This is a genomic window from Enterobacter chengduensis, assembly GCF_001984825.2.
GTDB classification, from domain to species: Bacteria; Pseudomonadota; Gammaproteobacteria; order Enterobacterales; family Enterobacteriaceae; genus Enterobacter; species Enterobacter chengduensis.
On sequence record NZ_CP043318.1, the window covers coordinates 5,037,406 to 5,095,076 of the forward strand.

48 protein-coding genes, 1 tRNA gene and 3 rRNA genes (1 of these 52 running past the window's edge) are annotated in these 57,671 nt (G+C 54.0%); 32 read left to right on the plus strand and 20 right to left on the minus strand.

Annotated elements, in window-relative coordinates:
• Positions 1 to 297, plus strand: the 3' end of a protein-coding gene (locus tag FY206_RS24305) for an MFS transporter (protein WP_032644304.1). 1,128 nt of this gene lie to the left of the window's left edge; the window shows 297 of its 1,425 coding nt (coding positions 1,129-1,425); its start codon lies off the left edge, out of view; the stop codon is at positions 295 to 297.
• A gap of 74 nt (positions 298 to 371) precedes the next feature.
• Positions 372 to 1,058, plus strand: coding sequence for a porin OmpL (gene ompL, locus FY206_RS24310; RefSeq protein WP_032644302.1), 687 nt, complete (start codon positions 372 to 374; stop codon positions 1,056 to 1,058).
• A 50-nt stretch (positions 1,059 to 1,108) separates the two neighbouring features.
• Here the strand turns inward: ompL and typA are convergent, their stop codons facing one another.
• Entirely contained in the window at positions 1,109 to 2,932 is a 1,824-nt protein-coding gene (gene typA / locus FY206_RS24315) for a ribosome-dependent GTPase TypA (RefSeq protein ID WP_032639914.1), read from the minus strand.
• Positions 2,933 to 3,310: 378 nt separating this feature from the next.
• Between typA and glnA the strand changes: the two genes are divergently transcribed.
• The 4 genes from glnA to FY206_RS24335 all read left to right on the plus strand — a co-directional run bounded on the left by glnA (position 3,311) and on the right by FY206_RS24335 (position 7,585).
• Positions 3,311 to 4,720 carry a glutamate--ammonia ligase gene (gene glnA, locus FY206_RS24320; protein WP_008501856.1) on the plus strand — a complete coding sequence of 470 codons (1,410 nt, stop codon included), beginning with the start codon at positions 3,311 to 3,313 and terminating at the stop codon, positions 4,718 to 4,720.
• Between the two features lie 170 nt (positions 4,721 to 4,890).
• Positions 4,891 to 5,940, plus strand: a complete 1,050-nt coding sequence (gene glnL / locus FY206_RS24325; protein WP_032644301.1) for a nitrogen regulation protein NR(II) — start codon at positions 4,891 to 4,893, stop codon at positions 5,938 to 5,940.
• A gap of 11 nt (positions 5,941 to 5,951) precedes the next feature.
• Complete coding sequence (gene glnG, locus FY206_RS24330) at positions 5,952 to 7,364, plus strand: nitrogen regulation protein NR(I) (RefSeq protein ID WP_023309765.1); 1,413 nt, start codon at positions 5,952 to 5,954, stop codon at positions 7,362 to 7,364.
• Between the two features lie 110 nt (positions 7,365 to 7,474).
• Positions 7,475 to 7,585, plus strand: coding sequence for a YshB family small membrane protein (locus FY206_RS24335; RefSeq protein WP_023333898.1), 111 nt, complete (start codon positions 7,475 to 7,477; stop codon positions 7,583 to 7,585).
• Between the two features lie 72 nt (positions 7,586 to 7,657).
• Here the strand turns inward: FY206_RS24335 and hemN are convergent, their stop codons facing one another.
• Both hemN and yihI read right to left on the minus strand, forming a co-directional pair.
• Complete coding sequence (gene hemN, locus FY206_RS24340; protein WP_032644300.1) at positions 7,658 to 9,031, minus strand: oxygen-independent coproporphyrinogen III oxidase; 1,374 nt, start codon at positions 9,029 to 9,031, stop codon at positions 7,658 to 7,660.
• A 188-nt stretch (positions 9,032 to 9,219) separates the two neighbouring features.
• On the minus strand, positions 9,220 to 9,735 hold the full coding sequence (yihI, locus tag FY206_RS24350; protein ID WP_032644299.1) for a Der GTPase-activating protein YihI: 516 nt from the start codon (positions 9,733 to 9,735) through the stop codon (positions 9,220 to 9,222).
• Positions 9,736 to 10,312: 577 nt separating this feature from the next.
• Here yihI and yihA point away from each other — a divergent pair.
• Entirely contained in the window at positions 10,313 to 10,942 is a 630-nt protein-coding gene (gene yihA / locus FY206_RS24355) for a ribosome biogenesis GTP-binding protein YihA/YsxC (RefSeq protein ID WP_032644297.1), read from the plus strand.
• 96 nt (positions 10,943 to 11,038) lie between these two features.
• On the opposite strand, the gene spfP is transcribed toward yihA, so the two are convergent.
• Together spfP and polA are read right to left on the minus strand one after the other, a co-directional pair.
• Positions 11,039 to 11,086 (minus strand): small protein SpfP, encoded by a 48-nt coding sequence (gene spfP / locus FY206_RS25915; RefSeq protein ID WP_071892919.1) that lies wholly within the window; start codon positions 11,084 to 11,086, stop codon positions 11,039 to 11,041.
• 166 nt (positions 11,087 to 11,252) lie between these two features.
• Entirely contained in the window at positions 11,253 to 14,045 is a 2,793-nt protein-coding gene (gene polA, locus FY206_RS24360) for a DNA polymerase I (RefSeq protein WP_077064429.1), read from the minus strand.
• A 440-nt stretch (positions 14,046 to 14,485) separates the two neighbouring features.
• Here polA and FY206_RS24365 point away from each other — a divergent pair, with 440 nt between their 5' ends.
• Positions 14,486 to 15,394 (plus strand): acyltransferase, encoded by a 909-nt coding sequence (locus FY206_RS24365; RefSeq protein WP_032644296.1) that lies wholly within the window; start codon positions 14,486 to 14,488, stop codon positions 15,392 to 15,394.
• A gap of 23 nt (positions 15,395 to 15,417) precedes the next feature.
• Here FY206_RS24365 and dsbA read toward each other — a convergent pair whose 3' ends face one another.
• The 3 genes from dsbA to FY206_RS24380 form a co-directional block, all read right to left on the minus strand.
• Positions 15,418 to 16,041: a thiol:disulfide interchange protein DsbA gene (gene dsbA / locus FY206_RS24370; protein ID WP_032644295.1), complete on the minus strand. Its 624-nt coding sequence runs from the start codon at positions 16,039 to 16,041 to the stop codon at positions 15,418 to 15,420.
• 27 nt (positions 16,042 to 16,068) lie between these two features.
• The gene (locus tag FY206_RS24375) at positions 16,069 to 17,055 is read right to left on the minus strand and encodes a serine/threonine protein kinase (RefSeq protein WP_032644294.1); all 987 of its coding nucleotides are present in this window, start codon (positions 17,053 to 17,055) and stop codon (positions 16,069 to 16,071) included.
• Positions 17,056 to 17,130: 75 nt separating this feature from the next.
• A complete protein-coding gene (locus FY206_RS24380; RefSeq protein ID WP_032644293.1) occupies positions 17,131 to 17,400 on the minus strand; it encodes a YihD family protein in 270 nt (89 codons plus the stop codon).
• 68 nt (positions 17,401 to 17,468) lie between these two features.
• Between FY206_RS24380 and mobA the strand changes: the two genes are divergently transcribed.
• Positions 17,469 to 18,053 (plus strand): molybdenum cofactor guanylyltransferase MobA, encoded by a 585-nt coding sequence (gene mobA / locus FY206_RS24385; RefSeq protein ID WP_032644292.1) that lies wholly within the window; start codon positions 17,469 to 17,471, stop codon positions 18,051 to 18,053.
• Complete coding sequence (gene mobB / locus FY206_RS24390) at positions 18,050 to 18,553, plus strand: molybdopterin-guanine dinucleotide biosynthesis protein MobB (protein ID WP_032644291.1); 504 nt, start codon at positions 18,050 to 18,052, stop codon at positions 18,551 to 18,553. Before mobA ends, mobB begins: the two co-directional genes overlap by 4 nt.
• A gap of 99 nt (positions 18,554 to 18,652) precedes the next feature.
• Here the strand turns inward: mobB and rrf are convergent.
• The 4 genes from rrf to FY206_RS24410 form a co-directional block, all read right to left on the minus strand.
• A 5S ribosomal RNA gene (gene rrf / locus FY206_RS24395) occupies positions 18,653 to 18,768 on the minus strand.
• Between the two features lie 73 nt (positions 18,769 to 18,841).
• Positions 18,842 to 21,746, minus strand: a 23S ribosomal RNA gene (locus FY206_RS24400).
• A 183-nt stretch (positions 21,747 to 21,929) separates the two neighbouring features.
• Positions 21,930 to 22,005: transfer RNA gene (locus FY206_RS24405), tRNA-Glu, on the minus strand.
• A gap of 85 nt (positions 22,006 to 22,090) precedes the next feature.
• Positions 22,091 to 23,632, minus strand: a 16S ribosomal RNA gene (locus FY206_RS24410).
• Together the 16S, 23S and 5S rRNA genes with 1 tRNA gene alongside form the textbook arrangement of a ribosomal RNA operon.
• Before the next feature lie 453 nt (positions 23,633 to 24,085).
• Here FY206_RS24410 and FY206_RS24415 point away from each other — a divergent pair.
• Complete coding sequence (locus FY206_RS24415; protein ID WP_032644290.1) at positions 24,086 to 24,793, plus strand: FadR/GntR family transcriptional regulator; 708 nt, start codon at positions 24,086 to 24,088, stop codon at positions 24,791 to 24,793.
• Entirely contained in the window at positions 24,790 to 26,223 is a 1,434-nt protein-coding gene (gene mdtD / locus FY206_RS24420; RefSeq protein ID WP_032644289.1) for a multidrug transporter subunit MdtD, read from the plus strand. The genes FY206_RS24415 and mdtD overlap by 4 nt, the downstream gene beginning before the upstream one ends.
• Here mdtD and rbsR read toward each other — a convergent pair.
• The 7 genes from rbsR to kup all read right to left on the minus strand — a co-directional run bounded on the left by rbsR (position 26,189) and on the right by kup (position 34,135).
• Positions 26,189 to 27,181: a ribose operon transcriptional repressor RbsR gene (gene rbsR, locus FY206_RS24425; RefSeq protein WP_072265588.1), complete on the minus strand. Its 993-nt coding sequence runs from the start codon at positions 27,179 to 27,181 to the stop codon at positions 26,189 to 26,191. The two genes, mdtD and rbsR, sit on opposite strands and share 35 nt — an antisense overlap.
• 3 nt (positions 27,182 to 27,184) lie before the next feature.
• On the minus strand, positions 27,185 to 28,114 hold the full coding sequence (rbsK, locus tag FY206_RS24430) for a ribokinase (protein WP_032644515.1): 930 nt from the start codon (positions 28,112 to 28,114) through the stop codon (positions 27,185 to 27,187).
• Between the two features lie 106 nt (positions 28,115 to 28,220).
• The gene (gene rbsB / locus FY206_RS24435; protein WP_032644286.1) at positions 28,221 to 29,111 is read right to left on the minus strand and encodes a ribose ABC transporter substrate-binding protein RbsB; all 891 of its coding nucleotides are present in this window, start codon (positions 29,109 to 29,111) and stop codon (positions 28,221 to 28,223) included.
• A 27-nt stretch (positions 29,112 to 29,138) separates the two neighbouring features.
• Positions 29,139 to 30,104 (minus strand): ribose ABC transporter permease, encoded by a 966-nt coding sequence (gene rbsC, locus FY206_RS24440; protein WP_006808742.1) that lies wholly within the window; start codon positions 30,102 to 30,104, stop codon positions 29,139 to 29,141.
• A gap of 4 nt (positions 30,105 to 30,108) precedes the next feature.
• Entirely contained in the window at positions 30,109 to 31,614 is a 1,506-nt protein-coding gene (rbsA, locus tag FY206_RS24445) for a ribose ABC transporter ATP-binding protein RbsA (RefSeq protein ID WP_032644284.1), read from the minus strand.
• A 7-nt stretch (positions 31,615 to 31,621) separates the two neighbouring features.
• Positions 31,622 to 32,041: a D-ribose pyranase gene (gene rbsD / locus FY206_RS24450; protein WP_032644283.1), complete on the minus strand. Its 420-nt coding sequence runs from the start codon at positions 32,039 to 32,041 to the stop codon at positions 31,622 to 31,624.
• Between the two features lie 225 nt (positions 32,042 to 32,266).
• Positions 32,267 to 34,135: a low affinity potassium transporter Kup gene (kup, locus tag FY206_RS24455; RefSeq protein WP_032644282.1), complete on the minus strand. Its 1,869-nt coding sequence runs from the start codon at positions 34,133 to 34,135 to the stop codon at positions 32,267 to 32,269.
• 221 nt (positions 34,136 to 34,356) lie between these two features.
• On the opposite strand from kup, the gene ravA reads away from it, so the two are divergent.
• Both ravA and viaA read left to right on the plus strand, forming a co-directional pair.
• The gene (gene ravA, locus FY206_RS24460; RefSeq protein WP_032644280.1) at positions 34,357 to 35,853 is read left to right on the plus strand and encodes an ATPase RavA; all 1,497 of its coding nucleotides are present in this window, start codon (positions 34,357 to 34,359) and stop codon (positions 35,851 to 35,853) included.
• Complete coding sequence (gene viaA, locus FY206_RS24465; RefSeq protein ID WP_032644279.1) at positions 35,847 to 37,298, plus strand: ATPase RavA stimulator ViaA; 1,452 nt, start codon at positions 35,847 to 35,849, stop codon at positions 37,296 to 37,298. The genes ravA and viaA overlap by 7 nt, the downstream gene beginning before the upstream one ends.
• Here viaA and asnA read toward each other — a convergent pair whose 3' ends face one another.
• Positions 37,299 to 38,291: an aspartate--ammonia ligase gene (gene asnA, locus FY206_RS24470; protein ID WP_032644278.1), complete on the minus strand. Its 993-nt coding sequence runs from the start codon at positions 38,289 to 38,291 to the stop codon at positions 37,299 to 37,301. It abuts the gene before it with no gap.
• A gap of 151 nt (positions 38,292 to 38,442) precedes the next feature.
• On the opposite strand from asnA, the gene asnC reads away from it, so the two are divergent.
• From asnC to FY206_RS24560, 18 genes are all read left to right on the plus strand, one after another.
• Positions 38,443 to 38,901: a transcriptional regulator AsnC gene (gene asnC / locus FY206_RS24475; protein WP_032644277.1), complete on the plus strand. Its 459-nt coding sequence runs from the start codon at positions 38,443 to 38,445 to the stop codon at positions 38,899 to 38,901.
• Between the two features lie 90 nt (positions 38,902 to 38,991).
• On the plus strand, positions 38,992 to 39,441 hold the full coding sequence (mioC, locus tag FY206_RS24480; protein ID WP_032644276.1) for an FMN-binding protein MioC: 450 nt from the start codon (positions 38,992 to 38,994) through the stop codon (positions 39,439 to 39,441).
• 374 nt (positions 39,442 to 39,815) lie between these two features.
• Positions 39,816 to 41,705 carry a tRNA uridine-5-carboxymethylaminomethyl(34) synthesis enzyme MnmG gene (mnmG, locus tag FY206_RS24485; RefSeq protein WP_032644275.1) on the plus strand — a complete coding sequence of 630 codons (1,890 nt, stop codon included), beginning with the start codon at positions 39,816 to 39,818 and terminating at the stop codon, positions 41,703 to 41,705.
• Positions 41,706 to 41,812: 107 nt separating this feature from the next.
• Positions 41,813 to 42,436: a 16S rRNA (guanine(527)-N(7))-methyltransferase RsmG gene (gene rsmG / locus FY206_RS24490; protein ID WP_032644274.1), complete on the plus strand. Its 624-nt coding sequence runs from the start codon at positions 41,813 to 41,815 to the stop codon at positions 42,434 to 42,436.
• A gap of 616 nt (positions 42,437 to 43,052) precedes the next feature.
• Positions 43,053 to 43,433, plus strand: a complete 381-nt coding sequence (atpI, locus tag FY206_RS24495; protein WP_008500194.1) for a F0F1 ATP synthase subunit I — start codon at positions 43,053 to 43,055, stop codon at positions 43,431 to 43,433.
• Between the two features lie 8 nt (positions 43,434 to 43,441).
• Complete coding sequence (atpB, locus tag FY206_RS24500; protein WP_032644273.1) at positions 43,442 to 44,257, plus strand: F0F1 ATP synthase subunit A; 816 nt, start codon at positions 43,442 to 43,444, stop codon at positions 44,255 to 44,257.
• Positions 44,258 to 44,306: 49 nt separating this feature from the next.
• On the plus strand, positions 44,307 to 44,546 hold the full coding sequence (gene atpE / locus FY206_RS24505) for a F0F1 ATP synthase subunit C (protein ID WP_000429386.1): 240 nt from the start codon (positions 44,307 to 44,309) through the stop codon (positions 44,544 to 44,546).
• Between the two features lie 48 nt (positions 44,547 to 44,594).
• Entirely contained in the window at positions 44,595 to 45,065 is a 471-nt protein-coding gene (gene atpF, locus FY206_RS24510) for a F0F1 ATP synthase subunit B (RefSeq protein ID WP_003862370.1), read from the plus strand.
• A gap of 14 nt (positions 45,066 to 45,079) precedes the next feature.
• Positions 45,080 to 45,613, plus strand: coding sequence for a F0F1 ATP synthase subunit delta (atpH, locus tag FY206_RS24515; protein ID WP_008500192.1), 534 nt, complete (start codon positions 45,080 to 45,082; stop codon positions 45,611 to 45,613).
• Between the two features lie 12 nt (positions 45,614 to 45,625).
• Positions 45,626 to 47,167 (plus strand): F0F1 ATP synthase subunit alpha, encoded by a 1,542-nt coding sequence (gene atpA, locus FY206_RS24520; RefSeq protein WP_028017764.1) that lies wholly within the window; start codon positions 45,626 to 45,628, stop codon positions 47,165 to 47,167.
• Between the two features lie 51 nt (positions 47,168 to 47,218).
• Complete coding sequence (atpG, locus tag FY206_RS24525; protein WP_032644272.1) at positions 47,219 to 48,082, plus strand: F0F1 ATP synthase subunit gamma; 864 nt, start codon at positions 47,219 to 47,221, stop codon at positions 48,080 to 48,082.
• A 31-nt stretch (positions 48,083 to 48,113) separates the two neighbouring features.
• The gene (gene atpD / locus FY206_RS24530; protein WP_003862362.1) at positions 48,114 to 49,496 is read left to right on the plus strand and encodes a F0F1 ATP synthase subunit beta; all 1,383 of its coding nucleotides are present in this window, start codon (positions 48,114 to 48,116) and stop codon (positions 49,494 to 49,496) included.
• 20 nt (positions 49,497 to 49,516) lie between these two features.
• Positions 49,517 to 49,936 carry a F0F1 ATP synthase subunit epsilon gene (locus tag FY206_RS24535; RefSeq protein WP_006177560.1) on the plus strand — a complete coding sequence of 140 codons (420 nt, stop codon included), beginning with the start codon at positions 49,517 to 49,519 and terminating at the stop codon, positions 49,934 to 49,936.
• 138 nt (positions 49,937 to 50,074) lie between these two features.
• Positions 50,075 to 51,445 (plus strand): bifunctional UDP-N-acetylglucosamine diphosphorylase/glucosamine-1-phosphate N-acetyltransferase GlmU, encoded by a 1,371-nt coding sequence (gene glmU / locus FY206_RS24540; RefSeq protein ID WP_032644270.1) that lies wholly within the window; start codon positions 50,075 to 50,077, stop codon positions 51,443 to 51,445.
• A gap of 238 nt (positions 51,446 to 51,683) precedes the next feature.
• A complete protein-coding gene (gene glmS / locus FY206_RS24545) occupies positions 51,684 to 53,513 on the plus strand; it encodes a glutamine--fructose-6-phosphate transaminase (isomerizing) (RefSeq protein ID WP_032644268.1) in 1,830 nt (609 codons plus the stop codon).
• A gap of 331 nt (positions 53,514 to 53,844) precedes the next feature.
• Positions 53,845 to 54,366, plus strand: coding sequence for a fimbrial protein (locus tag FY206_RS24550; protein WP_032644267.1), 522 nt, complete (start codon positions 53,845 to 53,847; stop codon positions 54,364 to 54,366).
• 101 nt (positions 54,367 to 54,467) lie between these two features.
• A complete protein-coding gene (locus FY206_RS24555; RefSeq protein ID WP_032644265.1) occupies positions 54,468 to 55,148 on the plus strand; it encodes a fimbria/pilus periplasmic chaperone in 681 nt (226 codons plus the stop codon).
• Positions 55,149 to 55,186: 38 nt separating this feature from the next.
• Positions 55,187 to 57,667 carry a fimbria/pilus outer membrane usher protein gene (locus FY206_RS24560; RefSeq protein ID WP_374206934.1) on the plus strand — a complete coding sequence of 827 codons (2,481 nt, stop codon included), beginning with the start codon at positions 55,187 to 55,189 and terminating at the stop codon, positions 57,665 to 57,667.
• Positions 57,668 to 57,671 lie beyond the last annotated feature (4 nt).

The window sequence follows — 57,671 nt, forward strand, 5'->3', positions numbered from 1 at the left end:
TTCTCGCGCAAAATATCCGCCGCCCTCGCCGGCTTCCTGCCCGGCATCATGCTGACCCAGATTGGCTACGTTCCCCATGCGGTGCAGAGCGCAGGCACGCTGCTGGGGTTGCGTCAGCTTATTTTCCTCTGGCCGTGCGGCCTGGCGATCGTGGCCGCCGTAACCATGGGGCTGTTTTATAAACTCAACGAAGCGCGCTTCGCCTTTATTATCGAGGAGATTGGAAAACGGAAAAAACAAACCGCAAATACCCCTGAGATAACCCCCAACAATAAAGCGTCAGCAGTCACTTTATAACAATAAATCCGGCCACTATGTCCTTCCTGTTAATCAGGAGGGAGGCCTTTCTGTACCTGATACATGGACAAATTATGAAAAGAATCATTACCGTACTGATCGTGTCGTCTGTGTCCTGCCCGGTATTCGCCGGGGCCTATGTCGAAACGCGTGAAGCCTACAACACGGCCTCTGAGCTGCACGAGGTGATCCTGCGAGCGGGATATAACTTCGATATGGGCGCGGGGCTGATGTTCACCAACGCCTATAACGTGGGGAAATGGGACGAGCTGAAGCACAGCTATAACGAAATTGAGGGGTGGTATCCGCTCTTTAAACCCACCGACAAACTCACCTTCCAGCCTGGCGGATTAATTAACGACAGCAGCACCGGTTCGGGCGGTGCGGTCTATCTGGACACCAATTATAAATTCGTCGACGGGTTCAACCTGACGTTTCGCTATCGCTATAACCATAACAATTACGATACGCCGGATTACAACGGGCAGATGGATAAGAACGACACGCACGAGTTTGCCAACTACTGGAATTTCAAAGTGACGGATGCGTTTTTCTACACCTTTGAACCGCACTTTTTCCAGCGGGTGAATGATTATCACAGCAAAAATGGCAAAGACCATCACTGGGAAATCACCAATAAATTCAGCTATAGGATCGACAGAAACTGGCTGCCGTACCTCGAGCTTCAGTGGCTGGATAGATGGAATGATTACAACCGCGAGCAGTACCGGATTCGGTTGGGGTTACGGTATTCGTTCTAACAAAAAAGCCGCTGATTTCTCAGCGGCTTTTTTACTACGGATTAACCGTATTAGTCTTCTTTCGCACCGCGCATAGCACGTTTACGATCGTTCTCGGTCAGGTGACGTTTACGGATACGAATTGACTGTGGAGTCACTTCGACCAGTTCGTCATCATCGATGAATTCCAGAGCCTGCTCCAGAGTCATCTTGATCGGTGGAACCAGAACCGTTGCTTCGTCAGTACCGGACGCACGCATGTTGGTCAGTTTCTTACCGGTCAGGCAGTTTACGGTCAGGTCGTTAGAACGACTGTGAATACCGATGATCTGGCCTTCGTAAACTTCCGCACCGTGACCCAGGAACAGCTTACCGCGATCCTGCAGACCGAACAGCGCAAACGCAACCGCTTTACCCTGACCGTTGGAGATCAGCACGCCGTTGTTACGCTGGCCCACTTCGCCCGGACGCACGTCGTCGTAGTGGCTGAAGGTGGAGTACAGCAGGCCGGTACCGGAGGTCATGGTCATGAACTCAGAACGGAAGCCGATCAGGCCACGGCTTGGGATCACGTAGTCGAGACGTACGCGGCCTTTGCCATCTGGATTCATGTTTTTCAGGTCGCCTTTACGCTCGCCCAGTGCCTGCATGACAGAACCCTGGTGCTGCTCTTCAACGTCCAGCGTTACGTTTTCGAACGGCTCTTGTTTACGGCCGTCGATTTCGCGGAAGATAACTTTCGGACGGGAAACCGCCATCTCGAAACCTTCACGACGCATGTTTTCGATCAGAACAGACAGGTGCAGCTCACCACGACCCGAAACGCGGAATGCATCAGCGTCTTCGGTTTCTTCAACGCGCAGCGCAACGTTGTGCACCAGCTCTTTGTTCAGGCGGTCAAGGATCTGACGAGAGGTAACGAATTTACCTTCTTTGCCACAGAACGGAGAGGTGTTGACGTTGAAGAACATGGATACGGTTGGTTCATCAACGGACAGGGCTGGCAGCGCTTCGACGTTCTGCGGATCGCAGATGGTGTCGGAGATGTTCAGTTCACCCAGACCGGTGATAGCGATGATGTCGCCCGCTTCCGCAACGTCACTCTCGATACGCTCAAGACCCAGGTGAGTCAGTACTTTACCGACTTTACCGTTACGGGTTTTGCCTTCGCTATCGATGATAGTAACCTGCTGGTTAGGCTTCACTTTACCGCGCTTGATACGACCAATGCCGATAACGCCAACGTAGTTGTTGTAGTCGAGCTGAGAGATCTGCATCTGCAGGGTGCCGTCGAGATCGACGTTTGGCGCAGGAACACGGTCAACAATCGCCTGATACAGCGGGGTCATGTCTTCAGCCATGTCTTCGTGGTCCAGACCGGCAATACCGTTCAGCGCGGAGGCGTAAACGATAGGGAAGTCCAGCTGCTCGTCGGTCGCGTCGAGGTTAACGAACAGGTCGAAGACCTGATCAACAACCCAGTCAGGACGCGCGCCAGGGCGGTCAACTTTGTTGATAACAACGATTGGCTTCAGACCATGGGCAAAAGCTTTTTTGGTCACGAAGCGCGTCTGTGGCATTGGGCCATCCATTGCGTCAACGACCAGCAGAACGGAGTCTACCATGGACATTACACGTTCAACTTCACCACCGAAGTCGGCGTGCCCTGGGGTATCAACGATGTTGATACGGTAGTCATTCCATTTAATCGCGGTGTTTTTCGCGAGGATGGTAATCCCACGCTCTTTCTCCAAATCGTTGGAGTCCATCACGCGTTCTTGGGTTTCGGCACGCGCATCAAACGTACCGGATTGCTGCAGCAGCTTATCAACCAGGGTAGTTTTACCATGGTCAACGTGCGCGATGATGGCGATGTTACGCAAATTTTCGATCACAACTTTGCCTCAGGCATTTAGAAATAGCGCGTTATTGTACACGGATTAATCGCACTACAAAACAGGATCACAAACATCCCCCGCAAACAAGTATTGCAGAGATGCTTTGTGATCGCTTTCACGGAGCGGTAAAAGGGCACTTTAACGTAAATTGCACCAATATGGTGCTCAATGTTCACATTGAAGCACTATACTGGTGCAACAAATCCATCGTGGTGCAGCCCTTTTGCACTATGGTGCGCATGATAACGCCTTTTTGGGGTGTTTTAAAAGTTGGCACAGATTTCGCTTTATAAAAAATACATGGCACCAGCCAGTACAAACAGAAATTGAAGACCTCGTTACCACGACGACAATGACCAATCTGGAGAGTTAAGTATGTCCGCTGAACACGTTTTGACGATGCTGAACGAACATGAAGTGAAGTTTGTTGATCTGCGCTTCACCGATACCAAAGGTAAAGAACAGCACGTCACAATCCCTGCTCATCAGGTGAACGCCGAATTCTTCGAAGAAGGCAAAATGTTTGACGGCTCCTCCATTGGCGGCTGGAAAGGCATCAACGAATCCGACATGGTTCTGATGCCAGATGCAACCACCGCGGTCATTGATCCGTTCTTCGAAGAACCTACCCTGATCATCCGTTGCGACATCCTCGAGCCAGGCACGCTGCAGGGCTACGACCGCGACCCACGTTCTATCGCTAAACGCGCTGAAGAGTACCTGCGTTCTACCGGCATCGCGGACACCGTGCTGTTCGGGCCAGAGCCAGAGTTCTTCCTGTTCGATGATATCCGTTTCGGTGCCTCTATTTCTGGCTCCCACGTGGCTATCGACGACATCGAAGGTGCATGGAACTCCTCCACCAAATACGAAGGCGGTAACAAAGGTCACCGTCCGGGCGTGAAAGGCGGTTACTTCCCGGTTCCTCCGGTCGATTCCGCACAGGACATTCGTTCCACCATGTGTCTGGTGATGGAAGAGATGGGCCTGGTGGTTGAAGCTCACCACCACGAAGTGGCGACTGCGGGTCAGAACGAAGTGGCTACCCGCTTCAACACCATGACCAAAAAAGCGGACGAAATTCAGATCTACAAATACGTTGTGCATAACGTTGCGCACCGTTTCGGTAAAACCGCGACCTTCATGCCAAAACCGATGTTTGGCGACAACGGTTCCGGTATGCACTGCCACATGTCTCTGTCCAAGAACGGCACTAACCTGTTCTCTGGCGACAAATATGCCGGTCTGTCCGAGCAGGCGCTGTACTACATCGGTGGCGTTATCAAACACGCTAAAGCGATCAACGCCCTGGCGAACCCAACCACTAACTCCTACAAGCGTCTGGTCCCGGGCTACGAAGCGCCAGTCATGCTGGCCTACTCTGCGCGTAACCGTTCTGCTTCTATCCGTATCCCGGTGGTGGCATCTCCTAAAGCGCGTCGTATTGAAGTTCGCTTCCCGGACCCAGCGGCTAACCCATACCTGTGCTTCGCCGCACTGCTGATGGCCGGTCTGGACGGTATCAAGAACAAGATCCACCCGGGCGAAGCGATGGACAAAAACCTGTACGACCTGCCGCCAGAAGAAGCGAAAGAGATCCCACAGGTTGCTGGCTCTCTGGAAGAAGCCCTGCAGGCGCTGGACGCAGACCGCGAGTTCCTGACCGCGGGCGGCGTGTTCACTGACGACGCTATCGATGCTTACATCGCCCTGCGTACCGAAGAGAACGACCGCGTGCGTATGACTCCGCATCCGGTTGAGTTCGAACTGTACTACAGCGTTTAATTAAGTTGTTTTACCCGGCGTGACACGCGCCGGGAGTAGTTGCCGTGGAAACTTTTAGCCCATCTCCGGATGGGCTTTTTTCTCCACCAACAACCTGATCTCACGCGCTTTTTACGCCGAAAACGCTATACTGCACTAAATTAGTGCAAACGACTCCAGGAGACTGCTGAATGGCAACTGGCACGCTGCCCGATGCTGGGCAGATCCTCAATTCTTTGATTAACAGCATCTTGCTGGTCGATGACGAGCTGGCCGTTCATTACGCCAACCCGGCGGCGCAGCAGCTGCTCGCCCAAAGCGCACGCAAACTGTTCGGCACCCCGCTTCCTGAACTCCTGAGCTATTTTTCGCTGAATATTGGCCTGATGCAGGAAAGTTTGCAGGCCGGCCAGGGGTTTACCGATAACGAAGTGACGCTGGTGATCGACGGGCGCTCGCACATTCTGTCGCTGACCGCGCAGCGTCTTCCTGAAGGGCTGATCCTGCTGGAAATGGCGCCGATGGATAATCAGCGTCGACTGAGCCAGGAGCAGCTTCAGCATGCGCAGCAAATTGCCGCCCGTGACCTGGTGCGCGGTCTGGCGCATGAAATCAAAAACCCGCTGGGTGGGTTACGCGGCGCGGCGCAGCTGCTGACCAAGGCGCTCCCCGACCCCGCGCTGGCGGAGTACACCAACGTCATCATTGAGCAGGCGGACCGTCTGCGGAATCTGGTAGACCGCCTTCTCGGGCCGCAGCAGCCGGGAATGCACGTCACGGAAAGCATTCATAAGGTGGCTGAACGGGTGGTGAAGCTCGTCTCAATGGAGCTGCCGGAGAACGTCACGCTGGTACGTGATTACGACCCCAGCCTGCCGGAACTGGCCCATGACCCGGACCAGATTGAGCAGGTCCTGTTGAATATTGTGCGCAACGCCCTGCAGGCGCTGGGGCCCGACGGGGGCGAGATTATTTTACGCACCCGTACCGCCTTCCAGCTCACGTTACACGGCGTCCGCTACCGGCTGGCGGCCCGCATCGACGTCGAGGATAACGGGCCCGGCATTCCATCGCATCTTCAGGACACTCTGTTCTACCCGATGGTCAGCGGTCGCGAAGGCGGGACAGGCCTGGGCTTATCCATTGCCCGCAGTTTGATCGATCAACACTCCGGGAAAATTGAATTTACCAGTTGGCCGGGACATACCGAGTTTTCGGTCTTCCTGCCGATTAAAAAATAAAGGTGACGTTTATGCAACGAGGGATAGTCTGGGTAGTCGATGACGATAGCTCCATCCGTTGGGTGCTTGAACGCGCGCTCACAGGGGCAGGATTAAGCTGCACGACGTTTGAGAGCGGCAGCGAAGTGCTCGACGCACTCACCACCAAAACGCCGGATGTTTTGCTTTCGGATATTCGCATGCCGGGCATGGACGGGCTGGCGCTGTTAAAGCAGATCAAACAACGCCACCCTATGCTTCCGGTCATCATAATGACCGCGCACTCCGATCTGGATGCCGCAGTGAGCGCCTATCAGCAAGGGGCGTTCGATTACCTGCCCAAACCGTTTGATATCGACGAGGCGGTGGCGCTGGTTGAGCGCGCAATTAGCCATTATCAGGAGCAGCAACAGCCGCGCCACGCGCCCGATTTTGGGCCAACCACCGACATCATCGGCGAAGCGCCGGCGATGCAGGACGTGTTTCGCATTATTGGTCGCCTGTCCCGCTCGTCCATTAGCGTATTGATTAACGGTGAATCGGGGACCGGTAAAGAGCTTGTGGCGCATGCCCTGCATCGCCACAGCCCGCGGGCAAAAGCGCCGTTTATCGCTCTGAATATGGCGGCGATCCCGAAGGATTTAATTGAGTCCGAGCTGTTCGGCCATGAAAAAGGGGCGTTTACCGGCGCGAATACCATTCGTCAGGGGCGCTTCGAACAGGCTGACGGAGGGACGCTGTTCCTGGATGAGATCGGCGATATGCCGCTGGATGTCCAGACCCGTCTGCTGCGCGTGCTGGCCGACGGGCAGTTTTATCGCGTGGGCGGCTACGCGCCGGTGAAGGTGGACGTGCGAATTATCGCCGCGACCCACCAGAACCTGGAGCAGCGCGTGCAGGAAGGTAAATTCCGCGAGGATTTATTCCATCGACTGAACGTCATCCGCGTCCATCTGCCGCCGCTGCGTGAACGTCGGGAAGATATTCCCCGCCTGGCGCGTCATTTCCTGCAGGTGGCCGCCCGCGAGCTGGGCGTGGAGGCCAAACAGCTTCACCCGGAAACCGATGCCGCCCTGACGCGTCTGGCGTGGCCGGGCAACGTGCGCCAGCTGGAGAATACCTGCCGCTGGTTAACGGTGATGGCCGCCGGACAGGAAGTGCTGATTCAGGATTTACCGGCCGAGCTGTTTGAAGCGACCGCGCCTGAGAGCAGTACCGGTCACGCGCTGCCGGACAGCTGGGCGACGCTGCTGGCGCAGTGGGCCGACCGTGCGCTGCGTTCCGGTCATCAAAACTTGTTGTCTGAAGCTCAGCCAGAGATGGAGCGTACGCTGTTAACTACCGCGCTTCGTCATACGCAGGGCCATAAGCAGGAAGCCGCTCGCCTGTTGGGATGGGGGCGTAATACCCTGACGCGCAAGCTTAAAGAGCTGGGAATGGAGTAGTCCTACCCGAAGTGTAAAGGTTATTAATTGAGCGCAAATTGCCGTTATTTTGCGCTTTACTGTTGCGACGAGTTTTGTATGATCGTGCCCGGAAATTGGGGGTGAACATCATGCTGGAAACAATCGTGAATATGCTCTCTAGCGGAGCCGCTGAAAGCCACACGCCACAAACCGCCGTTGCGGCTATGCTGTGCGCGGCGCTGGTTGGGCTGTTTAGCTAGCGAGTTGAACGTAAAAGCCGGGTGGCGGCTTCGCCTTACCCGGCCTACGTTTAGTGCTTTTGGCAATGCACCTTAAATCACCCGCGAGAACTGCTGTAAACGGGCTTTCTGGCGCAGATACGCATCAAAGCACATGCAGATATTCCGGATCAACAGACGCCCCTTCGGCGTGACCTCAATCGCGCTCTCCGACACATCCACCAGCCCATCTTTCGCCAGGGGCGCAATCAGCTTCAGGTCTTCCGCAAAGTAATCGTTGAAGTGCAGACCCCACTGCGACTCAATGTCGCCGAAATCGAGACGGAAGTTGCAGATAAGCGCTTTAATCACATCACGACGGATGCAGTCGTCGCGCGTGAGCGCAATGCCGCGCCACAGCGCGTTGCCCGTTTCATCGACCTGCTGATAGTAAAGCTTCAGCTCTTTCTGGTTCTGCGCGTAGCAGTCGCCGATCATGCTGATAGCGGAGACGCCCATCCCCAGCAAATCGGTATCGCCCTGGGTGGTGTAGCCCTGGAAGTTACGGTGCAGAACGCCTTCGCGCTGGGCGATGGCCAGTTCGTCATCCGGACGAGCAAAGTGATCCATACCGATAAACTGATAGCCGGTCTCGGTCAGCGAAGTAATGGTTTCCTGCAGGATATCCAGCTTCTGCTGGGCTGAAGGCAGATCCGCATCTTTAATTTTGCGCTGGGCGGCGAAGAGCGTCGGCAGATGGGCGTAGTTAAAGACGCTCAGGCGGTCCGGGTTGAGTTCGGCCACGCGCTTCAGCGTGAAGGCGAAGCTTTCCGGCGTTTGCTTTGGCAGGCCGTAAATCAGGTCAATATTGGTTGAGGTGAAGCCAATCTCACGCGCGTGGTTGAGTAAGGCAAAGATAAATTCTTCGTCCTGCTCGCGGTTCACCAGACGCTGAACCTCTTTATTGAAATCCTGCACGCCCATGCTCAGGCGGTTGAAGCCTTCGGCGCGTAAGTGATCCAGTACATCCAGCTCGATTTCACGCGGATCGACTTCGATCGAGATTTCAGCGTCGGCGTTAAAGTTGAAATTGCCGCGCAGCAGGGTCATCAGGCGGCTTATTTGCGCTTTATTCAGATAGGTTGGCGTGCCGCCGCCCCAGTGAAGCTGGCTGACGTGACGGCCAGCAAAAAGCGGCGCGCGATGCACAATTTCCTGTTCGAGCGCATCAAGATACTGGTCGGCTTTATGCTGCTGACGGGTAACGATTTTATTGCAGCCGCAGAAGTAGCAAAGCTTGTGGCAGAACGGAATATGGACGTAGAGGGACAGCGGACGCTCAGGATAGCGCGCGACGGCCTGCTGAAAATCCCCTTCGCCGAAGGCATCGGAGAACTCCAGCGCGGTGGGGTATGACGTATAGCGCGGCCCGGAATAGTTATATTTCTGGATTAGGGCCAAATCCCAGTCGATAGTTGGTGCTGACATGCTCACTCCTTCCGTTGGTGTCGCGTTCGTATACGGCGGCCCGTTCTGGCCCCGTTGCGGGCCATCATTCGGGTGCGCAGCCACTTCTGTCGCCGCGACAACCGCCGTAGTTTAACGAATAACCACACCAGATAACATATAACCGGAAGGGTTATAAGCAGGACTATCGTGCCTGCCGGGTGCAAATGTTAGTTTCCACCCTTCAGAAGACGCATCATATCTTCCTGCTTTTCGTCTTCTTCTTCATCTTCGTCATCGTCGTATGACAGGCCCAGCTTCTGCATCAGTTCATCAATGCGGTCCAGTTTGGCATCCACCCATGACTGCTCTTCCGCGGTCAGGGTTTCACCCTCTTCAAGACGTTCCAGCAGCGCGTCCAGGCGCTCATCGTTCTCCAGCAAATCCAGCTCAGCCTGCGGTGAAAGCATAGGTTTCTCGCTCTTTGGTTTATGCTGCTTAGTGACCGGGGTGTCTGTCACGCCCAGTGGAATGGGAGTTTTACTGCCGATACGAGGGTCTTTCTGCTGTTTACCTTTTGCAGAAGCACCCGCTGCACCACCACCGTTGGCACGGCTACCCGCAGCATGACCGCGATGTTTTTTGTCGCGTTTGCGATCGCGCGCTTCCTGGTTCAGTTCTTCGCGCGTTTTGCGGCGTGCTTTTGCAGGGCGTTTCGCACCCGCAGCGGAGGTTGGTTTTTTCATGATGTTTTATCTTTAAGCCGTTTTATTCAGTATAGAATTGCGGCGAAATCTAGCAGAAAGCAAGCAAAGAAAAAAGGCGACAGAGCAATCTGTCGCCTTTTTTCCTGACTCACAACCCTTAGCGGGTCAGACATTCCGTGTTTGCCAACAACAAACCCTGTTTATCCCTTGGCTAATACCGTCCGTGATACGGTTCCATTTCCTGTTAACACGCCTCCAGGCGCTGGTCATCCTGACAATCCTGCGTCTTCGCCTCCTGGCGCTCCTGACCCTAATCCTTAAGTCGATATCCTGTTGGCTTCCTCGCCCTGACGCACACTTTACCTTGTTCCGTTAAACTAACAAGCAACGAAACGGTACAAAAAGAGATTTTCAGACAATTACCCAGAAATAAGCTTATGATTTAAAACAGTTTGACTTTTTTTACACCTGCGAATTCTCTTAAATCTCCCATAGCATCACTGGCCGATCTCTTACACCGCCTGTGGCATTCGCCTACAGGTCATAGTAATCAGAAAAGCCTTTTGCCTGCATTCGGGTATAATCCCCTTCAGATTACGATTTTGGAGACGACCACGTGACTACCTGGAACTACCAACAGACGCATTTTGTCACCAGTGCGCCCGATATTCGCCACCTTCCTTCCGATACCGGTATTGAAGTGGCCTTTGCTGGCCGCTCGAATGCGGGAAAATCCAGCGCCCTGAATACGCTGACCAATCAGAAGAGCCTGGCGCGTACCTCAAAAACACCTGGCCGTACCCAGCTGATCAACCTGTTTGAAGTCGCAGAGGGCAAACGCCTGGTCGACTTACCGGGATACGGTTACGCGCAGGTACCGGAAGAGATGAAAATCAAGTGGCAGCGTGCGCTGGGTGAATACCTGGAAAAACGTCTGTGCCTGAAAGGTCTGGTCGTGCTGATGGACATTCGCCATCCCCTGAAAGATCTGGATCAGCAGATGATCGACTGGGCAGTAGCGAGCAATATCGCCGTGCTGGTGCTGCTGACAAAAGCCGATAAGCTGGCAAGCGGCGCGCGTAAAGCGCAGGTGAATATGGTTCGCGAAGCGGTGCTGGCGTTCAACGGTGATGTACAGGTTGAGCCATTCTCCTCGCTGAAAAAACAGGGCGTGGACAAGCTGCGTCAGAAGCTCGACACCTGGTTTAGCGAGCTGGAACCCGCGACGGAAGCGGAAGAAGAGTAATACCGAGCGCGGCGATGGCCGCGTTTTTTTTGCCTGAATTTTCTTTGCCGCAATAAAAAACGCCCCAGTCATTACTGACTGGGGCGGCTAAAATATTCAGCCAAATCCGATTACGTGAAGTAAAAGGTCTGAAAGATAGAACATCTTACCTCTGTACCCTACGCCGATAACTCTACCCCTTTTTGTGCTGCAGAAAAAGCACTTTTTGTAGTTTTTTTTCATTCTTTACATAGGGAATTCTAATGATCGTCACAAAACGCGCGTTCTTATGTTGCAAACTTACATAAAAAGCGCGTTATGCGAATAACCGTTAGTGAGCCTGATCCCAGTTCTCACCACTTCCGACTTCCACCAGCAACGGCACGTCAAGCGTCATGCTGCTTTCCATCAGTTCATGGATCTTCTTCGACACGGCGTCGAGGTCGTCTTTGTGCACTTCAAACACCAGTTCATCGTGTACCTGCATGATCATTTTCACGCGAGGCTTCTCTTTTTCAAGCCAGGCATCGACGGCGATCATCGCACGCTTAATGATGTCCGCCGCGGTACCCTGCATCGGGGCGTTGATCGCCGCTCGCTCTGCGCCAGCGCGGCGCGCCGCGTTGCTGGATTTGATGTCCGGTAAGTAGAGACGGCGGCCATCCAGCGTTTCGACGTAGCCTTTTTCCTTCGCCTGCGCGCGGGTGCGCTCCATGTATTCCAGAACGCCCGGATAGCGCTCGAAGTAGAGATCCATGTACTTCTGGGATTCTTTACGCGGAATGTTGAGCTGGCGTGAAAGGCCGAAAGCACTCATGCCGTAAATCAGACCGAAGTTGATCGCCTTCGCGCTGCGGCGCTGTTCGTTGGTCACGCTGTCCAGCGGCAAGCCGAAGACTTCCGCTGCGGTTGCCCGGTGGATATCCTTCCCTTCGGCAAACGCGGTCAGCAGGCCTTTGTCGCGCGAAAGGTGCGCCATAATGCGCAGTTCGATTTGCGAGTAGTCCGCAGAGACAATCAGGTAATCCTCTGGAGCGATGAAAGCCTGGCGAATACGGCGGCCTTCTTCATTACGTACCGGGATGTTCTGCAGGTTGGGGTCCGTTGACGAGAGACGACCGGTCGCCGCGACAGCCTGATGATACGACGTGTGCACGCGACCCGTTTTCGGGTTGATCATCAGCGGGAGCTTGTCGGTATAGGTCGACTTCAGCTTCGCGAGACCACGGTACTGCAGAATCACTTTTGGCAGCGGGTAATCCAGCGCCAGCTCTTCCAGCACCTCTTCAGAGGTTGACGGCGCGCCGCCAGGGGTTTTCTTCAGCGGCTTGATGCCCTGTTTTTCAAACAGAATGGTTTGCAGCTGCTTCGGTGAAGAGAGGTTAAACGGCTCGCCTGCCAGTTCGTGCGCCTTTTGCTCAAGCTCGGTCAGACGCTGCGCCAGCTCCCCGGAGTGGTTATGCAGGACCGTTGGGTCGATTTTCACGCCGTTGCGTTCAATGCGGGACAGCACCGGTACCAGCGGCATCTCGACATGCTGGAACACATTCAGCGGCCCCTCCTGCTTCTGCAGTTTTGGCCACATCTTCAGGTGCAGCTGCAGCGTAACGTCGGCGTCTTCCGCCGCGTAGCGCCCCGCCTCTTCAAGAGCAATCTGGTTAAAGGTGAGCTGATTTTTCCCTTTACCGGCAATCTCTTCAAAGGTGATGGTTTTGTGCTTCAGCCAGCGGTCAGATAAGGAATCCATATCATGTCGGCCCGCGACGCTGTCCAGAATGTAGGATTCGAGCATGGTGTCGAAGGCGATCCCGCGCAGTTCAATACCGTAGTTTTGCAGAATACCGCGGTCGTACTTGAGGTTTTGCCCCACCTTGAGCGCCTTTTCGTCTTCCAGGATCGGCTTGAGCAGCTCAAGCACGCGTTCACGAGAGATCTGCTCCGGCGCGTCCAGGTAATCGTGCGCTACGGGAACGTAGGCGGCCATACCCGGCTCTGTCGCAAACGACAGGCCAACCATATTGGCAGAAATGTTATCGAGACTGTCCGTTTCGGTATCAAAGGCAAAAACCGGTGCTTTTTTTAGCTTCTCGATCCAGGCGACCAGCTGTGACTCTTCAAGAAGGGTTTCGTAGTTGTCGAAAGAGAGCGTCGCAGCTTCTTCTTCCACCTGCTCTTCAGCATCAACGACGATCGTCTCCTTCGGCTTTGCAGCAGGTTTGGCCCCTTTTGCCTGTAGCCATTTACCGGCCTCCACGTCAGTGATCCAGCGCTTAAATTCGTATTTTTTAAACAGGGTCAGCAGATCGTCCGCAGAAGGCTGCTGTACTTCAAGCTGCTCACAGCCCAGCTCGAGTTCGACATCGGTTTTGATGGTGGCCAGCTGATAGGAGAGATAAGCCACCTCTTTGTTATCGACAAGTTTTCCGGCCATGGTTTTTGCGCCACGGAAGGAGAGCCCGGCGATTTTGTCTGATTCAGCGTAGAGCGTATCCAGTCCGCCCAGCCCCTGAAGCAGCGCCTGCGCGGTTTTTTCACCAACGCCAGGGACACCCGGAATGTTATCCGAAGAGTCGCCCATCAATGCGAGGAAGTCGATAATCAGCTCAGGCGGCACGCCATACTTAGCGACGACCTCTTCCGGCCCCAGAATGGTGTTGGTCATGGTGTTAATCAGGGTGATACCCGGCGTTACCAGCTGCGCCATATCTTTATCACCGGTGCTGATCAGCACGGGACGACCCATTTTTTCTGCCTCACGCGCCAGCGTGCCGATGACGTCATCAGCTTCAACGCCAGAGACCGCCAGCAGCGGCAGCCCCATCGCTTTTACCATGGCATGCAGCGGCTCAATCTGCGCGCGCAGATCGTCAGGCATTGGCGGACGGTGGGATTTGTAATGCTCGAACAGCTCGTCGCGGAACGTTTTGCCTTTTGCATCAAAAACGACTGCCGCATGGCTTGGCTGATACTGAAGGATCAGGCTACGCAGCATATTCAGCACGCCGTACATTGCGCCGGTCGGTTCCCCTGCGCTATTGGTCAGAGGAGGAAACGCATGATATGCCCGATACAGGTAAGAAGAGCCATCGACGAGAATAAGAGGGTTTTCTGGGATCTGAACCATAATGTCCGTGCCTTTAATCAATTTATGGGTAAAGGATGCCACAGAAGGATGAAAACATCAGGTATTAGCGCCTGATACAGGAAAAGATTTTGCGATCGTGAGGATCGCTCGCAAAAATCAAACTGTGGATAAGTTTGTGAATATTTTCACTTCAGATGAATAACAGGAGTAAAAAACACATACGGAATAATTTTTAGATCTTAATTATCATATTGTTATGACATGAGATCTTATCTCTATGACCAACTGATGGCAATTTAATCTATGTGGATATAAGCCGTGATAAGCGAGGAATGACAGAGAAATCTTCTGCGGTGGGGTAAAATTGGCCAAAACACCACGTGAAAGCGCCATTAATTTGTCTGTTTTCTGGTAAAATCAGCGCCCTGCGTCGCATAGTCGGCCGACCACTTACAGCTAACCATCTGAAAAAGCTCATCATGTCGAGATTGCTCGCTGCAATAACATTACCGTTAAGCATCATTTTAACTATCCTGGTGACTGTCGCCTGCTCTGTGCCGATCATTCTCGCCGGCATCATTAAACTGCTGCTGCCAGTCCCCATGGTATGGCGAGCCGTATCCACATTTTGTAATTTTATGATGTATTGCTGGTGCGAAGGGCTGGCGATACTGTTGTGCCTTAACCCGCACCTGAAATGGGATGTTAAAGGGCTGGAGAGCCTTAACAAAAAGAACTGGTACCTGCTGATCTGCAATCATCACAGCTGGGCGGACATCGTGGTGTTATGCGTGCTTTTCCGCAAACATATCCCGATGAACAAATACTTCCTGAAACAGCAGCTCGCCTGGGTACCTTTTATCGGGCTGGCCTGCTGGGCGCTTGATATGCCGTTTATGAAACGCTATTCGCGCAGCTATTTGATTCGTCATCCGGAACGTCGCGGCAAGGATGTGGAAACCACGCGTCGTTCCTGTGAAAAGTTTCGCGCGCATCCAACGACCATCGTGAACTTTGTAGAAGGCTCCCGATTCACGGAAGAGAAGCGCCAGCAAACTCGCTCTCCTTATCAGCATCTGTTGCCGCCAAAGGCTGCGGGGATTGCGATGGCCCTTAACGTGCTGGGTGCACAGTTCGATAAACTTCTTAACGTCACGCTCTGCTATCCGGAAAACGATAAGACGCCGTTCTTTGATATGCTCAGCGGTAAACTGACGCGCATCGTCGTGCGGGTCGATCTGGTCCCCATTGACGCTGAACTGCACGGTGATTACGTAAACGACAAGAATTTCAAACGTCGTTTCCAGCAGTGGCTTAATACGCTCTGGAAAGAGAAAGACGAACGGATAGACAACATTAAATCTTCATACAAAAACGCCGGTCAGTGACCGGCGTTTTTACATCAACGAAATTACTTCTTCTCAACCAGGTATTTCACGGTATCAGCATACTGCTGTACGAAGATATCCATGCTGCTGGTGTCCATGCCCTGCATGTTCAGCTGGTATTTGCCGTTAACAAACATCGCCGGAACGCCCTGAAGCTGGAGGTCAGCAGCCGCTTTTTCCTGCTGGGCCACCAGGGATTTCACCACGAAGCTGTTCCATGCGGCATCGTACTCTTCACCTTTCACGCCGGCATCAACGAACACTTTACGGATATCCGCAGTCGTTTGAACGGTCTGGGTTTTCTGCACGGCTTCAAACATTGGCGCAGTGATCTTATCTTCTACGCCCAGTGCCATAGCCACCGCCCATGCCTGAGTCAGGTCTTTACCCAACGGGCCCAGGAACTCGACGTGGTACTTGGTCATTTTGGTACCTTCCGGCAGCTTTTTCTTCACGTTGTCAGACACATGCAGAACCTGCTCGAACTGATAGCAGTGTGGGCAATAGAACGAGAAGAACTCCAGAACCTGTGGCTCGCCAGCGACCGGTTTTTCCAGCGTGATGTACTGTTTGCCGTCGGTAAATTGCGCAGCAGAAGCGCTAAATGCCAGAATCATACCTGCCAGCGCCAGCCAAATTTTTTTCATGATTAACTCTCTCCTGGGTGTGTCCTATTAATACATCGGCGTTAATTGTAGCGGGGGTTCCTGAAGAACCTTAACCTGCTCAGTGAATGTAGATATCTGGCTACGCCAGTAATCTTCTCCGGTAAGCCACGGGAAATTACGCGGAAATGCGGGATCGTCCCAACGCCTGATTAACCATGCGAGATAATATACAAAACGCATCGCACGTAAAGGCTCAATCAGGGCAATTTCGTCTGAATTAAACGGGCTAAATTCTTCATAAGCTTCAATAATGGTTTCAAGCTGCATGCGTTGCTCGGCTTTGTCACCGTTGAGCAGCATCCACAGATCCTGAACCGCTGGCCCCATTCGCGCATCATCGAGATCGACAAACAGTGGGCCATCGCGCCAGAGAATATTTCCGGCGTGACAATCGCCATGCAGGCGCAGGACGGAAATATCATCGCGCCAGCCAGTTTTCACTGCAGCAATAAGCTTATCGGTAGCGCTCAGGAAGTCATCCTTGAGCGCAGCGGGGATCATTGCAGACGCTGCGAATATTTCGCGCGGTTCCGTGAGATATTCCTGAATCCCGATAGTCGGGCGGGCAATAAACGCTTTTTTGCGTCCCGTCTGGTGTATACGCCCAAGATAGCGGGCAACCCACTCCATCTGATCGATATTATCCGCCTCAAACTGGCGCCCACCCAGGCTCGGGAATACCGCGTAGTAAAACCCTTCGTGCGTCAGGAGCGTTTGGTTATTGAATTTTAGCGGTGCGGCAACGGGTACATCATCATCCAGCAGATCGTGAGCGAACTGATGCTCTTCCTGAATTTGTTCTGCGGACCAGCGTTCAGGACGATAGAACTTTACGACAAAGCGCTGACGATCCTCGTCCTGAAATTGATAGACGCGGTTTTCGTAGCTGTTTAATGGGGTTAGCCCGGAATCCACCCGAATACCCTGTTCAAACAGGGCATCCATAATGGTGTCCGGGTGTAATGTCTGGAAAGTAAAAGCCTGGTCGTTCATCCGATCATCCGGAAATTATACGAATGATTCAGGATATCATCTTGTGGCGATTTCGGTGCCACCGCTTACAAGCTTTTACTCTTTAATTACGCCTCGGGCGCGCAATAGTGCGGTCTTAAAATCTTCCTCATAATCTTTCTGAATACCAGGAATAACAGCACCTTTGGCGGAGTCGCGCATTTTAAGGTGGTAGATCAGGATGTCGTCAGAAAGGTCTGCCAGATCGCCGTCAAAACCTGACTCTTTCGCCAGTTTCTGTAAAAATTGCATCAGATTTAGCTCTGGCTCTTTTTGCCAGGCGGGCTGGAGGAGTTCAATAACTTCATTCAGACGTTTACATTTCATGGTGGTGCTCCTTTCATTTAGAGTGACACGTTAGCAGGGTCAATCCCACAATAAAAGAGGCGATATTCGTGAATCTTAGCCAGGAAATCATTGGGGTCGTTCTGGCAGGTGGCAGAGCGACGCGAATGGGGGGAAAAGATAAGGGGCTTCAGCTTCTTAATGGCAAACCCTTGTGGCAGCATGTCGCCAATACGCTCGCAGGTCAGGTATCGACAATGGTCATTAGCGCTAACCGGCATATCGACACTTACCGGCAAAGCGGGTACGCCGTTTATCAGGATATTCTTGAGGATTACCCGGGACCGCTGGCCGGTATGCTTTCGGTTATGCAACAGTCTCATGGAGAGTGGTTTATCTTCTGTCCCTGCGATACTCCGTTTATTCCGCCCTGTCTTGTCGAGCGCCTGTTACTGCTTCACGGTTCGGCCCCTGTGGTTTGGGCACATGACGGCGAGCGCGACCATCCCGCTATCGCATTGATGCACCGATCGCTAGCGCCATCCCTGCATGCCTATCTGGCTTCGGGAGAACGCAGGGTGATGGTTTTTATGCGCGAATCTGGCGGCCATCCCGTTGATTTTAGCGATGTGAAATCAGCCTTTGTGAACGTGAATACGCGTGAGGATTTGCAGATGATGCAGGAGAAAAGATGATACCTGTTGTAGCCATTTCCGCCTGGAGTGGGACCGGGAAAACGACGCTGCTGAAAAAGCTCATTCCTGCGCTTTGTGCCAGAGGTATTCGTCCAGGATTGATTAAGCACACACACCATAATATGGATGTTGATACGCCGGGCAAAGATAGCTATGCGCTGCGTAAAGCGGGTGCAGCGCAAACGATGGTGGCAAGTTCTCAGCGCTGGGCGTTAATGACAGAAACGCCGGACGAGGCACCGCTGGATCTCGCTTATCTGGTCAGCCGGATGGATCACTCCACCCTGGATCTGGTGCTGGTTGAGGGATTTAAGCATGAGGCCGTGCCTAAGATCCTGCTGTTCAGAAGCGATGCCGGGCATGATTTCAGCGAGTTAACGCTGGATGAGCATGTGATTGCGGTGGCCAGTGATGTTGCATTGACGCTTGAGGTTCCAGTGCTGGACTTAAATGATGTGGAGGGGATAGCGGAATTTATTGTGACATGGGGTGCTGTTTGACTTGCCGGATGGCGGCTTTGCCTTACCCGGCCTACAAAGTTAGCGGGTTCAGAAACGCAAAAAGGCCATCCTTCCGGATGGCCTCTTCACTTATTTGATGCCTGGCAGTTCCCTACTCTCACATGGGGAGACCCCACACTACCATCGGCGCTACGGCGTTTCACTTCTGAGTTCGGCATGGGGTCAGGTGGGACCACCGCGCTAAAGCCGCCAGGCAAATTCTGTTTAATCTGTATCAAAGCTGAAATCTGATTGTCTGTCTCACCGCCGAAACAGCTTCGGCGTTGTAAGGTTAAGCCTCACGGTTCATTAGTATCGGTTAGCTCAACGCATCGCTGCGCTTACACACCCGACCTATCAACGTCGTCGTCTTCAACGTTCCTTCAGGACCCTTAAAGGGTCAGGGAGAACTCATCTCGGGGCAAGTTTCGTGCTTAGATGCTTTCAGCACTTATCTTTTCCGCATTTAGCTACCGGGCAGTGCCATTGGCATGACAACCCGAACACCAGTGATGCGTCCACTCCGGTCCTCTCGTACTAGGAGCAGCCCCCCTCAATTCTCCAGCGCCCACGGCAGATAGGGACCGAACTGTCTCACGACGTTCTAAACCCAGCTCGCGTACCACTTTAAATGGCGAACAGCCATACCCTTGGGACCTACTTCAGCCCCAGGATGTGATGAGCCGACATCGAGGTGCCAAACACCGCCGTCGATATGAACTCTTGGGCGGTATCAGCCTGTTATCCCCGGAGTACCTTTTATCCGTTGAGCGATGGCCCTTCCATTCAGAACCACCGGATCACTATGACCTGCTTTCGCACCTGCTCGAGCCGTCACTCTCGCAGTCAAGCTAGCTTATGCCATTGCACTAACCTCCTGATGTCCGACCAGGATTAGCTAACCTTCGTGCTCCTCCGTTACTCTTTGGGAGGAGACCGCCCCAGTCAAACTACCCACCAGACACTGTCCGCAACCCGGATCACGGGTCTACGTTAGAACACCAGCCATTAAAGGGTGGTATTTCAAGGACGGCTCCACGCAGACTGGCGTCCACGCTTCAAAGCCTCCCACCTATCCTACACATCAAGGACCAGTGTTCAGTGTCAAGCTATAGTAAAGGTTCACGGGGTCTTTCCGTCTTGCCGCGGGTACACTGCATCTTCACAGCGAGTTCAATTTCACTGAGTCTCGGGTGGAGACAGCCTGGCCATCATTACGCCATTCGTGCAGGTCGGAACTTACCCGACAAGGAATTTCGCTACCTTAGGACCGTTATAGTTACGGCCGCCGTTTACCGGGGCTTCGATCAAGAGCTTCGCGTTGCCGCTAACCCCATCAATTAACCTTCCGGCACCGGGCAGGCGTCACACCGTATACGTCCACTTTCGTGTTTGCACAGTGCTGTGTTTTTAATAAACAGTTGCAGCCAGCTGGTATCTTCGACTGATTTCAGCTCCACCCGCAGGGGCTTCACCTACATATCAGCGTGCCTTCTCCCGAAGTTACGGCACCATTTTGCCTAGTTCCTTCACCCGAGTTCTCTCAAGCGCCTTGGTATTCTCTACCTGACCACCTGTGTCGGTTTGGGGTACGATTTCGTGTTACCTGATGCTTAGAGGCTTTTCCTGGAAGCAGGGCATTTGTTACTTCAGCACCGTAGTGCCTCGTCATCACACCTCAGCGTTAAAAGGTACCGGATTTACCTGGAACCTCCGCCTACATGCTTAAACCGGGACAACCGTCGCCCGGCTAACATAGCCTTCTCCGTCCCCCCTTCGCAGCAACACCAAGTACAGGAATATTAACCTGTTTCCCATCGACTACGCCTTTCGGCCTCGCCTTAGGGGTCGACTCACCCTGCCCCGATTAACGTTGGACAGGAACCCTTGGTCTTCCGGCGAGCGGGCTTTTCACCCGCTTTATCGTTACTTATGTCAGCATTCGCACTTCTGATACCTCCAGCAACCCTCACAGGCCACCTTCAACGGCTTACAGAACGCTCCCCTACCCAACAACGCATAAGCGTCGCTGCCGCAGCTTCGGTGCATGGTTTAGCCCCGTTACATCTTCCGCGCAGGCCGACTCGACCAGTGAGCTATTACGCTTTCTTTAAATGATGGCTGCTTCTAAGCCAACATCCTGGCTGTCTGTGCCTTCCCACATCGTTTCCCACTTAACCATGACTTTGGGACCTTAGCTGGCGGTCTGGGTTGTTTCCCTCTTCACGACGGACGTTAGCACCCGCCGTGTGTCTCCCGTGATAACATTCTTCGGTATTCGTAGTTTGCATCGGGTTGGTAAGCCGGGATGGCCCCCTAGCCGAAACAGTGCTCTACCCCCGAAGATGAGTTCACGAGGCGCTACCTAAATAGCTTTCGGGGAGAACCAGCTATCTCCCGGTTTGATTGGCCTTTCACCCCCAGCCACAAGTCATCCGCTAATTTTTCAACATTAGTCGGTTCGGTCCTCCAGTTAGTGTTACCCAACCTTCAACCTGCCCATGGCTAGATCACCGGGTTTCGGGTCTATACCCTGCAACTTAACGCCCAGTTAAGACTCGGTTTCCCTTCGGCTCCCCTATACGGTTAACCTTGCTACAGAATATAAGTCGCTGACCCATTATACAAAAGGTACGCAGTCACACCACGAAGGTGCTCCCACTGCTTGTACGTACACGGTTTCAGGTTCTTTTTCACTCCCCTCGCCGGGGTTCTTTTCGCCTTTCCCTCACGGTACTGGTTCACTATCGGTCAGTCAGGAGTATTTAGCCTTGGAGGATGGTCCCCCCATATTCAGACAGGATACCACGTGTCCCGCCCTACTCTTCGAGTTCACAACCTGTGTGCTTTCGTGTACGGGACTGTCACCCTGTACCGTGCGACTTTCCAGACGCTTCCACTAACACACAAGCTGATTCAGACTCTGGGCTGCTCCCCGTTCGCTCGCCGCTACTGGGGGAATCTCGGTTGATTTCTTTTCCTCGGGGTACTTAGATGTTTCAGTTCCCCCGGTTCGCCTCGTTAACCTATGTATTCAGTTAACGATAGTGTGTCGGAACACACTGGGTTTCCCCATTCGGACATCGCCGGGTCAAAGGTTCATATCACCTCGCCGGCGCTTTTCGCAGATTAGCACGTCCTTCATCGCCTCTGACTGCCAGGGCATCCACCGTGTACGCTTAGTCGCTTAACCTCACAACCCGAAGATGTTTCACTTCATGATTGCGAAAATTTGAGAGACTCGAACACACATAAAATGTGTGTCGTTTCAATTTTCAGCTTGATCCAGATTTTTAAAGAGCAAATATCTCAAACAAGACTCGTAAGTCTGTTTTGAGATATGACGGCAGGTGACTTTCACTCACGAACCAGCAAGTGGCGTCCCCTAGGGGATTCGAACCCCTGTTACCGCCGTGAAAGGGCGGTGTCCTGGGCCTCTAGACGAAGGGGACACTGAAGTCTCAATCGCAAGACGCCTTGCTATTTACTTTTCATCAGACAATCTGTGTGAGCACTGCAAAGGCAGGTTCTTTAAGGTAAGGAGGTGATCCAACCGCAGGTTCCCCTACGGTTACCTTGTTACGACTTCACCCCAGTCATGAATCACAAAGTGGTAAGCGCCCTCCCGAAGGTTAAGCTACCTACTTCTTTTGCAACCCACTCCCATGGTGTGACGGGCGGTGTGTACAAGGCCCGGGAACGTATTCACCGTAGCATTCTGATCTACGATTACTAGCGATTCCGACTTCATGGAGTCGAGTTGCAGACTCCAATCCGGACTACGACGCACTTTATGAGGTCCGCTTGCTCTCGCGAGGTCGCTTCTCTTTGTATGCGCCATTGTAGCACGTGTGTAGCCCTACTCGTAAGGGCCATGATGACTTGACGTCATCCCCACCTTCCTCCAGTTTATCACTGGCAGTCTCCTTTGAGTTCCCGGCCTAACCGCTGGCAACAAAGGATAAGGGTTGCGCTCGTTGCGGGACTTAACCCAACATTTCACAACACGAGCTGACGACAGCCATGCAGCACCTGTCTCAGAGTTCCCGAAGGCACCAATCCATCTCTGGAAAGTTCTCTGGATGTCAAGAGTAGGTAAGGTTCTTCGCGTTGCATCGAATTAAACCACATGCTCCACCGCTTGTGCGGGCCCCCGTCAATTCATTTGAGTTTTAACCTTGCGGCCGTACTCCCCAGGCGGTCGACTTAACGCGTTAGCTCCGGAAGCCACGCCTCAAGGGCACAACCTCCAAGTCGACATCGTTTACGGCGTGGACTACCAGGGTATCTAATCCTGTTTGCTCCCCACGCTTTCGCACCTGAGCGTCAGTCTTTGTCCAGGGGGCCGCCTTCGCCACCGGTATTCCTCCAGATCTCTACGCATTTCACCGCTACACCTGGAATTCTACCCCCCTCTACAAGACTCTAGCCTGCCAGTTTCGAATGCAGTTCCCAGGTTGAGCCCGGGGATTTCACATCCGACTTGACAGACCGCCTGCGTGCGCTTTACGCCCAGTAATTCCGATTAACGCTTGCACCCTCCGTATTACCGCGGCTGCTGGCACGGAGTTAGCCGGTGCTTCTTCTGCGGGTAACGTCAATTGCTGAGGTTATTAGCCTCAACACCTTCCTCCCCGCTGAAAGTACTTTACAACCCGAAGGCCTTCTTCATACACGCGGCATGGCTGCATCAGGCTTGCGCCCATTGTGCAATATTCCCCACTGCTGCCTCCCGTAGGAGTCTGGACCGTGTCTCAGTTCCAGTGTGGCTGGTCATCCTCTCAGACCAGCTAGGGATCGTCGCCTAGGTGAGCCGTTACCCCACCTACTAGCTAATCCCATCTGGGCACATCTGATGGCAAGAGGCCCGAAGGTCCCCCTCTTTGGTCTTGCGACGTTATGCGGTATTAGCTACCGTTTCCAGTAGTTATCCCCCTCCATCAGGCAGTTTCCCAGACATTACTCACCCGTCCGCCGCTCGTCACCCGAGGAGCAAGCTCCTCTGTGCTACCGCTCGACTTGCATGTGTTAGGCCTGCCGCCAGCGTTCAATCTGAGCCATGATCAAACTCTTCAATTTAAGTTTGATGCTCGTGAATTAAACTTCGTAATGAATTACGTATGTTCACTCAGAGACTTGGTATTCATTTATTGTCCGAAGACATTAAGAATCCATGTCACTTTGAGTGCCCACACAGATTGTCTGATAAATTGTTAAAGAGCAGTGCCGCTTCGTTTTCGCTGCGGCGCGGGGTGTGCATATTACGCTTTCCCGCTTCAGAGTCAAGCGTTTATTTTCGCTTTTCTCTGCTGACCCGGCGGCTTGCGTGCCGTTGTTCCGTGTCAGTGGAGGCGCATTATAGGGAGTTATTCTGACGTGACAAGAGGAAATTTAAAAAAAGTTTCTATCCGCGTTTTTTTTCACCAACAGCGATGAAATCAAGCTACAAATTGTTCTATTTGATGTATCTGCAACCATAATCACATTCGAGGTGGCATAATTATCAGCATGAATCTTTAAGGAATGAACGCGATGCCATTAAGCGCACAACAGCTGGCCGCCCAAAAAAACCTGTCGTATGTGCTGGCAGAAAAGCTGGCTCAGCGGATTTTAGCGGGTAAATATGCCCCGGGTAGTATCCTGCCGGGCGAAATGGAGCTGGGTGAGCAGTTTGGGGTGAGCCGTACCGCCGTGCGTGAAGCGGTGAAAACCCTGACGGCAAAAGGTATGGTGCTTCCACGTCCTCGTATTGGCACACGCGTGATGCCACAGAGTAACTGGAATTTTCTCGATCAGGAGCTGCTCTCCTGGTGGATGACGGAAGATAACTTTCATCAGGTTGTCGATCACTTTCTGGTGATGCGCAGCAGCCTTGAACCTCAGGCATGTCTGCTTGCCGCCACGCTAGGAACGGCAGAACAAAAAGCGCAGCTTAACGCGTTGATGGAAGAGATGGTGTTCCTGAAAAAAAACTTCAACCGCGAACGCTGGGTTGAGGTCGATATGGCCTGGCATGAACATATCTATATGATGAGCGCCAATCCGTTCCTCACCTCTTTTGCCTCTTTATTTCATTCGGTGTATCACACCTACTTTACCTCTATTACGCACAACGAAGTGGTAAAACTGGATTTGCATCAGGCGATAGTGGATGCCATTCAGGAAAGCGACGGGCAGCGAGCCCTGAGTGCGTGCCAGGCATTGCTGGCCGCGCCCACCCACCAGCAGGTAAATAAATGACAAAGAAAAAAGCGCGCAGCATGGCAGGATTGCCGTGGATTGCGGCCATGGCGTTTTTTATGCAGGCACTGGATGCCACCATCCTCAACACCGCCCTCCCCGCTATTGCGCAAAGCCTCAACCGCTCCCCGCTGGCGATGCAGTCCGCCATCATCAGCTACACCCTGACGGTCGCCATGCTGATCCCGGTCAGCGGCTGGCTGGCCGACCGCTTCGGCACCCGCAGAATTTTCATGCTGGCCGTGACGCTCTTTACGCTCGGTTCGCTGGCCTGCGCGCTCTCCTCATCCTTAACGGAGCTGGTTATCTTCCGCGTATTACAGGGCATTGGCGGCGCGATGATGATGCCGGTGGCGCGCCTTGCCTTGCTGCGAGCCTATCCCAGAAGCGAATTGCTTCCCGTGCTCAACTTCGTCACCATGCCGGGTCTTGTCGGCCCGATACTTGGCCCGGTACTCGGCGGCGTGTTTGTCACCTGGGCAAGCTGGCACTGGATCTTCCTGATTAATATTCCGATTGGCGTTGCGGGCCTACTGTATGCCCGCAAATATATGCCGAACTTCACCACGCCAAGACGCAGCTTCGACATGGGCGGCTTTTTCCTGTTTGGCCTGAGCCTGGTGTTATTCTCAAGCGGGATGGAGCTGTTTGGCGAGAAGATCGTCGCGACGTGGTTGGCGCTCTCCGTTATCCTCGCCGGGATTCTGTTATTCCTTCTTTATATACGTCACGCGCGCCGTCACCCTACGCCGTTAATCTCCCTGGGGCTCTTTAATACCCGAACGTTTTCCGTTGGGATTGCAGGCAACATTGCGTCTCGTCTGGGAACGGGTTGTGTACCGTTCCTGATGCCGTTAATGCTGCAGGTGGGTTTCGGCTACCCGGCCCTGATCGCTGGCTGCATGATGGCGCCCACGGCAATGGGCTCGATTCTGGCAAAATCCACCGTTACGCAGGTGCTGCGCTGGTTTGGCTATCGTAAGACGCTGGTTGGCGTGACGGTCTTTATCGGTCTGATGATCGCGCAGTTCTCGCTGCAATCCGCGGCGTTACCCGTCTGGATGCTGATCCTGCCGCTGTTTGTGTTGGGCATGGCAATGTCGACGCAGTTCACGTCGATGAACACCATCACCCTTGCCGATCTGACCGACGAAAACGCCAGCAGCGGCAACAGCGTGCTGGCGGTAACGCAGCAGCTGTCGATCAGTTTAGGGGTTGCCGTGAGTGCAGCGGTGCTGCGCTTTTATGAGGGTTTTGACAGCGCCAATACCGTTGAGCAGTTCCACTATACCTTTATCACCATGGGCGCGCTTACCGTGGTATCGGCGCTGGTCTTTATGCTGCTTAAACCGAAAGACGGACGAAACCTGATTAAAGAGCGCCACAAAGAGAAGGCTAAACCGAACCCCGTTCCATCAGAACAGGAGTAAGCTGCAGGCGCTGCTGTTGCAGCGTGGGCTGCGCCATACGGTGGATCAGCACATCGATGGCCAGCTCGCCCAGTTCATCTTTCGGCTGATGAATGGTGGTCAGCGGCGGCGTCATGTAACGGGCAAGTTCGATATCATCGTAGCCAATCACCGCCATATCGTCCGGCACGCGTAGCCCCGCCTGATACAGCGCCTGATAGGCACCAAACGCCATCGCATCGTTACCAATAAAAACCGCCTGCGGACGCTGCGCCTGCGTCAGGAGTGTCTGCATTGCCTCGAAGCCACCGTTAAATTCAAAGTCGCCGGTAATCCGGTAGCCATCAGGAATGGCGAGCCCCGCTCGCTCCATGGCGGAGAGATACCCTTCCAGACGCAAACGCGCCGGGGTTTTATCCAGCGGGCCGGTAATACAGGCGATGCGGGTATAGCCTTTATCAATCAGATACTGAGTCGCCATATCACCGCCCAGCAGGGAGTTATCCTGAATGAGATCGCTGGTTCCGTCGAACGGCGCCCAGTCCATCATCACGGTGGGGATCGAAGGGTAGCGCTGAATAATCTCTTTCGAAGGCTGGTGCGTTTCGGTACAAAGCAGCAGTAGCCCGTCGACGCGTTTTTGCATCAGCGTTTCCAGGTTACGGTTCATGCGCTGCTCGTCCCCTTCGGTATTGCACAGCACCAGGCTGTAGCCGCGCTCGAAGCAGCTGCGCTCCACGCCGCGAACCAGTTCTGAATAAAAGGGGTTGGTACTGGCGGTGATCAGCATGCCGATGGTGCGCGTCTGGTTGAGCTTAAGGCTGCGCGCCAGCGCTGACGGCGCATAGTTGAGATCTTTTACCGCGGCTTCAACTTTCTCCCGAATCGCCTCGCTGACGAAGCGATCGTTGTTAATAACGTGAGAGACCGTCGAGGTAGAAACGCCCGCCATGCGGGCGACATCTTTCATTGTGGCCAAGCGTTACCCCTGCTGACTTAAGAATTCATCAATCTCTTTACGCCACGGAACGGAAGGCTGAGCGCCCTTGCGCGTCACCGCAATCGCGGCGGCAGCGTGCGCGAAGCGGATAGCGTCATCCATTCTCTTGCCTTCCAGCAGCGCGGTCACCAGTGCACCATTGAAAGTATCTCCCGCTGCGATGGTGTCAATCGCTTTGACCTTAAAGCCCGGCACGCGGCGGCCTTCGCCATTGACGCTTGCCCACACCCCACGGCTACCCAGGGTAATAATCACGGTACCGATGCCCTTATCGTGCAGTGCACGCGCGGCTCGTGCGGCATCGTCATCATTTTCAACGCGAATGCCCGTCAGCTTTTCCGCTTCGGTTTCGTTTGGCGTAATGATGTCCACCAGCGCCAGCAGCTCGTCTGATAATACACGCGCAGGGGCCGGGTTAAGTACGACAGTGGTATGATTTTCATGCGCAATTTTGGCGGCGGCCAGCACGCTTTCAACGGGTGACTCCAGCTGCATCAGCAGGGCTTCGGCTTCGCCGATGATTGCACGCTGCGCTTCAACGCGATCCGTCGTCAGCGCGGCGTTAGCGCCAGCATGAATACCGATGACATTCTCACCTTCAGCGTTAACGAAAATCAGCGCCACGCCGGTAGATTCCCCTGCCACAACGCTGACCGGTGCGATATCAATGTTGTCGCTCGCCAGCTGTTTACGTACGCGCTCGCCGGTATCGTCATCACCCGTGCAGGCGATAAACGCAATATTCGCCCCGCTGCGACCGGCAGCGACGGCCTGGTTTGCGCCTTTACCGCCAAATGCAACCTGATACTGATTACCGGTGACGGTTTCGCCCGGGGTAGGGAAGGTTTCAAGGTTAAGAATGTGATCGGCATTGATACTGCCAAGGACGACGAGATTGCCTGCGGTTTTCATGGTTGGGTTGTCCATCTGAGAGCGCCACCGGTGTTACCCGGTGGCGTATGCCACACTTTTCTTTATTGGTGTCCCTCAGGCAGCCAGCGACTGCCTGATTCGCCGTTTACTGCTTGATAACCAGCTTCAGGTCAACAGGGTATTTGGCCTGAACTTTTTCGCCCTTCAGCACTTTGTCGGCAGTTTCAACGCCAGTGGCGCCAATCTGCTCAGGCAGCTGAGCGATGGTCGCAGCCAGTTTGCCATCGTTTACCGCTTTTTCACCATCCGGCGTGCCGTCAAATCCGACAACCATCACATCAGATTTACCTGCGGTCTGCAGCGCACGCAGCGCGCCCAGCGCCATTTCGTCGTTCTGGGCGAAGACCGCCTGCACGTCTGGGTGTGCGGTCAGCAGGTTCTGCATGACGTTCAGGCCTTTAGTACGATCAAAATCTGCTGGCTGGCTGGCCAGCACGTTGAATTTGTGTGCAGCCACGGCCTGCTGGAAGCCTTCACCACGCTCGCGCGCGGCGGACGTACCGGCAATCCCCTGCAGTTCGATAACTTTCGCGCCTTCACCGGCTTTCTTCGCGATGTAATCACCGGCGATTTTGCCGCCCAGCACGTTATCAGAGGCAATGTGGCTGACCACGTCACCTTTAGACGCCTGACGGTCCAGGGTGATGACCGGGATCTTCGCCTGGTTTGCCATCTTCACAGCGTTACCTACGGCGTCAGAGTCGGTTGGGTTGATCAGCAGAATCTTGGTGCCGCGAACGGTTAGGTCCTGAACGTTAGCCAGCTCTTTCGCCGGGTTGTTCTGGGAATCCAGCACCACCAGGTTGTAGCCCAGTTTGTCCGCTTCTTTCTGCGCACCGTCCTTCAGGGAGACGAAGAACGGGTTGTTCAGGGTAGAGACAACCAGCGCGATGGTATCTTTCGCCATGGCGTTAGCACTTACGGTTGCGCTCAGCGCGACAGCGGAAACCAGGGTAGCCAGTTTTTTCATGTTCATATCTAAGATGTCCTGTAGTGTCGTCAGTTACTGTTTTTTGTTGTCTACCAGTACCGCCAGCAAAATCACCACTGCCTTAACGATCATCTGGTAATAGGAGGAAACACCTAACAAATTCAAACCATTATTCAGGAAACCGAGAATCAGTGCGCCGATCAATGTCCCAACAATGCGACCTTTACCGCCCGCGAGACTCGTACCGCCCAGAACCACTGCCGCGATAGCATCCAGCTCATACCCCGTACCCGCCGTCGGCTGCGCGGAAGAAAGACGCGCCACTTCGATGATACCGGCCAGTGACGCCAGCAGGCCGCACAGGGAGTAAACGATAATTTTGACTTTATTAACGCTGATACCGGACAGGCGCGTTGCCGCTTCGTTACCGCCCAGCGCATAGATATAGCGGCCCAGACGGGTGTGGTGAAGCATGTACCACGCCGCCAGGAAGACGATAGCCATGATCCAGACCGGCGTCGGAACGCCCAGCGGGCGACCGATACCGAACCAGCCAAACAGATCCGCGTTATCGGTAAAGCCGGTGTTGACCGGGCTACCGTTGGTGTAAACCATGGTCACACCGCGCAGCAGCAGCATCATCACCAGCGTGGCGATAAACGCCTGAACGCGGCCTTTTGCCACAATCACGCCGGTGACGGCGCCAATCGCCGCACCTGCAGCCAAGGCAGCGGCAACCGCCACCAGCGCGTTGACTTCAATGCCGACAATCGAAGCGGCGATCGCGCCGGTGAGCGCCAGCAGGGAACCGACGGACAGATCGATACCCGAGGTCAAAATCACCAGCGTCATGCCGACCGCCATAATGGCGTTCACCGACGTTTGCTGCAGAATGTTGAACAGGTTATTCACGGTGAAAAAGTTCGGGCTCATGGTCGACACAATCGCGATCAGCACCAGCAGGGCAATCAGCGATTTTTGCTCCATCAGCCACGCCTTTGTGAAATAGCGGCGACCAGAAACAGCCTGGGTAGTCATCTTCTTACTCCTGATTCACGCGATTAAGCTTGCCCACAGCGGCAGCCATCAGAACTTCCTGGGTGGCCTGCTCGCGAGTGAATTCACCGCCGAGATGCCCTTCATGCATGACGATAATGCGATCGCTCATGCCTAATACTTCTGGCATCTCGGAAGAGACCAGAATGATGCTCAGACCGTCGGCCTTGAACTGGTTAATCAGCTGATAGATCTCTTTCTTCGCCCCCACGTCCACGCCGCGGGTGGGCTCGTCGAGGATCAGCACTTTCGGGCGAGTCATCAGCCCGCGGGCAATCGCCACTTTCTGCTGATTGCCGCCGGACAGCAGGCCAATAGCCTGCTCCATCGACGGGGTTTTGACGTTAAAGAGGCGGATAAAATCGCTGACCGCTTGCTGCTCGTCTTTGTGCTTCAGGCTGCCGCCGCTATGGCTGAAATAGCGCAGCGCGGTCAGGGACATGTTCTCTTTCACCGACATGCCGAGCACCAGGCCGTCGCGCTTGCGGTCTTCAGAAATGTAGACGATGCCGTTCGCCAGACCATCCTGCGGGGAGCGGGTTACCACTTCATGACCGTCGAGGGTGACATAGCCGCTGGTGCGCGGCAGCGCGCCGTACAGCACTTTCATCAGCTCGGTACGTCCCGCGCCCATCAGGCCCGCCACGCCGAGGATCTCGCCCTGACGCAGGGTAAAGGTCACGTCGTTCACGCCCGGGCCGCAGAGGTTATCCACCTTCAGGCGGATCTCGCCAGGCAGCTTATCCAGATGCGGGTACTGATCTTCGAGCTTACGTCCCACCATCATTTCGATGAGCGTATCTTCGGTCAGCGTGGCCACTTCGCGCTCGGCAATAAACTGCCCGTCGCGGAATACGGTGACGTCGTCGCAGATTTCGAAGATCTCTTTCATGCGGTGAGAGATATAGACAATTCCGCGCCCCTGCGACTTCAGCTCGCGGATCACGCGGAACAGGGATTCGGTTTCGGTATCGGTTAGGGCGTCGGTCGGTTCATCCATGATGATGACTTTGGACTCAAAGCTCAGCACCTTCGCGATTTCCACCATCTGCTGGTCGCCAATGGAGAGATCGCCGACCAGGCGGTCGCTCTTAAAGCGCAGGTTCAGCTTCGCCAGCAGCTTGTCGGCCTCGGCATACATGGTTTTCCAGTCGATTTTGCCGAAGCGGTTCACGAATTCACGGCCGAGGAAGATGTTCTCCGCAATGGTAAGCTGCGGGATCAGGTTCAGCTCCTGGTGAATAATCCCGATTCCGGCTTCCTGAGAGGATTTCGGGCCAGTAAAGGTGGTCTCTTTACCCAGCCAGACAAGGGAACCCGCATCCCGTTGGTAGATACCGGTCAGCACCTTCATCATGGTGGATTTGCCGGCACCGTTTTCGCCCACCAGCGCCATCACGCGCCCGGGGTAGACGTTCAGCGCCGCGCCGGAGAGGGCTTTTACGCCCGGGAACGACTTATCGATCCCTTTGAGTTGCAGTAATGCGTCCATGATGGCCTCAGAAGGTGACGCCAGCACAGAGAATGATATTCGCATACGGGGAACACTCCCCGCTGCGAATCACCGCCTGACTGTCTGCGGTTTGTTGTTTGAATTGTTCGTGCGTCGTGTAACGAATTTCGATGGTGTTTCCCTGGTGTTGTTGCAGTTGCTCAAGGTGGCTGAGCAACGTTTCGTGGAGTTGCGGATTATGTTGTTTGATTTCCGCCGCGAGAATGGCCTTCTCAACCTGCATCTCCGCGGTAACGACTTCCAGTACCTGCATAAACGAGGGAACGCCCTGCGTTAACGCCATATCAATACGGGTTGTGCTGCGCGGAACCGGTAAGCCTGCATCGCAAACCACCAGCGAATCGGTATGCCCAAGACGGGAAATAACCGATGAGATTTCTGAGTTGAGTACAGTGCCTTTCTTCATTTTCTTGCTCCACTAGCGAAACGTTTCGCTAAAAGTAGTGTAGCGCCAGAAATGTTCAGAAAACCATCACGACGTAACAGATTTGTGATCGACGTCGAAACGTTTCGCTAAGTGAAATGGAGGGGAGGTAAATGCAAAACGGTAACCGTCAGGTTACCGTTTTTATGTTTGCGCCCTCTCCCTGTGGGAGAGGGTCAGTGTGAGGGCATCAGGCCGCTCAAAGACTTAGATCTCGACCTGCGTTCCCAGCTCAATCACGCGGTTAGGCGGGATCTCAAACTGGTCAGGCGCGCGCAGGGCGTTACGCTGCAGGATGAGGTACAGCTTGCCGCGCAGGCGCAGATACCACGGTCGCTTGCCGATGATCAGCGACTCGTGCGACATAAAGAACGATGTCTCCATCATGCGGCAGCTCAGCCCTTCCAGGCCGCAGCGGTGGAACACCTCTTCCACGTTCGGTGTTTCACGCCAGCCGTAGCTTGCCACCACGCGCCAGAAGGTCGGAGAAAGCTGCTCAATCTGAACGCGACGCACGTTGTGAACGTAAGGTGCATCTTCGGTGCGCAGCGTCAGCAGGATCACGCGCTCGTGCAGGACCTTGTTATGCTTGAGGTTATGCATCAGCGCAAACGGGATCACGTTCAGCGCGCGAGACATGTACACCGCGGTGCCCGGCACGCGGACCGGCGGGGATTTTTCCAGAGAAGCGATCATCGCCTCCAGAGAGTTCCCGTGCTCGTGCATGCGGCGCAGCAGGCGGAAACGCTCGCTTTTCCAGGTGGTCATAACGATGAACATCACCAGACCGAGCGTCAACGGCAGCCAGCCGCCGGAAACAATCTTGTCGAGGTTCGCAGAGAACAGCGGCACGTCGATGCACAGGAAGCCCACCAGAATCATCGCCACAAGGAACTTATTCCAGTGCCAGTTTCGGTACGCCACCGTGGTGGAAAGAATCGATGTCAGCACCATCGTACCGGTTACCGCAATACCGTACGCCGCCGCCAGGTTGCTGGAGTGCTCGAAGCTGACGATGACAATCACCACCGCAAAATAGAGCAGCCAGTTAACGAACGGGATGTAGATCTGGCCCGACTCCATCTCAGAGGTATGGATGATGCGCATCGGTGAGAGATAACCCAGACGCACGGCCTGACGCGTCAGAGAAAACACCCCGGAAATCACCGCCTGAGAGGCAATAACGGTCGCCAGCGTCGCCAGGATCAGCATCGGCACCAGCGCCCAGTCGGGTGCCAGCAGGAAAAACGGGTTCTTAATCGCTTCCGGGTTCTTGAGCAGCAGCGCGCCCTGGCCGAAGTAGTTCAGCACCAGCGACGGCAGCACCACGATAAACCATGCCACGCGGATAGGCAGTTTCCCGAAGTGGCCCATGTCTGCATACAGCGCTTCCACACCGGTGATGGAGAGCACGACGGCACCCAGCGCCACGAAGGAGACCACTTTATATTCGAGGAAGAAATGCACGGCCCAGTAAGGGTTTAGCGCATGCAGCACTTCCGGGTTGGCGATAATGCTGCGCAAGCCAAGCGCCGCCAGGATCAGGAACCAGGCCAGCATAATCGGCGCAAACAGTTTGCCCACCAGCCCCGTACCGTGCTTCTGGATCGCAAACAGCAGCGTCAGCACGATTATTGCCAGCGGGACGACCCACGTATCAAGCTGCGGTGCGATAATCTCCAGTCCCTCAATCGCCGAGAGGACCGAAATCGCGGGCGTTATCACCACCTCTCCGTAGAAGAAACTGCCGCCAATCAGGCCGATAATCACCAGTACTGAGGTCATTCTGGCCGAGGTATTGCGTCCGGCAAGGGACATCAGGGTCAGGATCCCACCTTCACCTGCGTTATCAGCACGCATAACGAAGGAAAGGTATTTAACGGAAACCACCAGGATCAGCAGCCAGAAAATGAGGGACAGGAAGCCAAACACGGCATCGCGTTCAACACCAAAACCAAACTGGCCGGACAGACATTCACGAAGCGTATAAAGCGGGCTGGTGCCGATATCACCGTAGACAACCCCGATCGCCGCAAGCGTTATTGCGGGTAATGATTGCTTATTATCAGTGCTCATAGACTAGTCTTTTCGTTTAAATAACAAATGTGTTCCTGTCCCTTGGCCCACAAAAAGCGCACAGTATGCACGATTCATCGCAAAATCGTACCCCTAAATGCAACCGCATTAATGTAGCGCAAAGAGAATTGCGCCGCACTTCAGTCTATTACCAGCCCTGACTGAAACGTCTATACTCGCTTCAACTGGCCGCCACGACGGCGAAAGGATGCAAAACTATTATGGCTCACTCACATTTATTAGCAGAAAGAATTTCCCGCCTCAGCAGCGCGCTGGAGAAAGGCCTGTTCGAGCGTAGCCACGCCATTCGCCTCTGTTTACTGGCGGCGTTGAGCGGTGAAAGCGTGTTTCTGCTTGGGCCGCCGGGCATCGCCAAAAGCCTGATTGCCCGCAGGCTTAAGTTCGCTTTTCAGAATGCCCGCGCGTTTGAATATCTGATGACCCGCTTCTCCACTCCCGAAGAGGTTTTCGGCCCTCTTTCCATTCAGGCGCTGAAAGATGAAGGGCGCTACGAGCGTTTGACGGCGGGGTATCTGCCTGAGGCTGAAATTGTCTTTCTTGATGAGATCTGGAAAGCCGGCCCGGCGATTCTTAATACCCTGCTTACGGCAATTAACGAACGCCGGTTTCGCAACGGGGCCAGCGAAGAAAAAATCCCGATGCGCCTGCTGGTGGCCGCGTCAAACGAACTGCCCGAAGCCGACAGCAGCCTGGAAGCGCTGTATGACCGTATGCTGATCCGCCTGTGGCTCGATAAAGTCCAGGACAAGTCCAACTTCCGCTCTATGCTGGTCAGCCAGCAGGATGAGAACGAAAACCCGGTTGCGGCTTCTCTGCAGGTGACGGACGAGGAGTATCACCAGTGGCAGGAAGAGATCGGCAAAATTAAACTGCCCGATGCCGTTTTTGAACTGATCTTCATGCTGCGCCAGCAGCTTGATTTACTCCCTTCCGCACCGTACGTCTCTGACCGTCGCTGGAAAAAAGCGATTCGCCTGCTGCAGGCAAGCGCCCTGTTCAGCGGTCGTGATGCCGTAGCCCCTATCGATCTGATCCTCCTCAAAGATTGCCTGTGGCATGACGCAGAAGGCATGAACCTGATGCAGCAGCAGCTGGACGTTTTGATGACCGGACACGCGTGGGGCCAGCAGTCTATGCTGAACCAGCTGGGTGCAATTACCCAGCGCCGGATCCAGCTTCAGCAGCAGCAAAGTGATAAAACGGCGCTGAAAGTGAATCGTCTTGGGGGTATGTTCGCCCGCAAACCGCACTACGAGCTTCCTGCGGATCTGACCGGAACGACGCTAACGCTGCTGCTCCAGCAGCCGCTCAAGCTGCACGATATGCAGGTGGTACACATTACGGTTGAGCGCGAGGCGCTGTCCCAGTGGCTCGACAAAGGCGGCGAGATCCGCGGCAAGCTCAACGGGATCGGCTTTGCGCAGCCGCTGACGATGGAAGTGGACAGCAGCCAGCACCTGGTGATCCGCGACGTCAGCCTGCAGGGCTCGCGTCTTGCGCTTCCCGGCACCGCCTCTGACAGCGTGCCGGAAGAGATCAAACAGCAGCTGGACGCGCTGGATACCGAATGGCACCAGCAGCACACCCGCTTTAGCGAGCAGCAAAAATGCCTCTTTATTCATAGCGACTGGTTAGGTCGCATCGAAGCCAGCCTGCAGGACGTCAGCGCGCAGATCAAACAGGCGCGTCAATGCTAACGCTGGATACGCTCAACGTCATGCTGGCCGTCAGCGAGGAGGGGTTGATCGAAGAAGTGGTCATTACCCTTCTGGCGTCGCCGCAGCTGGCGGCGTTTTTTGAAAAATTCCCGAAGCTCAAAAAGGCGATGACCGACGATCTCCCGCGCTGGCGCGAAAATCTGCGACAGCGATTTAAAGAGACTGAAGTTCCGCCGGAGCTGACGGAGGAAGTCTCGGCCTATCAGCAGTGCCAGCGGCTCTCCACGACGCAGTTTATCGTCCAGCTCCCGCAAACTCTGGCGCTGCTCGACAACGTCCACTCTCCGTTTGCCGGCCAGGCCCGAGCGCTGGTTACGGATAACGCCACCTTTACTCCCGCCCTGCACACCCTCTTTTTACAGCGCTGGCGCCTCAGCCTGGTGGTTCAGGCCACGACGCTAAACCAGCAGCTGCTGGACGAAGAGCGCGAGCAGCTGCTCAGTGAAGTACAGGAACGTATGACCCTGAGCGGCCAGCTTGAGCAGGTGCTGGTGGAAAATGAAAACGCCGCGGGTCGTCTCTGGGACATGAGCGCCGGTCAGCTCCGACGCGGGGATTACCAGCTGATCGTCAAATACGGCGATTTTCTGGCGCAGCAGCCGGAGCTGATGAAGCTTGCTGAACAGCTGGGGCGCTCAAGGGAGGCAAAATCGGTTCCAAAGAAGGATGCCCCGATGGAAACCTTCCGCACCCTGGTACGCGAACCGGCTACCGTGCCGGAGCAGGTCGACGGGCTCCAGCAGAGCGATGACATTCTGCGCCTGCTGCCCACCGAGTTAAGCACGCTGGGCATGACCGAGCTGGAGTATGAGTTCTACCGACGGCTGGTGGAAAAACAGCTTCTCACCTACCGGCTGCACGGCGAAGCCTGGCGCGAGAAGCTGAGCCAGCGTCCGGTCGTCCATCAGGATTTTGATGAACAGCCGCGCGGGCCGTTTATTGTGTGCGTGGATACGTCCGGATCGATGGGCGGGTTTAACGAGCAGTGCGCGAAGGCGTTTTGCCTGGCACTGATGCGCGTGGCGCTCGCCGACCGCCGTCGCTGCTTCATCATGCTGTTCTCCAGCGAGGTGGTGGGCTATGAGCTGACGAACCAGCAGGGTATCGAGCAGGCAATCCGCTTCCTGAGCCAGCGTTTTCGCGGCGGCACGGATCTGGCCAGCTGCTTTCGCAGCATTGTGGAGCGTATGCAGGGCGGCGACTGGTACGACGCCGACGCGGTGGTGATTTCCGATTTTATTGCCCAGCGGCTGCCGGATGACGTGGTGAATAAGGTGAAGGAATTACAGCGCGTGCATCAGCACCGTTTCCATGCGGTGGCGATGTCCGCCCATGGAAAACCCGGCATCATGCGCATCTTCGATCATATCTGGCGCTTTGATACCGGGCTGCGTAGCCGCCTGCTCAGACGCTGGCAGCGTTAATTACAGAAGAGAGCCGACGCTTTCGCGTACCTGCTGCGGCCAGACGCCACACTGAACCTGACCGATATGGGGTAATTGCAGGAGCAGCATGGTCAGGCGGGACTGGCCGATACCGCCACCAATCGTCTGCGGCATTTCCCCACGCAGCAGCGCCTGGTGCCACTCTAGTTTGAGGCGATCTTCATCGCCGGTGGTCGACAGCTGGCGCTTCAGCGCGTCGGCATCCACGCGGATCCCCATAGAAGAAAGCTCAAATGCGTCTTCCAGTACCGGGTTCCAGACCAGAATATCGCCGTTCAGCCCGGCAAATTCCCCCTCGCCCGCAGTGCTCCAGTCATCATAATCCGGCGCACGAACGTCGTGGCGTTTACCGTCAGAAAGCTTCCCGCCGATACCGATCAGGAACACGGCTCCTAATTCTTTGGCGATCGCACGCTCACGCCCTTTGGCGTCCAGATCCGGGAAGCGGGTCAGCAATTCCTGGCTATGAACAAAGTGGATCGTTTCCGGCAGGAACGGTGCCAGACCAAACTCTTCGCTTACGGCCGCTTCGGTTGCTTTGATCCCGGCGTAGATCGCCTCAACGGTGGACTTCAGCGTACCGACGTGACGCTCACCATCCCCCATCACGCGCTCCCAGTCCCACTGGTCGACGTAAACAGAGTGAATAGGTGAGAGGCGATCTTCATCGGGGCGAAGGGCTTTCATGTGCGTGTAAAGCCCTTCGCCCGCGCTGAAGTCGTGTTGTCCCAGGGTTTGACGCTTCCACTTCGCCAGGGAATGAACCACTTCGAACTGGGCGTCTGGCAGTGTTTTCACTTTCACCTGCACCGCTTTTTCGCATCCAGACAGGTTATCCTGGGTCCCGTCACCCACGCGGCTAAGAATCGGAGCCTGAACTTCAATCAGCCCAAGCTTCTCTTCCAGCTGGCGGGAAAAATGGGATTTTACGAAACTGATCTGGCGTTGTTTTGCGATGTAAACGGTTTTCATTATTTATACTCCTGCGTCCTGTTGCTATTGATTAAGCAACAGAAATGGCACCTTATTCAATAACACATCAACAAAAAGCCACCTTCAGTTTTGATTCGATAAAATAGAGCGCTAGAATAGAGTGATTCATTAATCTTTATAAGAAAAAGCTATGGAAAATTATCAGATCGACAATCTCGACCGAGGCATTCTGAAGGCGTTGATGGCGAATGCCCGTACCGCCTACGCCGAACTGGCAAAACAGTTTGGCGTCAGCCCGGGGACCATTCACGTTCGCGTAGAGAAAATGAAGCAGGCGGGCATCATTACCGGCGCGCGCATAGACGTCAGCCCTAAACATCTGGGTTATGACGTCTGTTGCTTCATCGGCATCATTCTAAAAAGCGCCAAAGACTACCCTTCCGCCCTGGCAAAGCTGAACGCGCTGGATGAAGTCACCGAGGCTTATTACACCACCGGGCATTACAGCATCTTTATTAAAGTCATGTGCCGATCCATCGACGCGCTCCAGCAGGTACTTATCAACAAGATCCAAACAATCGATGAAATTCAGTCCACCGAGACGCTGATCTCCCTGCAAAACCCGATCATGCGTACCATCCGCCCGTGATTGGGCAAATTCATTCCCACATTTTCCACAGGTAGATCCCAGCTCGTTCACAGCGTACAATGGCCGTCTCTTTATCTGGGCGAGCGATCAATGGCGGACATTACCCTTATCAGCGGCAGCACCCTTGGTGGTGCGGAATACGTTGCGGAACACCTGGCTGAAAAGCTGGAAGATGCAGGCTTTTCTACAGAGACACTGCACGGACCGTTGCTTGAAGATCTCCCGACTGACGGGGTCTGGCTGCTGATCACCTCCACGCACGGCGCAGGCGATCTCCCCGATAACCTGCAACCTTTATATGACGAACTGCTGGAACAGCAGCCTGACCTGTCAAACGTCCGTTTTGGCGCGGTGGGGATCGGCAGTCGTGAATATGACACCTTTTGCGGTGCAATAGAGAAAGTTGAAGCAGCTGTCTCCTCTTGTGGAGCAAAACAGCTGGGTGAAACGCTCAAGATCAACATCCTCGATCATGACATTCCGGAGGATCCAGCCGAGATCTGGCTCGCGGAATGGAAAAATTTACTCAAAAACGATTAAAGATCGCGCGATCAGATGTGGATAACTCTGGTTAAAAGCTCGTATTAACCCGTAGTTATCCAAAGAACAACCGTAGCTTCGTTTATGAGCTGTGCATAAAGTCGCGATCTGATCCCAGCTTATACGGTCCAGGATCACCGATCATTCACAGCAAACGATCCTCTCTAACCCCATGATCTTCTTTATGAGATCGGACTTATCCACACAGGTTCGCGATCCTAATAAGAGATCACAATAGAACAGATCTCTAAATAAAAAGATCTTCTTTTTAATAGCCCAGGATCCCAATGCTTTCTCGAAAGACTAAAGTTGAGTAGAATCCACGGCCCGGGCTTCAATTCATTTTCATACCGCTTTACGCGAGGCAGACCACCATGTTTTATCAGGATCCTTTTGACGTCATCATCATTGGCGGGGGTCACGCAGGCACTGAGGCCGCAATGGCCGCAGCGCGTATGGGTCAGCAGACCCTGCTTTTGACACACAATATCGACACGCTGGGACAAATGTCCTGTAATCCGGCGATTGGCGGCATTGGGAAAGGACACCTGGTAAAAGAAGTGGATGCACTTGGCGGCCTGATGGCGAAAGCGATCGATCGGGCCGGCATCCAGTTTAGGATACTAAACGCAAGTAAGGGTCCCGCCGTGCGTGCGACCCGCGCGCAGGCAGACCGCGTGCTTTACCGTCAGGCGGTGCGCACCGCCCTGGAGAATCAGCCGAACCTGATGATCTTCCAGCAGGCGGTTGAAGATCTTATCGTTGAGAACGATCGCGTCGTGGGTGCCGTGACCCAGATGGGGCTCAAGTTCCGCGCGAAAGCCGTGGTGCTGACCGTAGGGACATTCCTGGACGGTAAAATTCATATCGGTCTGGATAACTACAGCGGTGGCCGTGCTGGCGATCCGCCGTCTATTCCACTGTCTCGTCGTCTGCGTGAACTGCCGCTGCGCGTCAGCCGCCTGAAAACCGGTACGCCGCCGCGTATTGACGCACGCACCATTGATTTCAGCGTGCTGGCGCAACAGCACGGCGATAACCCAATGCCGGTCTTCTCGTTTATGGGCAATGCGGCACAGCATCCGCAGCAGGTGCCGTGCTACATCACGCATACCAACGAGAAAACCCATGACGTGATCCGCAATAATCTCGATCGCAGCCCCATGTATGCTGGCGTGATCGAAGGGATCGGTCCGCGCTACTGCCCATCGATCGAAGACAAAGTGATGCGCTTTGCCGATCGTAACCAGCACCAGATCTTCCTGGAGCCGGAAGGGCTGACCTCAAACGAAATTTACCCGAACGGCATCTCCACCAGCCTGCCGTTCGACGTGCAGATGCAAATTGTTCGCTCTATGCAGGGGATGGAAAATGCGAAAATCGTCCGTCCTGGCTACGCTATTGAGTACGATTTCTTCGATCCGCGTGACCTGAAGCCAACCCTGGAGAGCAAATTCATCCACGGTCTGTTCTTCGCGGGGCAGATTAACGGTACTACCGGTTATGAAGAAGCGGCCGCGCAGGGTCTGCTGGCCGGTCTGAACGCCGCACGCTTCTCTGCTGAGAAAGAGGGCTGGGCACCGGCGCGTTCTCAGGCGTATCTGGGCGTGCTGGTTGACGATCTCTGCACGCTGGGTACCAAAGAACCGTACCGTATGTTTACTTCTCGCGCGGAATATCGCCTGATGCTGCGTGAAGACAACGCCGACCTGCGTCTGACCGAAATGGGCCGCGAGCTGGGTCTGGTCGATGACGAGCGCTGGGCGCGCTTCAACGAGAAGCTGGAACGCATTGAACAGGAACGTCAGCGTCTGAAAACCACCTGGGTGAATCCGCAGGCGGAAACCGCAGCAGAAGTAAACGCTCACTTAACAGCGCCGCTGTCGCGTGAAGCCAGTGGGGAAGATCTGCTGCGCCGTCCTGAAGTCACCTATGAGAACCTGGTCAAACTGACCGCGTTCGCGCCGGGTCTGGAAGACGCTGAAGCAGCCGAGCAGGTTGAGATCCAGGTCAAGTACGAAGGTTACATCGCACGTCAGCAGGATGAGATCGAAAAACAGCAGCGCAACGAAAACACGCTGCTGCCGGAAATGCTGGACTACCGTCAGGTCACGGGCCTTTCCAACGAAGTCATCGCCAAGCTCAACGATCACAAACCGGTGTCGATTGGCCAGGCGTCCCGCATCTCGGGCGTTACCCCTGCGGCGATTTCGATCCTGCTGGTCTGGCTGAAAAAGCAGGGCATGCTGCGCCGCAGCGCGTAATTGACATTGCTTTTGGCGGGTGGCGCTTCGCTTACCCGCCCTACTTATTCGTAGGCCCGGTAAGCGGCAGCGCCACCGGGCGAAAAATCTCTAAACAGGTATTCACCGTGCTCAACAAACTCTCTCGTCTGCTGGATCAGGCAGGTATTTCGCTCACCGATCACCAGAAAAATCAGCTGGTGGCCTATGTCGACATGCTGAACAAATGGAACAAAGCGTACAACCTGACGTCGGTACGCGACCCCAACGAGATGCTCGTTCGCCATATTCTCGACAGCATCGTGGTGGCGCCATATCTAAAAGGCGAACGTTTTATCGACGTGGGGACGGGCCCTGGTCTGCCGGGCGTTCCGCTGTCGATTGTTCGCCCTGAGAGCCATTTCACGCTGCTCGACAGCCTTGGCAAGCGCGTGCGCTTTTTACGTCAGGTCCAGCATGAGCTGAAGCTTGAGAACATCACGCCCGTGCAGAGTAGGGTAGAGGAATTCCCGGCAGAGCCGCCGTTCGACGGGGTTATCAGCCGCGCATTTGCGTCGCTCAACGATATGGTGAGCTGGTGCAAGCACTTACCTGCGAAAGATGGCCGCTTTTATGCGCTGAAAGGGCAGTTGCCAGGCGATGAAATTGAACAGCTTCCGGACGGTTTTGCCGTCGAGTCAATTGAGAAATTACAGATCCCTCAGCTCGAAGGTGAACGTCATCTGGTGATAATTAAGCCAAACAATTTTTAAAAAATTAATAAAAAATGTGGAATTCGTGCTGTTCTTATCATGTTAAAAAACAGCACAACTTCCGGGGATTTACCGGTGAGCTTTTAACCTCTGCTTCACTAAGGTTTTTCTTCCGGTTAACTTGGCATGTGTTATTCACCAGAAAGATAGTCATCTCTGAAAATATAAGTCTGCTAAAAGTGGAAGGCAGTAACCAGAACGTAATGTTAATTGTTTATTAAGAATGTCAATAAAAGGTTTTTATTGTGTACTGGGCTGTTTTGAAAAAAGTTAAGACGTTTTGCGTTTAATTTCATAAAGATAAATTTCTGCGATTTGAGCCTTTGATAAATACAACCTTATCGTAAATGTGTGTTTTGTGATCTCGTGCACGCTTTATCACCAACGTTTTCGCGCTGTTTGCAGTTTTGGTCGAAGGTTGGCGCTTTAAGCGAAAGTTAAAAAATAGCGGTGGGGAAAAATATTTAAACATTTATTCACCTTTTCGCTACTTAATGTTTGAAATCACGGGTGCGCACCGTATAATTTGACCGCTTTTTGATGCTTGACTCTGAGCCTTAAAGGACGTTTTATACGACACGCGGCATACCTCGAAGGGAGCAGGAGTAAAAACGTGATGTCTGTGTCGCTCTTGAGTAGAAACGTTGCTCGTAAGCTTCTGTTCATTCAGTTTCTGGCTGTGATAGCAAGTGGACTGCTGTTTAGCCTCAAAGACCCCTTCTGGGGCATCTCCGCCGTGTGCGGGGGTTTGGCGGTTGTGCTGCCAAACGTGTTGTTTATGATTTTTGCCTGGCGTCATCAGGCGCATACACCCGCCAAAGGCCGCGTGGCCTGGTCCTTCGCCCTCGGCGAAGTGTGTAAGGTGTTGCTGACCTTTGCTCTACTGGTGATGGCGCTGGCGGTTTTGAAAGTGGTCTTCATGCCGCTGATAGCAACGTGGGTTTTGGTGCTGGTGGTACAAGTTCTGGCTCCAGCTGTAATCAATAACAAAGGGTAAAAGGCATCATGGCTTCAGAAAATATGACGCCGCAGGATTACATAGGTCACCATCTGAATAACCTTCAGCTGGACCTGCGTACATTCTCGCTGGTGGATCCACATAACCCCCCGGCCACCTTCTGGACGATCAACATCGACTCCATGTTCTTCTCGGTGGTTTTGGGTCTTCTGTTCCTGGCCATGTTCCGCGGTGTTGCTAAACGAGCGACCAGCGGTGTTCCAGGGAAATTCCAGACGTTCGTTGAGATGATCATCGGCTTCGTCCATGGCAGCGTGAAAGACATGTACCATGGTAAGAGCAAGCTGATTGCTCCGCTGGCCCTGACCGTGTTCGTTTGGGTCTTCCTGATGAACCTGATGGACCTGCTGCCAATCGATCTGCTGCCGTTTATCGGCGAGCACATCTTCGGCCTGCCTGCGCTGCGTGTGGTACCGTCTGCGGACGTGAACATCACCCTGTCGATGGCGCTGGGCGTGTTTATCCTGATTCTTTTCTACAGCATCAAAATGAAAGGCGTAAGCGGCTTTGTGAAAGAGCTTACCTTGCAGCCGTTCAACCACTGGGCGTTTATTCCGGTCAACCTGATCCTGGAAGGCGTTAGCCTGCTGTCCAAACCTGTTTCACTGGGTCTGCGACTGTTCGGCAACATGTATGCGGGTGAGCTGATTTTCATTCTGATCGCGGGTCTTCTGCCGTGGTGGTCACAGTGGGTTCTGAATGTGCCGTGGGCCATTTTCCACATCCTGATCATTACGCTGCAAGCCTTTATCTTCATGGTTCTGACGATCGTCTATCTGTCGATGGCGTCTGAAGAGCACTGATTTTTTACCAACACTACTACGTTTTAATTGAAACAAACTGGAGACTGTCATGGAAAACCTGAATATGGATCTGCTGTACATGGCTGCCGCTGTGATGATGGGTCTGGCGGCTATCGGTGCTGCGATCGGTATCGGCATCCTCGGGGGCAAATTCCTGGAAGGCGCAGCGCGTCAACCTGATCTGATTCCTCTGCTGCGTACTCAGTTCTTTATCGTTATGGGTCTGGTGGATGCTATCCCAATGATCGCTGTAGGTCTGGGTCTGTACGTGATGTTTGCTGTCGCGTAGTAGTAGTTTTAAAACCCTAAGCCACAGATATTAAAGAGGTATTGTGCTGTGAACATGAACGCAACAATCCTCGGCCAGGCCATCGCGTTTATTCTCTTTGTCTGGTTCTGCATGAAGTATGTATGGCCGCCTTTAATGGCTGCCATCGAAAAACGTCAGAAAGAAATTGCTGACGGTCTGGCTTCTGCAGAACGCGCTAAGAAAGATTTGGACCTTGCACAGGCCAACGCGACAGACCAGCTGAAAAAAGCGAAAGCGGAAGCTCAGGTTATCATCGAACAGGCTAACAAACGCCGTTCGCAGATCCTGGACGAAGCCAAAGCTGAAGCAGAACAGGAACGTACTAAGATCGTGACACAGGCTCAGGCTGAAATTGAAGCTGAGCGTAAACGTGCTCGTGAAGAACTGCGTAAGCAGGTTGCGATTCTGGCTGTTGCTGGCGCCGAGAAGATCATCGAACGTTCCGTGGATGAAGCTGCTAACAGCGACATCGTGGACAAACTTGTCGCTGAACTGTAAGGAGGGAGGGGCTGATGTCTGAATTTGTTACGGTAGCTCGCCCCTACGCCAAAGCAGCTTTTGACTTTGCTATCGAACACCAAAATGTCGATCGCTGGCAGAATATGCTGGCGTTTGCCGCTGAGGTGACGAAAAACGAACAAATGGCCGAGTTGCTTTCCGGTGCGTTAGCACCTGAAACTCTCGCCGCGTCGTTTATCGCCGTGTGCGGAGAGCAACTGGATGCCAACGGCCAGAACCTGATTAAGGTGATGGCAGAAAATGGTCGTCTCCGTGTGCTCCCGGATGTTCTCGAGCAGTTTGAGCACTTACGTGCCCTTAGTGAAGCTACCGCTGAAGTTGAAGTGACTTCTGCAACTGAACTGAGTGACGAACAGCTTGCGAAAATCACCGCCGCGATGGAAAAACGTCTGTCACGCAAAGTTAAGCTGAATTGCAAAATCGATAAGTCTGTAATGGCAGGCGTAATCATCCGCTCGGGTGATATGGTCATTGATGGCAGCGTACGCGGCCGTCTTGAGCGCCTTGCAGACGTCTTGCAGTCTTAAGGGGACTGGAGCATGCAACTGAATTCCACCGAAATCAGCGAACTGATCAAGCAGCGCATTGCTCAGTTCAATGTTGTGAGTGAAGCTCACAACGAAGGTACTATTGTTTCTGTAAGTGACGGTGTTATCCGCATCCACGGCCTGGCCGATTGTATGCAGGGTGAGATGATTTCCCTGCCGGGTAACCGTTACGCTATCGCACTGAACCTGGAGCGCGACTCCGTAGGTGCAGTTGTGATGGGTCCATACGCTGACCTCGCCGAAGGCATGAAGGTTAAGTGTACTGGCCGTATTCTGGAAGTGCCGGTTGGCCGTGGCCTGCTGGGTCGCGTTGTTAACACCCTGGGTGCACCAATCGACGGTAAAGGTCCGGTTGAGCACGATGGCTTCTCTCCAATCGAAGTTATCGCACCGGGCGTTATCGACCGTCAGTCCGTAGATCAGCCTGTTCAGACAGGTTATAAGTCCGTTGATGCCATGATCCCAATCGGTCGTGGTCAGCGTGAACTGATCATCGGTGACCGTCAGACCGGTAAAACCGCGATGGCAATCGACGCCATCATCAACCAGCGTGACTCCGGTATCAAATGTGTGTACGTGGCCATCGGCCAGAAAGCGTCCACCATTTCCAACGTGGTTCGTAAACTGGAAGAGCACGGCGCGCTGGCTAACACCATCGTTGTTGTGGCTACCGCTTCTGAATCTGCTGCACTGCAATACCTGGCGCCTTACGCGGGTTGCGCAATGGGCGAATACTTCCGTGACCGCGGTGAAGATGCGCTGATCGTATACGATGACCTGTCTAAACAGGCTGTTGCTTATCGTCAGGTTTCCCTGCTGCTCCGTCGTCCACCTGGACGTGAAGCATTCCCTGGCGACGTATTCTACCTCCATTCTCGTCTGCTGGAGCGTGCTTCCCGCGTTAACGCGGAATACGTCGAGAACTTCACCAAAGGTGAAGTGAAGGGTAAAACGGGCTCACTGACCGCGCTGCCGATCATTGAAACCCAGGCGGGTGACGTTTCTGCGTTCGTTCCGACCAACGTAATCTCCATTACCGATGGTCAGATCTTCCTGGAAACCAACCTGTTTAACTCCGGTATTCGTCCGGCGGTTAACCCGGGTATCTCCGTATCCCGTGTTGGTGGTGCTGCTCAGACCAAGATCATCAAGAAACTGTCCGGTGGTATCCGTACCGCGCTGGCACAGTATCGTGAACTGGCTGCGTTCTCTCAGTTCGCATCCGATCTGGACGAAGCAACCCGTAAACAGCTGAGCCACGGTCAGAAAGTGACCGAGCTGCTGAAGCAGAAACAGTACGCACCTATGTCTGTTGCTCAGCAGGGCCTGGTACTGTTCGCGGCTGAACGCGGTTACCTCGAAGATGTGGAACTGGCGAAAATCGGTAGCTTCGAAGCCGCTCTGCTGGCTTACGTTGACCGTGATCACGCTCCGCTGATGCAAGAGATCAACCAGACCGGTGGCTATAACGACGAAATCGAAGGCAAGCTGAAAGCTATCCTCGATTCCTTCAAAGCAACCCAATCCTGGTAATCGTCCGGCGGCTTGTCTCAGGACAAGCCGCCTGGCATTGAGGAGAAGCTCATGGCCGGCGCAAAAGAGATACGTAGTAAGATCGCAAGCGTCCAGAACACGCAAAAGATCACTAAAGCGATGGAGATGGTCGCCGCTTCCAAAATGCGTAAATCGCAGGATCGCATGGCGGCCAGCCGTCCTTATGCAGAAACCATGCGCAAAGTGATTGGTCACCTTGCAAACGGTAATCTGGAATATAAGCACCCTTACCTGGAAGAACGCGACGTTAAGCGCGTGGGCTACCTGGTGGTGTCGACCGACCGTGGTCTGTGTGGCGGCTTGAACATTAACCTGTTCAAAAAACTGCTGGCGGATATGAAAGCATGGTCTGAAAAAGGCGTTCAGTGCGATATCGCAATGATCGGCTCTAAAGGCGTCTCTTTCTTTAACTCCGTTGGTGGCAACATTGTCGCTCAGGTGACCGGTATGGGTGATAACCCTTCCCTGTCCGAACTGATCGGCCCGGTTAAAGTGATGTTGCAGGCCTATGATGAAGGCCGTCTGGACAGACTGTACGTTGTCAGCAACAAATTTATTAACACCATGTCTCAGGTGCCTACGATCACTCAGATGCTGCCTTTACCGGCATCAGAAGATGACGAGCTGAAGCACAAAGCCTGGGATTACCTGTATGAACCCGATCCGAAACCGCTGCTGGATACCCTGCTGCGTCGTTACGTTGAATCACAGGTTTATCAGGGCGTTGTAGAAAACCTGGCCAGCGAGCAGGCCGCACGAATGGTGGCGATGAAAGCCGCGACCGATAATGGCGGCAGCCTGATTAAAGAGCTGCAGTTGGTTTACAACAAAGCTCGTCAGGCCAGCATTACTCAGGAACTCACCGAGATCGTCTCGGGGGCCGCCGCGGTTTAACCAGGTTTACGAATTACGTAGAGGATTCAAGATGGCTACTGGAAAGATTGTCCAGGTAATCGGCGCCGTGGTGGACGTCGAGTTCCCTCAGGACGCCGTACCACGCGTGTACGACGCGCTTGAGGTACAGAATGGTAACGAGAGCCTGGTGCTGGAAGTTCAGCAGCAGCTCGGCGGCGGTATCGTGCGTACCATCGCGATGGGTTCTTCCGACGGTCTGCGTCGTGGTCTGGAAGTCAAAGACCTTGAGCACCCGATCGAAGTCCCGGTAGGTAAAGCAACACTGGGTCGTATCATGAACGTATTGGGTCAGCCAATCGACATGAAAGGCGACATCGGTGAAGAAGAGCGTTGGGCTATCCACCGCGCGGCACCTTCCTACGAAGAGCTGTCCAGCTCTCAGGAACTGCTGGAAACCGGTATCAAAGTTATCGACCTGATGTGTCCGTTCGCGAAGGGCGGTAAAGTCGGTCTGTTCGGTGGTGCGGGTGTAGGTAAAACCGTAAACATGATGGAGCTGATCCGTAACATCGCGATCGAGCACTCCGGTTACTCTGTGTTTGCGGGCGTAGGTGAACGTACTCGTGAGGGTAACGACTTCTACCACGAAATGACCGACTCCAACGTTCTGGACAAAGTATCCCTGGTTTACGGCCAGATGAACGAGCCGCCAGGAAACCGTCTGCGCGTTGCGCTGACCGGTCTGACTATGGCTGAGAAATTCCGTGACGAAGGCCGTGACGTTCTGCTGTTCGTTGATAACATCTATCGTTACACCCTGGCCGGTACGGAAGTATCTGCACTGCTGGGTCGTATGCCTTCAGCGGTAGGTTATCAGCCTACGCTGGCGGAAGAGATGGGTGTTCTTCAGGAACGTATCACCTCTACCAAAACCGGTTCTATCACCTCCGTTCAGGCGGTATACGTACCTGCGGATGACTTGACTGACCCATCTCCAGCCACCACCTTTGCGCACTTAGATGCAACCGTGGTACTGAGCCGTCAGATCGCGTCTCTGGGTATCTACCCGGCCGTTGACCCGCTGGACTCCACCAGCCGTCAGCTGGATCCACTGGTTGTGGGTCAGGAACACTACGACACCGCGCGTGGCGTACAGTCCCTGCTGCAGCGTTACCAGGAACTGAAAGACATCATCGCCATCCTGGGTATGGATGAGCTGTCTGAAGAAGACAAACTGGTGGTAGCACGTGCGCGTAAGATCCAGCGCTTCCTGTCCCAGCCGTTCTTCGTTGCGGAAGTATTCACCGGTTCTCCAGGTAAATACGTTTCCCTGAAAGACACCATCCGTGGCTTTAAAGGCATCATGGAAGGCGAATACGATCACCTGCCGGAGCAGGCGTTCTACATGGTTGGTTCCATCGAAGAAGCAGTGGAAAAAGCCAAAAAACTTTAACGCCTTAATCGGAGGGTGATATGGCAATGACTTACCACCTGGACGTCGTCAGCGCAGAGCAACAAATGTTCTCTGGTCTGGTCGAGAAAATCCAGGTAACGGGTAGTGAAGGTGAACTGGGTATTTTCCCGGGTCACGCACCGCTGCTCACCGCCATTAAGCCTGGTATGATCCGCATCGTTAAACAGTTCGGTCACGAAGAGTTTATCTATCTGTCCGGCGGCATTCTTGAAGTGCAGCCTGGCAGTGTGACCGTTCTGGCCGATACCGCTATTCGTGGCCAGGATCTCGACGAAGCGCGAGCCCTGGAATCGAAGCGTAAGGCTGAAGAGCACATTAGCAGCTCTCATGGTGACGTGGATTACGCTCAGGCGTCTGCGGAACTGGCCAAAGCGATCGCGAAACTGCGCGTTATCGAGTTGACCAAAAAAGCGATGTAACACCGGCTTGAAAAGCACAAAAGCCAGTCTGGATACCAGGCTGGCTTTTTTTTTCGGCCTTAATTCATGATGAAAAAGATGTAGAATTTTAAGCATCAAACGTTTTTACTTCACACTCAAACTACCGTCAGGATGCGTATGTCAAACAGTGCGATGAGCGTGGTGATCCTTGCCGCAGGCAAAGGAACCCGCATGTATTCCGATCTGCCGAAGGTGCTCCACACGCTTGCAGGAAAGCCAATGGTGCAGCATGTCATTGATGCAGCGAATGAACTGGGTGCCGGTCAGGTTCACCTGGTCTACGGCCACGGCGGCGATCTGCTTAAAAAAACGCTGAGCGATGACAAACTCAACTGGGTGCTTCAGGCCGAACAGCTGGGTACGGGTCATGCGATGCAGCAGGCAGCGCCCTTCTTTGCGGATGACGAAGACATTTTGATGCTCTACGGCGATGTCCCGCTGATCTCCGTTGAGACCCTCACCCGCCTGCGTGAAGCCAAACCGCAGGGCGGCATCGGTTTATTGACCGTCGTGCTGGACGATCCAAGCGGTTATGGCCGCATCACCCGTGAAAACGGCAACGTAACGGGGATCGTTGAACATAAAGATGCCAGCGATGAACAGCGCAAGATTCAGGAGATCAACACCGGTATCCTGATTGCCAACGGCGCGGATATGAAGCGCTGGCTGTCGACTCTCAACAACAACAACGCGCAGGGTGAATACTACATCACCGACATCATTGCGATGGCGTACCGGGAAGGGCGCGAGATTGCGGCGGTTCATCCGGCGCGTATTAGCGAAACTGAAGGGGTAAATAACCGCCTTCAGCTTTCCCGCCTGGAGCGCGTTTATCAGTCCGAACAGGCTGAAAAACTGCTGCTGGCAGGGGTGATGCTGCGCGATCCGGCGCGTTTCGATCTGCGTGGTTCGTTATCTCACGGGCGTGATGTTGAAATTGATACTAACGTTATCCTCGAAGGTCACGTCACGCTAGGCGATCGCGTCAAAATTGGCGCCGGCTGCGTGATTAAAAACAGCGTCATCGGTGACGACTGCGAAATCAGCCCGTACAGCGTCGTGGAAGATGCGCGTCTGGATGCGGCCTGCACCATCGGCCCGTTTGCGCGTCTGCGCCCTGGCGCTGAGCTGCTGGAAGGCGCTCACGTGGGTAACTTCGTAGAAATGAAAAAAGCGCGTCTGGGTAAAGGCTCGAAAGCCGGTCATCTGACCTATCTGGGCGATGCGGAAATTGGCGACAACGTGAATATAGGTGCAGGGACGATTACCTGTAACTATGACGGCGCGAATAAGTTTAAAACCATCATCGGTGATGATGTGTTCGTGGGCTCCGACACGCAGCTGGTGGCCCCTGTTACCGTGGGTAACGGCGTAACGATTGCTGCCGGAACGACGGTGACGCGAGACGTCGCCGATAATGAGCTGGTGCTCAGCCGCGTGCCGCAGGTTCACAAGCAGGGCTGGAAACGCCCGGTGAAGAAAAAGTAACGGATTTACCCCTCACCCTAACCCTCTCCCCAAAGGGGAGAGGGGATCGTTTGGTGCGGTGTTTTTCTCCCTCGCCCCTTTGGGGAGAGGGCCGGGGTGAGGGGATAATATAATCCTCCCCCCACAAGCAGTACCCATAAAAATAACCCCACTCTCTACAAGGCTCGGGGCGCCCGGAAAGGGCAAATACAGGTCAGCGACAACGCATGGCATAACGCCATAATCAGGAAATCTAACTATGTGTGGAATTGTTGGCGCAGTTGCGCAGCGTGATATTGCTGAAATCCTTCTCGAAGGTTTACGTCGTCTGGAATACCGTGGTTACGACTCTGCCGGTCTGGCTGTCGTCGATGCAGAAGGTCATATGACCCGCCTGCGCCGCCTCGGTAAAGTGCAGATGCTGGCCCAGGCTGCGGAAGAACATCCGCTGCACGGTGGTACCGGTATTGCGCACACCCGCTGGGCGACGCACGGCGAACCGTCTGAAGGTAACGCGCACCCGCATGTGTCTGAACACATCGTGGTGGTGCATAACGGCATTATTGAAAACCACGAACCGCTGCGCGAAGAACTGAATGCGCGCGGCTACACCTTCGTCTCTGAAACCGACACCGAAGTGATTGCTCACCTGGTGCACTGGGAGCTGAAGCAGGGCGGTACACTGCGTGAAGCGGTGCTGCGCGCTATCCCTCAGCTGCGCGGTGCGTACGGCACGGTGATCATGGATTCCCGCGATCCGTCCACGCTGCTGGCAGCGCGTTCAGGTAGCCCGATGGTGATCGGTCTGGGCATGGGCGAAAACTTCATCGCGTCTGACCAGCTGGCGCTCCTGCCGGTTACCCGTCGCTTTATCTTCCTTGAAGAGGGGGATATCGCGGAAGTGACTCGCCGCAGCGTGACCGTATTCGATACCAAAGGCGAGCAGGTGAAACGTCAGGAGATCGAATCGAACCTGCAGTACGACGCGGGTGACAAAGGCGCTTATCGTCACTACATGCAGAAAGAGATTTACGAGCAGCCAAACGCCATCAAAAACACCCTCACCGGGCGCATCAGCCACGGTGAAGTGGATCTGAGCGAGCTGGGCGCAAACGCGAACGAACTGCTCGGCAAGGTTGAGCATATTCAGATCGTGGCCTGCGGTACCTCGTACAACTCCGGTATGGTTTCTCGCTACTGGTTTGAATCCCTGGCGGGCGTGCCGTGCGATGTGGAAATCGCGTCTGAATTCCGTTATCGCAAATCCGCTGTGCGTCGCAACAGCCTGATGATCACCTTGTCTCAGTCCGGTGAAACGGCAGATACCCTGGCAGCGCTGCGTCTTTCTAAAGAGCTGGGTTACCTGGGCTCGCTGGCCATCTGTAACGTTCCAGGTTCTTCACTGGTGCGCGAGTCCGATCTGGCGCTGATGACCAAAGCGGGCACCGAAATTGGCGTGGCCTCTACCAAAGCGTTTACCACTCAGTTGACGGTTCTGCTAATGCTGGTGGCGAAGCTGGCGCGCCTGAAGGGCGAAGATGCTTCCGTTGAGCACGACATCGTTCACGGGCTGCAGGCGCTGCCGAGCCGTATTGAGCAGATGCTGTCTCAGGACAAACGCATTGAAGCACTGGCGGAGGATTTCTCTGACAAACATCACGCCCTGTTCCTGGGTCGTGGCGATCAGTATCCAATTGCGCTGGAAGGCGCGCTGAAGCTGAAAGAGATTTCCTACATTCACGCGGAAGCCTATGCCGCAGGCGAGCTGAAGCACGGCCCTCTGGCGCTGATTGATGCGGATATGCCGGTCATCGTTGTGGCGCCTAACAACGAACTGCTGGAAAAACTGAAATCTAATATCGAAGAAGTACGCGCCCGCGGCGGTGTCCTGTACGTCTTCGCCGACAAAGATGCCGGTTTTGTCAGTAACGACAACATGCACATCATCGAGATGCCGCATGTTGAAGAGGTGATTGCGCCGATCTTCTACACCGTTCCGCTGCAGCTTCTGGCCTATCACGTTGCGCTAATCAAAGGCACCGACGTTGACCAGCCGCGTAACCTGGCGAAATCGGTCACGGTTGAATAATTTTATATATTGAAGTGAAATAGCCCCATAAATCTATGATTGTGGGGCTATTTTTTGATCGGTAAATATAAATTTCCTCTGAAAATATAATTCGGAAATAATATAGATATATAAATCCGAGTAGAATCAATCCTGTTATTTTTAAATATAATATTATATTGAGGCCTCATTTTACCCTGAGTTATTCCATATTCAGCAGGCGAGAATAATAGAATAATATTTCTTCTTGTTATTTTTTATTTTAAAGCGTTTAATGCTCTTCGCTTGTATGCCCTGAAGTATTTATCAGGGAAATAGTATTTTGCAATATATAATTCAGGATGGTGTTGTAATGAAAGGAAATACGTTAAAGAGCATGATTGTGCTCTCCTCTTTATTTTTTGGTGCGCAGGCATACGCGGCCAATGGTAATGGTACTATCCATTTCACGGGCGAAATTATCGATAGTACCTGTGAGGTGTCTACCGGTACTAAAAACCAAACCGTTGATTTAGGCAAAGTCAATAAATCTACGTTTACCGGCGTGGGGTCAATGGCGTCGGTTCAGGCATTCCAGATCGATCTGCTGAACTGCCCGGATACTTACAAAAAAGCCAGCGCCCGTTTTGACGGAACCGAAGACGGCGACGGGTACCTGAAGCTGTCCTCAGGCGGGGCGAGTGGCGTTGCGATTGCAATTTATAACCGCGCCGATAACAGCCAGCTTAAGCTCTACAATCAGTCAACACCTGCCAGTATTTCATCTGGCAAGGCGTCATTGCCCTTTATGGCTCGCTATATCGCCACGTCTGCAACCGTAACGGCGGGCACTGCCAATGCGGATTCGGAATTTACGATTACATACAGTAATTAATTCCTTCAGTCTTTTTCTGTAAAAAAACAATCAGGCCTGGCGAGGCAGGGTTTGTTGCGCCCTTTCATCGGGAATTATCCAGGCCTGTTACAGGATATAATATGCGCAGGCGTTTTATAATTTTATTTGTTGCTCTTCTTTTCTCATTCGGTACCGGGACGTCAAGTGCCGGAATAGTTATTGGTGGCACCCGCGTAATCTTCCCTGGAAATAAAGCAGACACGACTATTTCTGTCTTAAATAAAGATACGGCACTGCCTTACCTTCTTCAGTCGTGGGTTGAGCCTTTTAACACTGCGGATAAGCACCAGCCGCCGTTTACGGTTATCCCTCCCATCTCCCGCCTGGAGCCCGGCCAGGAGCGCGTACTGCGTATCATTAAGACTCAGGGCGAATTACCGTCTGACAGGGAGTCCGTGTTTTGGCTGAACATTAAAAATATTCCGCCGTCGACAACCGAAGAGAGCAGCAAGCTGGAAATTGCCATCAAAACGCGCATTAAACTCTTCTGGCGTCCAGCGGGTGTCAAGGAAACGCCTGAAACAGCCGCGCTGAAAGTAAAATGGCAACGCCAGGGCAGCATGCTGGTGGTCACCAACCCAACGGCCATCCACGTCAATGTGATCGACGTGGCTATTGATGGCAAACCGCTCGACCTGGCGATGATTATGCCGTTTGAGACACGTCGGCTGGCGCTGCCTGCCGGCATGAGCAAAACGCTCACCTGGCACAGTATTAATGATTACGGCGCGATTAGCGACGCCATTCAGCAACCTCTTTAACCGCGGCGGGGTTGCTTGCGTTGAAACGTTCTCACTATTTGGTTTTATCCCTGCTGTGGCTGGGAGGAAGCTATCCGCTTCTCGCCAGCGCCGCACAGCCGCTATTTAACGCGCGTCTGCTGGAGCTAGATCGGCCCATTGAGGTCGACATTAGCCAGTTCAATCGTCCGGATAATCTGCCTGAAGGGGAATATCAGGTTGATATCTATGTTAACGATCGGTTCATTGAGCGCAGGGCGGTGCGTTTTTTCCGCCGCGATCCTGAGAGTGCGTTGGCACCTTGTTTTGTGGATGTCAAAAACACGCTGGCGACGTTTGGGCTGAAAGTGAACGCGATTAAACAGCTGGATACGGTGAACGCTGAAGGTTGTGAACCGGTCCCGGTGCTGCCTGGCGCGAAATGGTCGCTGGACAGCGAAAAGCTCGCGCTGAAGGCGTCTATCCCTCAGGTCTATCTGGACGCCACGGCGCGTGACGCCATATCGCCTTCACGCTGGGATCCGGGGATTGACGCTTTGATGCTGAACTACGATTTCTCCACGACCCAGACGCTGAAGTCAGACTATGACAGTGACGATCTCTACTACCTGAATTTACGCAGCGGCGTGAACATTGGGGGATGGCGGCTGCGTAACTATAGCGCCTTAAATGCGGTCAACAGCCGCGGTAACGTTCGTTCGCTGAGTACGTACTTACAGCATGATATTGCCAGCCTGCGCAGTCAGGCCATGGCGGGCGATACGTGGACCGCGAGCGATCTCTTCGACAGTTCACAGGTACGCGGCGTGCGTCTGTATACCGACAGCGACATGCTCCCCGATAGCCAGAACGGTTTTGCACCGGTGGTGCGCGGCGTGGCGAAAACGAACGCCGTAATCACCATCCGTCAGAACGGCTACATGATTTATCAGTCGGCGGTGCCGCAGGGGCCGTTTGCGTTGACCGATCTCAATACCACCTCAAGCGGCGGAGATCTGGACGTCACCATTAAAGAGGAAGACGGCAGCGAACAGCACTTTGTTCAACCTTACGCTTCGCTGGCGATTTTGCGTCGTGAGGGGCAGACGGATGTGGACATCAGTATCGGTCAGCGTCGTGATAACGATCGGTTTATGCCAGAGGTGATGCAGGCGCAGGTATTGCACGGGATGGCATGGGGTATGACGCTTTATGGTGGCACGCAGCTGGCAGACGATTACAGCGCGTTTGCCGCCGGTATTGGTAAAGATCTCGGCAACATTGGCGCTATTTCGATGGATATTACCCATGCCCGGTCGCACTTTACGGACGATGACGAGCAGGGGCAATCCTGGCGTTTTCTGTACTCAAAAACGTTCGACGTCAGCAATACCAGCCTGCGTATTGTAGGCTATCGCTATTCAACGGAAGGGTTTTACACCCTGGGCGAATGGGCATCGCGCACGGGCGATAGCGATAACTTCTGGCAGACGGGCAACCGCCGCAGCCGGGTAGAAGGCACCTGGACCCAACCGTTTTCCGAGGGATACGGTAATGTCTATCTTACGCTGAGCCGGGAGCAATTCTGGCGTACGGACGATGTGCAGCGCCTGGTTCAGATAGGCTACAGCAACAGCTGGAAGCAAATTGTGTGGAACCTGTCGTGGAACTATACCGATACGGTGTCTGACAGCATGGGAGAGTGGCAGCAAGAAGACGAAAGCGAGCATATCGTTATGCTGTCGCTGTCTCTGCCGCTTTCGGACTGGTTACCCAACAGCTACGCCAACTACAACTACGCACATAGTAACCATGGCACACCTTCACACCAGATTGGGCTGAACGGCAATCTGCTCGACGATAACAATCTGAGCTGGAACATACAGCAGTCCGTGTATGAAAACCGCGGCACCTCGGCGGGAAATGCGGGTCTGGTCTGGGATGCGTCCTACGGATCGCTCAAGACAAATTATGCCTGGAGCTACGAAAGCCAAAACCTGAACTACGGCATCAGCGGCGGCATATTGATCCACGACGAAGGTATCACCTTCTCGCAGGAGATGGGCGAAACGGTGGCGCTGATCAAAGCGCCAGGCGCGGCAGGGTTATCGGTAGATAACGCCAGCGGCGTCGCCACCGACTGGCGCGGCTTTACCGTGAAGACGCAGCTTTCACCCTACGATGAGAACCGTATTGCGCTTCAGAATAAGGATTTTGTTTCAGGCAACGTTGAGCTGGAACGCAGCGTGCAAAACCTGGTGCCTACGCGTGGCGCGGTGGTGAAAGCCGAGTTTGTTACTCACATCGGCTATCGGGTGCTGTTTAGCGTTTCACTTGCGAACGGCAAGCCTGCGCCGTTTGGCGCGGTGGGTACCGCTGCGCTTGATGTGGGAAGCGCAACGGGGATTGTCGGTGACAAAGGTGAACTCTATCTCGCCGGGATGCCTGAATCGGGGCAATTTTCACTCACGCTCAGCAGCGGCAAGCTCTGTCTGGCTGATTATCACATCCATCAGAAACCTGATTCCGGACTGGTGCAACTGCCCGTCATTTGTCGATAAAGGA

Excerpts from the sequence above, each read along its gene's own strand:
- mdtD (WP_032644289.1), top strand. The coding sequence starts at position 24,790 with ATGACAAAGAAAAAAGCGCGCAGCATGGCAGGATTGCCGTGGATTGCG.
- rbsC (WP_006808742.1), bottom strand. The coding sequence starts at position 30,104 with ATGACTACCCAGGCTGTTTCTGGTCGCCGCTATTTCACAAAGGCGTGG.
- rbsD (WP_032644283.1), bottom strand. The coding sequence starts at position 32,041 with ATGAAGAAAGGCACTGTACTCAACTCAGAAATCTCATCGGTTATTTCC.
- glmU (WP_032644270.1), top strand. The coding sequence starts at position 50,075 with ATGTCAAACAGTGCGATGAGCGTGGTGATCCTTGCCGCAGGCAAAGGA.
- rbsA (WP_032644284.1), bottom strand. The coding sequence starts at position 31,614 with ATGGACGCATTACTGCAACTCAAAGGGATCGATAAGTCGTTCCCGGGC.
- hemN (WP_032644300.1), bottom strand. The coding sequence starts at position 9,031 with ATGTCAGCACCAACTATCGACTGGGATTTGGCCCTAATCCAGAAATAT.
- atpH (WP_008500192.1), top strand. The coding sequence starts at position 45,080 with ATGTCTGAATTTGTTACGGTAGCTCGCCCCTACGCCAAAGCAGCTTTT.
- ompL (WP_032644302.1), top strand. The coding sequence starts at position 372 with ATGAAAAGAATCATTACCGTACTGATCGTGTCGTCTGTGTCCTGCCCG.
- FY206_RS24555 (WP_032644265.1), top strand. The coding sequence starts at position 54,468 with ATGCGCAGGCGTTTTATAATTTTATTTGTTGCTCTTCTTTTCTCATTC.
- mioC (WP_032644276.1), top strand. The coding sequence starts at position 38,992 with ATGGCGGACATTACCCTTATCAGCGGCAGCACCCTTGGTGGTGCGGAA.
- mnmG (WP_032644275.1), top strand. The coding sequence starts at position 39,816 with ATGTTTTATCAGGATCCTTTTGACGTCATCATCATTGGCGGGGGTCAC.
- FY206_RS24380 (WP_032644293.1), bottom strand. The coding sequence starts at position 17,400 with ATGAAATGTAAACGTCTGAATGAAGTTATTGAACTCCTCCAGCCCGCC.
- glmS (WP_032644268.1), top strand. The coding sequence starts at position 51,684 with ATGTGTGGAATTGTTGGCGCAGTTGCGCAGCGTGATATTGCTGAAATC.
- FY206_RS24365 (WP_032644296.1), top strand. The coding sequence starts at position 14,486 with ATGTCGAGATTGCTCGCTGCAATAACATTACCGTTAAGCATCATTTTA.
- kup (WP_032644282.1), bottom strand. The coding sequence starts at position 34,135 with ATGAGCACTGATAATAAGCAATCATTACCCGCAATAACGCTTGCGGCG.
- yihI (WP_032644299.1), bottom strand. The coding sequence starts at position 9,735 with ATGAAAAAACCAACCTCCGCTGCGGGTGCGAAACGCCCTGCAAAAGCA.
- ravA (WP_032644280.1), top strand. The coding sequence starts at position 34,357 with ATGGCTCACTCACATTTATTAGCAGAAAGAATTTCCCGCCTCAGCAGC.
- dsbA (WP_032644295.1), bottom strand. The coding sequence starts at position 16,041 with ATGAAAAAAATTTGGCTGGCGCTGGCAGGTATGATTCTGGCATTTAGC.
- atpB (WP_032644273.1), top strand. The coding sequence starts at position 43,442 with ATGGCTTCAGAAAATATGACGCCGCAGGATTACATAGGTCACCATCTG.
- asnA (WP_032644278.1), bottom strand. The coding sequence starts at position 38,291 with ATGAAAACCGTTTACATCGCAAAACAACGCCAGATCAGTTTCGTAAAA.
- mobB (WP_032644291.1), top strand. The coding sequence starts at position 18,050 with ATGATACCTGTTGTAGCCATTTCCGCCTGGAGTGGGACCGGGAAAACG.
- polA (WP_077064429.1), bottom strand. The coding sequence starts at position 14,045 with ATGGTTCAGATCCCAGAAAACCCTCTTATTCTCGTCGATGGCTCTTCT.
- atpA (WP_028017764.1), top strand. The coding sequence starts at position 45,626 with ATGCAACTGAATTCCACCGAAATCAGCGAACTGATCAAGCAGCGCATT.
- atpI (WP_008500194.1), top strand. The coding sequence starts at position 43,053 with ATGTCTGTGTCGCTCTTGAGTAGAAACGTTGCTCGTAAGCTTCTGTTC.
- glnG (WP_023309765.1), top strand. The coding sequence starts at position 5,952 with ATGCAACGAGGGATAGTCTGGGTAGTCGATGACGATAGCTCCATCCGT.
- FY206_RS24550 (WP_032644267.1), top strand. The coding sequence starts at position 53,845 with ATGAAAGGAAATACGTTAAAGAGCATGATTGTGCTCTCCTCTTTATTT.
- FY206_RS24375 (WP_032644294.1), bottom strand. The coding sequence starts at position 17,055 with ATGAACGACCAGGCTTTTACTTTCCAGACATTACACCCGGACACCATT.
- viaA (WP_032644279.1), top strand. The coding sequence starts at position 35,847 with ATGCTAACGCTGGATACGCTCAACGTCATGCTGGCCGTCAGCGAGGAG.
- asnC (WP_032644277.1), top strand. The coding sequence starts at position 38,443 with ATGGAAAATTATCAGATCGACAATCTCGACCGAGGCATTCTGAAGGCG.
- glnL (WP_032644301.1), top strand. The coding sequence starts at position 4,891 with ATGGCAACTGGCACGCTGCCCGATGCTGGGCAGATCCTCAATTCTTTG.
- rbsB (WP_032644286.1), bottom strand. The coding sequence starts at position 29,111 with ATGAACATGAAAAAACTGGCTACCCTGGTTTCCGCTGTCGCGCTGAGC.
- atpG (WP_032644272.1), top strand. The coding sequence starts at position 47,219 with ATGGCCGGCGCAAAAGAGATACGTAGTAAGATCGCAAGCGTCCAGAAC.
- atpD (WP_003862362.1), top strand. The coding sequence starts at position 48,114 with ATGGCTACTGGAAAGATTGTCCAGGTAATCGGCGCCGTGGTGGACGTC.
- glnA (WP_008501856.1), top strand. The coding sequence starts at position 3,311 with ATGTCCGCTGAACACGTTTTGACGATGCTGAACGAACATGAAGTGAAG.
- atpE (WP_000429386.1), top strand. The coding sequence starts at position 44,307 with ATGGAAAACCTGAATATGGATCTGCTGTACATGGCTGCCGCTGTGATG.
- FY206_RS24335 (WP_023333898.1), top strand. The coding sequence starts at position 7,475 with ATGCTGGAAACAATCGTGAATATGCTCTCTAGCGGAGCCGCTGAAAGC.
- FY206_RS24415 (WP_032644290.1), top strand. The coding sequence starts at position 24,086 with ATGCCATTAAGCGCACAACAGCTGGCCGCCCAAAAAAACCTGTCGTAT.
- FY206_RS24535 (WP_006177560.1), top strand. The coding sequence starts at position 49,517 with ATGGCAATGACTTACCACCTGGACGTCGTCAGCGCAGAGCAACAAATG.
- rbsK (WP_032644515.1), bottom strand. The coding sequence starts at position 28,114 with ATGAAAACCGCAGGCAATCTCGTCGTCCTTGGCAGTATCAATGCCGAT.